Source organism: Jatrophihabitans sp., assembly GCA_036399055.1.
GTDB lineage: Bacteria > Actinomycetota > Actinomycetes > Mycobacteriales > Jatrophihabitantaceae > Jatrophihabitans_A.
In genome coordinates, this window is record DASWNX010000036.1 from 57,532 (window position 1) to 115,202 (window position 57,671).

The following is a 57,671-nucleotide window of genomic DNA, read 5'->3' on the forward strand; positions in this document are numbered from 1 at the left end:
GAGGCCGGGCTCAGCGCCGGCCTGCCGGGCAGCGGCCTCGGCGACCGCCGCGCCGACGAGCTGGACCGTTCGGCCGCCGCGCTCGGCTGCGCCAAGGTGATCCGGCTGGACTACCCGGATTCGGGGATGCGCAACGAGCACCACGGCTTCGCCTCACTGCCGGTGGACGAGCCGGCCGAGCGGCTGGCCGCGATCCTGCGGGCCGAGCAGGCCGACGCCCTGACGGTGTATGACCGCAACGGCGGCTACGGCCACCCCGACCACGTGCAGGTGCACCGGGTCGGGCATCGAGCCGCCGACCTGGCCGGCACCCGGCTGGTGCTGGAGGCCACCGTGGACCGGACCGCGCTGATCCGGGCGCTGTCGCTGGTGCGCTGGACCAGGCTGCTGCCGGCAGACTTCGCCCCGCACCGGCTGCGGCACAGCTACAGCGACCGGGCCTCGATCACGCACCGCATCGATGTCCGCGCCTACGCCGATCACAAGCGCCGGTCGATGGCCGCCCACGCCAGCCAGGCCGGCGGTGGCGCCGGCACCCGGACGTTGGCGTTCTTCCTGAGGCTGCCGCGCCCGCTCTACCGCCGGGTTTTCGGGGCTGAGTGGTTCATCGAGGCCGGACGGGCGCCGTCTCGCCCGCCGCTGACGGACCTGTTCGCCAGCCTGCGCTAGCACTTCTCACGCGGGTTCGGCGCCGGGTCTTGACAGCGAGCCAATGTTACGTAGAGTGACCATACGAAAGCCGCTAAACCTTCGTGTCTCCCCCGTGGCATGAATGGCGTAGCGGCTTTCGCCTTGCCTGAACGGCGTGCGCCTTTGCCTGAACGGCGTGCGCCTTCGCCTGAACGGCGTGCGCGCCGGCTAGAGGGCCTCCCGGCGCAGCAGCCAGCGCATGGCCAGCCAGCCGGCCGGCACCGGCAGCCAGAAGGTGGCCAGCCGGTACAGCAGGACGGCGCTGATGGCCGCGGCGCTGGGCATGCCGGCCGCCGCCAGCCCGGTTGACAGCGCGATCTCGACCGCGCCCAGGCCGCCGGGCGTGGGAGCGACCGACCCGATGGCGGCGCCGGCCAGGTACACCACCGCCACCTGCGCCAGCGGAACCTCGCCGTCGAATGCCAGCACCGAGAACCACAGCGCCGCGATGTAGCTGCCGTTGAGCAGCAGCGCCCCCAGCACTCCCTGGGTCAGCTTGGCCGGGCTGGTCAGCAGGTGCAGCAGCCTGGGCAACGCCTCGTGCAACGGCGGCAGCAGCCGGGCCAGCAGCCAGCGCCGCGCGGCCGGCACCGCCAACGTGACCGAGACCAGCACGCCCAGGGCGCCCAGGATGCCGAAGGCCCAGCCCGGGATGGGCACCTCGTGCTGGCTCGAGACCCCGGTGGCAGCGGCGAAGGCGATCAGCAGCACCACGTGCGAGGCGCCGTTGACCACCTGGGCCATCCCGACGCTGGTCGCCGCCCCGGCCGTCCGGAGCCCGGCTTTGCGCAGGTAGCGTAGGTTGACGGCCAGGCCGCCCACCGCGGGCGGGGTCACGAAGCCGGCGAACGAGGCAGCCAGCTGCGCCAGCACGGTCCGGGCGAAGGAGAGCTTCTCCCCCACGTAGCCGGTCAGGGACAGGGCCGCGGCCAGGTAGCTGGCCGCGGAGGCGGCCAGCACCAACGGCAGCCACTCCCAGCGGGCGCTGGCCAGCACCGTGACCAGGTCCACCGAGCCGAGCTGGCCGACGATCAGGTAACCGGCGACGATGACGGCCACCACCGAGATGATGGTGCGCGGGCGGACCCGTTCCACCCGGACCGGCTCCGGCGGAAGCTGGTGGGTCTGGCCCTCGATCTCCTCCCGGAGCGCCTCCATGAGATCGGGGTCCTCCCGGATCGCCTCGCGGGTCTGCCGGCTCAGCGCGATCGGCTGCAGCACCGCGACGGTGGCCGCCAGCTCGTCGTCGGTGAGCACCCCGCGGGCGCTGCGCACCGCACGCTGCACGCCCACCAGCGCGACGGTGCTGATCAGCAGCTCCGCGCGATCGAGGTTGATCCGCAGGTCGGTGGCGAAGGCGGTGCCGTCCTGCGGGATGGGCAGCAACACCGACCCGCCCGGCTCCACCAGCAGGTTGGCCGCGCGCAGCCCCGGATGGGTGATCCGGCTCCGGTGCAGCTTCAGCACGCTGGCCCACAGCTCGTCGAGCTGTTGGTCGGTCGGTTCCCGCAGGGGGCTGCCGGCCACGCGCTCGTAGACCAGGACGATCGCGTCCGCGCCGCAGCGCACCCCGGCCAGCAGCCTGGGCGTCGCGACGCCGGTAGCCGCCGTCGCCATCGCCATCAGCGACCGGTGCTCAGCCAGCCGCTCCAACGACAGCGCCGGGGACGAGGCGATCTCAGCGCGGATCCGGAGCAGCCGGTAGGCGTTGTAGACCGCTCCCGAGGCGACCAGGTCCCGGTCCAGCACGTGCACCTTCAACTGCCGGCCCCCGGAGTCGACGCCGAGATAGCTGCGGTGCTCCTGGCCGGCCGGCCGGATCCGCTCCAGGCGGCGCAGCAGAATGCCCCGGCCCGCCAGCGCGGCGGCGACCTGGCGGGCGTCTGGCCGCTTGTTCACGCTGCCGGCGAGGTAGCGCACCGCTATGCCGACGGTCGCTCCGACCACCATGCTGAGCAGCAGCGACAGCAGTGACGCTCTGGTGGAGGTGAGGACCGACACCACGTACAGGGCGGTGACGCTGATCAGCAGGGACCGCCAGCGCGGGTCGTGGGCCACCCCGACGACCGCGACGAAGGCCAGCAGCGCGGCCAGGTAGGTGTCCAACGGCCGGACCGGGTCACCGAGGCCCGGCCGGATCAGCGCCGACTGCAGCGCCTGGGAGGCGAAGGCCTCGATCAGCCGGTCCAACACCCGGACCACCGCGATCGCGATCATCCCGGTGAGCAGCGCCTCGATCAGCCGACGGGTCTGCGAGCGCACGATCTCACGCACCATGAAGGCCAGCGTCAGAGCCAACGCGGCGAAGGCTGCCAGCGTCCGCAGGGCCGGCGTCAGCACCGGAGGCAGGTTGGCCAGCAGCCTGACCAGATCGTCGTTGACGCCACGGCCGGTGTCACTGGCGATCAGCCCCAGGCCGGTCAGCAGCAGCCCGGCCAGCAGCAGGACGGTGAGCCGGACCAGGTCAAGGGGCCGGCGCACCCGGACCGGGTTGACATCGATGACTTCCAGGCCCGGCGGCGGTTGGCCGGTCCCGGTGAAGACGGCAGCCGATCCGGTCCGAGCCGCCGTCCACGCCTGAGACAGCTTGGGGCGCTGAGGCTTCACTGGCGAACACCGTGGCGGTCCGGTCGGTGGCTGCTGCTAGGACAAGCGCGAGGGTATTACAGGCCCCTCGCGCCCCGTCGAGCCCGAGCTCACCCCGCGGCGCCTCAGCTGCCGACGCTGAGCAGTCGCAGCCGCGGAGCGCTCTCGGTCGTGCGGCCCAGCCAGTTCCGCAGGTCCGCACCGGCCATCGGCCGGCTGATGTAGTAGCCCTGCGCGACCTGGCAGCCCAATCCGCGCAGCTCGTCCAGGGTCGCCAGGTCCTCCACGCCCTCGGCCACGATACGCAGGTTCAGGTCCGCGCCCAGGCCGATGATCGTCTTGATCAGCGCGCGGGTGCTGGCCCGGTTGTCCCCGGACAGGCCCTGGACGAAGGACCGGTCGATCTTGACCTCGCCCACCGGCAGCCGTTGCAGGTAGGACAGGCTGGAGTAGCCGGTGCCGAAGTCGTCCAGGCTCAGCGTCACGCCCAGATCGCGCAGCTGGTGCAGAACCGGCAAGGTCTGCGCCGGGTCGCCCATCACGCTGCTCTCGGTGATCTCCAGGATCACCCGGTCGGCGGGCAGTCCGATCCGGGCGATGGCCTTGGCCACCCGGTCGGGCAGCTGCGGGTCGCTGATGTTGCGTGCGGAGAGGTTGACCGCGACGCTGATCGGGTAGCCGTCGGCCGTCCAGGTGCGGCAGGCGGTCAGTCCGGCTTCCAACACCAGCGGGGTGAGCCCCTCGATCAGGCCGGTGGACTCGGCCAGCGGGATGAAACGGTCCGGACCGAGCACGCCCAGGGTGGGGTGCGCCCATCGCACGAGGGCCTCCACGCCGGTCACCATGCCGGTCTGCAGGTCGATCTTGGGCTGGTAGTGCAGCAGCATCTGCTCGGGGTGGTCGCTGAGCGCCATCCGCAGGTCGGCGACCAGGGCCAGCCGCTCGATCCGGCCACGGTCCATCTCGGGCCCGTACACCGCGACCCGGCGGTCGTTTGCCTTCGCCTCGTACATCGCGGTGTCGGCCTGGCGCAGCAGGTCCGGCTGGGCCGACAGGCCGTTGGTGACGGCGACTCCGATGCTGCTCTCCGGAGTCAGCATCGCCTCCTCGAACCGCACCGGCTGGGCCAGCGTGTCGGCCACCAGCTCGGCCAGCCCGGCGGCGTCCTCGCCTCCCGGCAGCAGCACCGCGAACTCGTCGCCACCCAGCCGTGCCACCGTGGCACTGGTCGGCAGGCAGCCGCGCAGCCGGTCGGCGACCACCTTCAGCAGCCGGTCCCCCACGTCGTGGCCCAGGATGTCGTTGACCTCCTTGAACCGGTCGAGGTCCAGCAGCAGCACAGCCGCGTCGCCGGCGCCGCCGGCCAGCACCTGGTTGATCTGCTCGCTGAGGTGGGCTCGGTTGGACAGCCCGGTGAGTGAGTCATGGGTGGCGTCATAGCCCAGCTTCTCGACCAGCCGGGTGCTGCGGATGGCCACCGCGAGATGGCCGGTGAGGGTCTGCAGCAGGGTCAGGTCGTCCTCGACGAAGGTGGCGGTCTCGCCGAGGCGGTCCGTCACGGTCAGGGTCCCGGCGGATCCGCTGGACAGCGGCAGCGCCACCACGACGGCGTCTCGCACCCCGCGGTCGAGCAGCCAGCGTCGCAGGCCGCGGTCCTTGGTGGTCCGGGCAGCCAGGGTCGGCTCCTCCTGGACGAGGGCGCGCACCGAGATCCAGTCGGAGTAGTCGATGGTGCGCCGGCTGACCACCAGGACCTCGTCCTCGCCGATGGTCAGGGTCAGCGCCGCTGTCGGCTCAGCGTCGGGATGGGGGGCGCTGAGGTTCGTCAGCTGGCCGTCGACGATCATCACCTCGACGGTGGCGGCTCGCAGCAGCTGCCGGATTCGCGACAGCAGCTGGCCGGCGAGGACCTCGAGAGACTCCGCGCCTACGCCGTCAGAGACGAACTCGTGGATCAGGGTCAGCGCCTGGTGCCGCCTGCGGGTCGAGGCGTGGCCACGGTAGGCCGCGGCCCCGACGGCGATCACCAGCACCACCAGCCCTCCGCCGAGCGCGCCGTTGTCCAACAGCAACAGCACGATCACCGCGAAGGCGCTGGCCACCGCGCTGAGGGCAGCGGCCGATACCAGCACGTCGGCGATCTCCCGACCGCTGAGCGGGCCGTTGTGCAGTCTGATCAGGCTCAACACCAGCAGGCTCATCAGCTGGTCGACACCGGCGACGACGACCATCACGACGAAGACGGTCCACAGATCCACCTCGTGCCGGTGCTGCAGCCACAGATGGATGATGGTGGCGTCCAGGGCCGCCTCGCACGCGTAGGCGGCGCCGTTGTACAGGATCTTGTCAAAGTTGATCCGTTGCAGCACGAACGCGATCAGAGCCGCGGACAGCCGCGCGATCACGAAGGTCTGCGGGGACACCAGAAGCACGCCGAGCACCAGTGGGACGCCGGCCAGGGTCAGCGAATGGGCCTGCCGACGGAACTCGACGTTCATCAGGAACTGCTCGGAGAGCAGGAACAACGCGGCCAACGCGGGAGCCAGCACCGGAGCGGGCAGGTTCAGCACCAGGATCGGCTCGGAATCTGCGTTCCAGGTCAGTCCCACAGCCACCAGGGCCAGGATGCCGCTGAGGATCAGCGTGCACCGGGCGGCGGCGCCTCTGGGCGAGCGGCTCATGCTCAGCCCCAAGTCGCAGCTGACCAGCGCGCCGAGGACCAGCGCGCGGAGGACCAGCGCGCCGAGGACCAGCGCGCCGAGGACCAGCGCGCGGAGGACCAGTCGGCGTCACTCCAGCGCGCGGAGGACCAGTCGGCGTCACTCCAGCGTGCCGAGGACCAGCGCGCCGAGGACCAGCGGGCCGAGGACCAGCGCGCCGAAGACCAGCGCGCCGAGGACCAGCGCGCGGACTCCAGGCTGTCGGTCGCAGATGCCCAACCCGAGCCGGTCCAGGTCCCGCCCATCCAGTCGCCACCCACCCAGGAGGACAGCTCGGAGGAGGCGGCCCACCAGGCGGGCGCGTTCCAGGGGTTGCCCTGCACGTCGATCTCGCCGGTCAGCGGGACCCCGTCGGCGTCGACCAGGCTGTCACCGCCCCGGGCCTCGTCCAGCGAGCCCTGACCGGTGGAGATCGGGAAGTCCTGTGCCGCCGCGTTCTCCAGCCCCGTGCGGGACGTGGACCGGTCGGCGCTGCGCACCGCCGACAGTGCCGCGGCGACGTCGAGCTGGCCGGCGCCGGCGTAGACCGAGCTGGCCGGCACCCGGCTGGCGGTGGTCACCAGAGCGGCCTTGACCTCGTCCGGGGTCAGGTCGGGGTAGGCCTGCAGCAGCAACGCCGCTGCGCCTGAGACGACTGCCGCGGCCTGGCTGGTGCCGCTACCGCGGAACAGCCGCCCGGTGGTGTCACCGGCGACCTGGCCCTCGGGGTGCGTGGTGTCGATGAACGAGCCGGGCGCCCGCAGCGAGACGATCGAGGAGCCGGGCGCGAGCAGGTCCACATGCCGCTGGACCGAACCACCGCTGCTGAACGCGGCCACCGAAGGCACGTTCCAGCCGGCGACGGTGTTCTTGCTGTCGGAGGCGCCGACGGCGATGACGTAGGGGTCGATGGCGGGGTTGGTCAGCCGGCCGGCGGCCGGGCCCTCGTTTCCACCGGAGACGACCACCACCAGGCCGTGATGCCAGGCGTTCTCAGCCGCGGCTGCCAGCGGGTCGAGCTGGTAAGGCTGCACCGAGTGAGTTCCGAACGACAGATTGACCACCCGCACCCGGCTGCCGTCGTAGTTGGTCTGGTGCTCGGTGATCCAGTTCAGGGCGGCGATCACCTGGCTGACGTCGGTGCTGCCGTCGGTGGTGGCCAGCTTCATCGAGAGCAGCCCGGCGTCCGGAGCGATCCCGAGCTGCACGGAGGGGTCCAGGCCGGGGATCGTCTTGTCGGTGAGCACCGCGGCATCGCGACCGGCGATGATGCCGGCCAGGTGGGTGCCGTGCCCGTAGGTGTCCTGATCGATGAGGACGCCGTTGGACTCGATCGAGAGGTCCGGGCCCAGGCTCAGCTTGCCCTCGCCGTCCAGGCCGCTGACGGCGGCCGCGCCGGAGTCCAGCAGCGCGACCGTGACACCCTGGCCGGTGATCTGCCGGTTGGCCGAGTCTCGTTGCTTCCAGACGGCCCGGGCGCCGATGGCGTTGCCCACCGTGTAGAGCGAGCCGGCGTCGGCGTCGGCCTTGTTCCTGCCGCGCTGATCCAGGGCTGCCTTGTCGGCGGCGCTGCTGCCCCATCGGGCGTCGTTGAAGGAGGGGGCGCTCAGGGGGCTCAGGGGACTCAGGGAGCCGGTTGCCGCCTGAGCCGAGGACTGGCTGATGAATGTGGACGCCGCGAGCGACAATCCGATGCTGGCAAGGCCCACCACGCCGGCCCGAGCCGCCCGTAAAGTCGCCGATTCACTGCACGTGGCCATCCGTGGCCTCCTTAACCGTGGGCGATCCCCGCCCGTACGCGAGTGACTACGTTTAGCCACTTAACGCGTACCGTACAGCTACATAACACAGATCTCAACTCGAAAGCCGGATTGGTCGGTTTAGCGAAACCGCGTGTCGAACTCAGCCCGTGTCGAGGGGTCAGCGCGCGCCCTCTGCGGGGGGCATCCGGCCGGAATCCTCGGCCCGCGCCCGGGTCGGGTCGGTCGCCGCGCTGTCAGTCCGGACGCCTGCGTTCGGAGCGCTCGCGCCAGCTGCGGTCGAGCCGGGGTGGGCCCGGCCCGAGGCCTGGGCCGCTGCAGGGTCGTCGAGGGTTGCCGCGCGCTCGCTGAGCCGACGGTTCTCCTTGACCAGCTCGCGGCGCTCGCGGCGCCGGCGCATGCGGTGCGCCGCGCCGATCCGAAGCGCCAACAGCCCGAGCGCCAGCACCGCCATGATCGCCAGGCCGGCGATGGCCAGCCAGTAGGCCGCGACGTCGTAGTCGTACTCGAAGACGTGGACCGTGATCGGCTCCTCGTTCTGGACGACGAGGATGATCGCCGCCGCCACCGCCGCGGCGATCAGGAGCAGGCCTATGAGGACCATCAGGGTTCCCCCCACATCAGGTCGGACGGGGCGTGCGCTGTTTGCAGCCCGGGCCAGTGGCTGCCGATTGTACGTGGGCACCTGCCGCGGCAGCGGTTGAGCGCGCCGACGCGCCTCAGCTATGCCGGGTGCGTCGCAGCGGGGCGCCCAGCTGGTGCAGGTAACCCAACGCGGCCTTGTAGGAGCCCACCAGGCTGGTCTGGGTATAGGAGATCTGGTGATCCTGGCAGTACTGGAAGACCAGTCCCTGCGCCCTGCGCAGGTTGGGGCGGGGCATGTTGGGAAACAGGTGATGCTCGATCTGGTAGTTCAGCCCGCCCAGCAACAGGTCGGTGAACCAGCCGCCACGCACGTTGCGCGAGGTCAGCACCTGGCGGCGCAGAAAGTCCAGCTCCTGCCCCGGGGCGATCACCGCCATGCCCTTGTGGTTGGGCGCGAACGAGCTGCCCATGTAAATGCCGAAGACCGCCTGGTGCACCGCCAGGAACGCCAGCGCCTTGCCGGGCGAGAGCACCAGGAAGACCCCAGCCAGGTAGCCCAGCAGGTGCGTCGACAGCAGCACCCACTCGGTGCGCCGGTGCCGGCGCTGCTTGCCCAGGATCAGCGAGCGCACGCTGGCCACGTGCAGCTGCAGGCCCTCGAAGCACAGCAGCGGAAAGAACAACCAGGCCTGGTAGCGGGCGATCAGCCGGTACGGCCCGCCGGTGCGGGCGGCGATGTGCGCGGTCGTGAAGGCCAGCACGCTCTCGCCGATGTCCGGGTCGTGCTCCTCGTGGTTGGGGTTGGCGTGGTGGCGGTTGTGCTTGTCCAGCCACCAGCCGAAGCTCAGGCCGACGAGCAGGTCGCCGATCAGCAGGCCGATCAGGTCATTGGCCCGCCTGGACTTGCAGACCTGCTGGTGGCCGCCGTCATGGCCGAGAAAGGCCAGCTGGGTGGACATCAGGCCCAGCACGGCCGCGATGCCCAGCTGGTACCAGGTGTCGCCGACCAGCACGAACCCTGCCGACACTCCGACGAAGGCGAGCACCGTGAGCGAGATCCGAACCGCGTAATGGCTACGGCGGCGCTGCAGCAGGTTCGCTGCCCGCACCTGCCGGCTGAGAACGGCGAAATCGCTGCCCCGGGCGGTCTGGGCAGTGGCCGTCAACGGGGTTCCCGCAGTGTGGTGCGCTCACAGGAGGCAGGCAAGGAGGAGGGCATGAGGCGACCTGACTGCGCCGCTGCCAGCGCGAGACTCCGACGGCGACGCTGGCCGCCGTCGGAATGGGAACGGATGCTTAAGACCCTACCCGTTTAACGGCTGCTGGCCAGCGTCGTCCGGGCGCGGATATCCTGGTGCGGCGCCGAGACGGCTGCGCCCGCAATGGCTGCGGCCCGTGCGAGGAGACGCCGCGCCGGCGCTGCGACGGGGGGAACCGCGACATGGACGCCAACAGCGAGCGTCGCCGGCCCACGGCCTGGCAGTGGGCGCGCTACAGCGTGGGCGCCAAGCTGCCCGCGGAGTTGTCCGAGTGGGTGCTGCATGACACCACCTGCCGAACCTGGGCGCTTCGCCAAGTGGTGCGTTCGCTGCTGGTGATCTCGCCGCTGATCGTGGTGCTGCTGGTCTTCATCCCCGGCCCGTTCTGGATCCGGGCGCTCAGCGCGCTGGGCGGCATGCTGATGAGCCTGATCTACTCCCTGGGATACCTCGTGGAGACCGCGGAGCACCGGCTGGTCAAAGCCGGCTATCCCGCCGGCACCGGGGCGGCCGTGCGGCAGGGCCGAGCTGCCGGTGACCGCTCGGCGGCCACCGACCGGCGTAGGGAGAAGATGTTCCAGCGGCTGGAGGGCCGGCGTCGCTGAAGCCTCTTCGCAGCAGGCGGTCCAGACCGGACTCGCCCTCCCCCGAAGAAGGCGTCCGGTCCGGCTGAGCCACTCCTCCGCCAGGGCCTCGGTGGCAGGCACACTGGATTCATGCGTATCGCTATCACGGGAGCCAGTGGAAATATCGGCACGGCGTTGCTTCGCCGGCTTGCCGGTGGTGAGCATGAGGTCATCGGCCTCGCTCGCCGGACGCCGGAGACAGTCGCGCCGTACAGCGGGGCGTCCTGGCACAGCGTCGACCTCACCGAGCCCGACGCCGTCGCCAGGCTGCGCACCGCCTTCGAGGGAGTGGACACCGTCGTCCACCTGGCATGGGGTTTTCAGCCCTCACATGACCTCGATTACCTGCGCCGGCTGGGTGTCGGCGGAACGGCGGCTGTCCTTCAGGCGGCTCAGCAGTCCGGCGTGGGGCATCTGATCCACATGTCCTCAGTCGGCGCCTACTCGCCGGCGCCGGGCATACGAGTCGATGAGTCGGCCGCTCGAGACGGCATCTCCAGCCTCGGCTACAGCCAGCACAAGGCAGAGGCCGAGCGATTGCTGGACACCTACGAGCGCACGGCCGGCGGCGAGCATCAGATGACAGTGAGCCGGCTGCGCCCCGGCTTCGTGGTGCAGCCCGACGCCGCCAGCGCCCTGCTGCGGTACGGGCTGCCGGGTTTCGTGCCGGCCAGGATCGTGACGCTGCTGCCGATCCTGCCGCTGGACCGCAAGCTGAGCATTCCGCTGGTGCACTCCGACGACCTGGCCGACGGCATCGTCCGGGTGATCCAGCGGCGCGCTCCGGGCGCCTTCAACTTCGCGGGCGAGCCGCCGGTGACCCGGGATGACATCGCCGCCGCGCTCGGCGCCCGGCCGGTGCAGCTGCCGGCCAAGGTGCTGAGCACGTTGGCCGGCCTCGGCTGGCACGCTCGGGTGCAGGCCCTGGACCCGGGCTGGATCGACCTGGCCTTCTCGGTTCCGCTGCTCAACACCGACCGGGCCAGGACCGAGTTGGAGTGGCGTCCTGCGGTCGACTCCCGCAAGGCCTTGAGCATGACCGTCCAAGCGATGGCAGAGCGTCGGGGAGCTCCCAGCCCGGTGTTGCGAACGCGCTCTGGCCTCGACCAGTTGCGCAAGCTCCTCACGTCCGGGCCGCTGGGCAACCGTCGGTTGCCCTGAGCCCAGATCCTCGGTGGCCTATGATCAAGGCACATCGGCAGGCTGCCCTCGTCGTCGTATCCCCCCGTCTAGAGGCCTGCTGACCTCGACAGATCCAGCCAACCTGCCTCCCGCTGCCGGACAAGACCGGAGGGCCGGCCAGTAGTGGTGCGGATCTAACCGCTACCAAAGGAGATTCCGTTGATACTCGTCACCGGCGCGACCGGAAACGTCGGTCGACCCCTGGTCGCCCAGCTGCTGGAAAAGCAGGCCAAGGTCCGAGCAGTCACCCGCGATCCGCAGGCAGGACGGTTGCCCGAGGAAGTGGACGTGGTCGGCGGAGACCTCGGCTCTCCGCAGAGCCTGGCAGATTCTTTGGACGGCGTCAGCGCGGTCTTTCTCAACCCCGCCGCGATCGGAGACTCGAGCAGCGAATTCCTGGCCCTGGCCGCCGCCCGTGGCGTGGAGCGGGTGGTCCTGCTGTCCTCGGCCTCCGTCGGGGACGAGCCCGCCGCTGAGGATGACCCCCTGGCGTTGTGGCACCAGCACATCGAGGCCGCGGTGCGCGCGAGCGGGCTGAAGTGGACCATTCTGCGCCCGGTCGAATTCGCCTCCAACGTCCTCCAGCAGTGGACCCCCCAGATCCGGCAGGCCGGAATGGTCTTCGAGGTCTACAGCCAGGCGACCACTGCGCTCATCCATGAGCGTGACATCGCCGCTGTGGCGGCTCAGACGTTGCTCTCGGACGAGCACGCGGGCCAGACCTACCTGCTGACCGGTCCCCAGTCATTGACCCGCGCCCAGATGCTGGCGACCGTGGCTGAGACCCTCGGACGTCCGGTGGCCATCCAGGACGTCTCCCGCGAACAGGCGCTGGAGGCCATGGTCACCTCCGGTTTTCCGCAGCCGATCGCCGAGTCCATCCTGAAGTTGCAGCAGCAGTCAGTCGGACACGACGCCTATGTCTCAGACGCCGTCGAGCGAATCACCGGCCGGCCGGCACTCACCTTCTCCGAATGGACACAAGATCATGCGGCCGACTTGGGATGAAGGCGCTAGCGCGATGATCTGAGCCGAACACAGCGCCCCACCTGGCGATAGCCAGGTGGGGCGCTTGTCTCGCTCCTCGGTCAGGCACGTTCGACTTGTTCAGGCACGTTCGACTTGGTCAGGCACGTTCGACCTGAGGCCTCGGCCAGAGGTCAGGTCCGCCCGCTGTCGACACCGTCTGCAGAGGAGCCGGCAGCTCCTGGTGCTGGGAGGCCGACAGCTCCGCCTTCTCACTGACGGGGCCATTGCGCCCTGGCCGCTGAAGCAGATCGAGCAGCGGCCCGGTCATCGCCGTCGTCACCAACGCCATCACCACCATCATCGAGTACGTGCGGTGGTCGAGGATGCCCAGCTGCACGCCGGTGGCCAGCACCACCAGCTCGGTCAGGCCGCGGGTGTTCATCAAGACAGCCAGGTTCGCCGACTGGCGAGTGCTGACGCCGGCCAGCCGGGCGGCGCCCATGGTGCCACCGAGCTTGCCGCCGATAGCGACCAGCAGGATCAGCCCGAGCGCGCCTACCCCGGACAACCCCAGCGTGGACAGGTTCACCTGGAGCCCGGCCATCACGAAGAACACCGGCATCAGCAACTGCCTGCTGATCTGTTCCAGCCGATCACAGATCTGGATCCGGATCCAGTCGTTGGCGCCTCGAGGCAAGATGGCGCCGACCAGGAAAGTGCCGAAGATGTAATGCAATCCCGCCCACTCCATGAACGCGCCGGCGCCGAGCAGCGAGGCGACGACTATGGTGAGGATCCGGCCGGAGCCTGCTTGGTCGTCGGGGGGGTTCATCGACGAAGCGCCGAGCACCCGGTTCAGGACCGGCCTGCCGATGAAGAACACGGCGAGCACGAAGGGCACTACCAGGGAGATCCGCCAGAGCGGGTTACCTCCCGTGCCGGCGATGGCGACCACGGCGGCCAGCATCGTCCACGCGATCAGGTCACCCACCGCCGCGCTACTGAGCGCCAGAGAACCCAATGGAGTGCGAGTGATTCCCCGATCGTCGAGGATCCGCGCCAGCACTGGAAAGGCGGTGATCGACAACGCCGTCCCCATGAACAGCACGTAGCCCAGTCGGTCTCCCGGCAGGTGGTCTCGGGCCAGCCACAGCGCCGCGCCCACTCCCAGCGTGAACGGCACCGTCGTGGAGCCCAGGACGATCACCCCGGTCTTGGCCCGCAGCCCCCGCAGAAGCTGGTGGTCCACCTCGAGGCCCACGATGAACATGAAGAACGCCACGCCCACCATGGCCAGCGCCGACAGCAGCGGTTGGATCTCGACGGGGAACATCACCCGGGTGATCCCGCCGTGGAACAAGGTGGGTCCGGCCAGGATGCCCAGCACGATCTCTCCGACGACAGCCGGCTGGTGCATCCATCGGGCCAGCGCGCCGAATACTTGAGACAGGACGAGGATGACACCGAGTGCGACCAGCAACTGCGCGGTCTGATGAGTGTTCATCCCGTCGCTCCCGCGACTTCGGGATCGATCTGGACGGTCATTGCGTTGCCCTTTCGGGGAAAGGAAGGTAGGCCGCTAGACAGCGAAGTGCTGTGGTGTCACCTGGCCGCCAAGCTCGATCGCAGCGGCCTGCCAGGTGCGCGGTGGGTCAAAGTGCGGCGCCTGATCGGGTGTGCGCCAGGGTGCGGGCGGGGGACTGCAGCCGGCGGGCTCGGCAGCCGCCGCGGTGGCCCGGCCGGTGCTCAAGACCGCCACCAGCGCAGCCAATTCATCCGCCTCTGGCTGGCCTTTCTCGATCCGCAACAGCACTGCGGCGGCCTGCGAGCCGGTCATTGGGGTGGGTTGCCGTGCTTACGTCGTGGCAGCGCGGCATCCTTTCTCCGCAGCATCTCCACTGAGCGGATCAAGGTCGCCCTGGTGTCCCGTGGGTCGATGACGTCATCGATGAGACCCCGCTCGGCCGCGTAGTAAGGGTGGGCCAGCGCGGTGCGGTACTCGTCGATCCTGCGCAGCCGGAGCTGATCGGGATCGGGGGCCACGTCGAGCTCGCGCCGGTGGATGACGTTGACCGCGGCCTCAGGACCCATCACCGCGATCTCGTTGGTCGGCCAGGCCAGGGCGATGTCGGCGCCGATCGACCGCGAGTCCATCACGATGTAAGCGCCCCCGTAGGCCTTGCGCAGGACCACCGAGATTCGCGGCACCGTCGCGTTGCAATAGGCGTACAGCAGCTTGGCGCCGCGCCTGATGATCCCGTCGTGCTCCTGGTCGACTCCCGGCAGGAAGCCGGGCACGTCGACGAGGGTGATCAACGGGATGTTGAAGGCATCGCAGAATTGGACGAAGCGCGCGCCCTTCTCACTCGCCTTGATGTCGAGCACTCCGGCCATCACCGACGGCTGGTTGGCCACGATCCCGACCACGTGGCCATCCAGCCGGGCAAAGGCGCAGACGAGGTTGGCCGCCCAGGCAGCGTGCACCTCCAGAAACTCACCGTCGTCGACGAGTTCGGAGATCACCTCGCACACGTCGTAGGCCCGGTTGGCCTCGACAGGCACGGTCTCGGCCAGCGAGTGGCAGTACCGGTCGACCGGATCGGTGTTGGGGGCATCCGGCGGCAACTCGCGGTTGTTCGACGGTAGTAGCGACAACAGGAAGCGCACGTCGGCCAGGCATGATTCTTCGTCGTCATAGACGAAGTGCGCCACGCCGGACACCGCGGCGTGGATGTCGGCGCCACCCAACTCCTCAAGGGTGACATCTTCGCCGGTGACCGCGCGGACCACGTCCGGGCCGGTGATGAACATCTGCGAGATGTCGCGGACCACGAAGACGAAGTCGGTCAGCGCGGGTGAGTAGGCGGCGCCTCCCGCGCACGGCCCGAGCATCACGCTGATCTGCGGGATCACCCCGGAGGCCTTGGTGTTGCGCTGGAAGATCCCGCCATAGCCGGCCAGCGCGCCGACGCCCTCCTGGATTCGCGCGCCGGCGCCGTCGTTGAGCGAGACCAGCGGCGCCCCGGCTGCGAGCGCGAGGTCGATGATCTTGTGGATCTTCTCCGCATGCGCCTCTCCCAGGGCTCCCCCGAAGATCCGGAAGTCGTGGGCGTAGACGAAGATGGTGCGCCCTCCCACAGTCCCCCATCCGCCTACGACGCCGTCGGTGTGCGGTCGTTTGGCCTCCATGCCGAAGCCCGTCGCCCGGTGCCGCCGCAGGGGCTCGACTTCGGTGAAGCTGCCCGCGTCGAGCAGGCGCTGGATCCGCTCCCTGGCGGTGAGCTTGCCCTTGGCGTGCTGCCGCTCGGTGGCGGCCGGATCGATGCCGTCCCTGGTGAGCTCCTTCAACCGCTCGAGCTCACCCAGCAGATCGGAACGGCCCGAGACCTCAGCCCGCGCCGCGGCGGTCGAGCGCGTCATGTCCCCACCCTGTCCATCGCCATCTCCATCATCGGCCCGGCCGCCAGCACGGCGCCGGGGGTCGCCTCGGCTCTACTTGTCACGCAGTCCTGCACAAAGGCCAGCGCCCGCAGGTGGTAAGAGCGCGCCGCCCAACCCAGGCTCATGTTGTGCCCGGCCCCGGGCTGGCTGTCGAAGACCAACCTCGGTGACCTCAGGTGCCCGGTCAGCTCAAGGACCGCGCGCTTGTCATGCCTCCACCAGGACTCATGCTCAGCGAAGGTCAGGCGCAGCGGCACGCCGACGCGGGCCGCCACGGCGGGAAAGACCGCCGGCCAGCTCACGACGTCGCGACGCTCGCGCTGGGGCATGGGAGCGACCACGGTGGCGCAGGCTTGCAAGGCGCCCGGCGGGTACAGCGACGAGGGACCCCAGTGCCGCGAGGACCTGCTGTCGCTCAGACCGGCGTCTATCTCGGACCTGCTGAGGGCATAGCGGCGAGCGCATCCGGAGATGTCCAGACCCAGGAACTCCGACGGAGCCGCGGACGCCGCCAGGGTCAGCGCCACCTTGGCGCCGTAGGAGTGAGCCAGCAAGAAGACGCCCGCTCCGGTCCGGCGTCGAGCGGTGAAGTCCGCCAGCGCGGCGCGCACCGTTGTCGCCTGCTCACCGCGGCTCTGCCCTTCCGGCAGCGCGGCGCTGGAATCGCCGTAGCCCGGCCGGTCGATGGCCAGGACCGTGTACCCGAGCCGCGCTCCCAAGCTCAGCAGCGAGAGGTCAGGATGGGCCTGCCCGTCGAAGTAGCCGGCTGTCATGCCGCCGCCGTGCAGGGCGACCACCACCGCCCGGGTTTCGCCGGGCGGCTCTTTCAACAATGCCGACAGGGTGATTCCGCCTGCGTTGAGAGTGACACGGCGGACGCCTGCAGACATTGCGCGCCATGGTGCGGGTGAAGGCATGGGTGCTCCGCTCTGGAGAATGCGATGTGCGAGGAGTCAGAGACGCCCGCCACTGCCACCCGCGGCCGGCGACAAGGACTTCCGGCGCGGCGCTAAGCCGCGGTCTCGGGCGAGATCGGGGCCGGGTGGGGCGGGGGTCGAGTTCGGGGGTCGAGTTCGACGGCCACAGGACTTGGCCGTCGGGGCGGCCGAGCACGCCGGCCAGTTCCCTTGAGCGTGTCTCAGCCTTCTCCCATCCGAAACCCGACCCCGCGCACCGTGATGATCCAGCCGCTGGAGCCGAGCTTGGCCCGCAAGCTGCTGACGTGGGTGTCGATCGTGCGACGCGACCAGGACTCCCCCCAGACAGCCTCGGTCAGGCGGCTCCTGGTGATGACGGTGCCGGGATGGCTGGCGAGCAGGTAGAGCAGGTCGAACTCCTTGCGGGTCACGTCGATGATCCGGCCGGCGACCCGGACTTCCCGCAGGCGCGGATCTATCTCGAGGGACCCATGGGTGATCTTCTGAGCCTCGACCTCGACCACCGCGTGCTGCACGTGAGCGCGGCGCATGAGACCGTCGATGCGCGCTGTCAGCTGGCGAAAGTCATACGGCTCCCGCAAGTAGTCATCCGCGCCTGCCTGAAGTCCCAGCACGCAGTCCAGCTCAGTGCCCCGCTTGGCCAGCGCGATCAGCGGGGTGTCGCAGGCAGCCCTGATGTCGCGACAGACTTCCAGGCCGTCCCGGTCGGACAGTTCCAGGTGCAGCAGCACCAGCTCTGCCGACCAGTGCGCCGCCAACGCCGCTTGGCCGGTGTGCACGCACTCGACCTTGTGGCCGAGCTGACGCAGTCGCACGGCAAGCGCTTCGGCGTCGGCGTCGTCGCGGTCGACGAGGAGCACGTGCCAGCCCTGCGGCCGCGCGGCCGAGCTCTTGTCGACGGTGAAGGAGGCTGGCCGCTCGGCCAACAGCGAGCCCATGACCTGCCCGCTCACTGCTTGCCCTCCGTGGCATCGAACGCGGAGTGCCGCCCTTGATCCGGCACGGCGGTGATGTTGTCGGCGGTCAGCATGCCGCGGTAGGCCTTGGGAGCCACCGTGAACGTCCAGGCCAGTAGCTTCAGGCGGGTGGGCAGGCTCAGCCGGTACCGCCGCGCCGCCGGGTCACCGAACTTGTAGAGCGGCGGGATCACCCGTCTCTGGGACAGGAGCTTGAACACCCGTCCGGCCGCGACCGTGGGCAGCACCGCCTGCCGCTCCACCGCCTTCATGGCCTCGGCGCACCCGTCCACGGTCTTGGCGATGCCAGGAGCGAGGTCGAACCAGCCGACACCCTGATCGAACTGGGAAGCCGCGGCCCAGTTCCCGGCGCGCACCGCGTCGAGCCGGACCTTCTTCAACGCCAAGGCCGAGCTGATGCTCCACAGCAACCAGGCCCGCAGGAAGGCGTTCCACGACTGGAAGGACCGGGTCGCGATCCGGCCGGCGTGGGAGAAGTCCTCCTGATAGCTCAGCAACGACTGCTGGAACCGCTCGATATCCCGCATCGCCGCAGCGCTGGCCTCTGGCGTGGCCAGCGCTCCAGGCGCCAGCAGGATGGCCGCGCTGGCGTGCACGAGCTCGAGCAGCAACGTGAAGTCCTGCCCGAACAGCACCTCGCCCCGGTCCAGCCCCAGCTGCAGGACGAGTGCGGCGCTGCGATCCTCCCTCACTGAATCGCCATTCGGTCCGGTCCTCGCTCCTGCGTCGCTGCGATCCTCCCTCACTGGATCGCCATTCGGTCCGGTCCTCGCTCCTGCGTCGCCGGTCTGCCGCCAGGGCCCCTTCCTGCGCGCCCCACGCAACTGCAGCCCGATGTCGGGATACCGCTGACACAGCGCGGTCAGCGCCGCGTCAAGGTCGCCGGACCCGCCGACCTCGGAGGCAGGCACGCTCACCGACACCGCGCACCCGGCGTTCCGCGAGCCGGGGTGGTTGCCGAACGCCGCGACCTGCACCCAACCGCCACGGAAGCCGTGCACCGTGGCGCCCTCGCTCCAGGGCTGGGTGTAGCCGTCGTCCTTCGGGGGCTTGATCTGCTCGAACGGCGTCACGTCCTCGAAGTCGGCGGTGCCCGAGAGCATGCCCGGTTGGGATGCCGACGTGCCAGCGCACACCAGCGTCACCGCGTGCGCCCCCGTCCCGGGCAACGGCCCGGTGGTGTAGCGCGCTCCGTAACGCTGGGCCAGCTTCTTGGTGTGCCGCTGCACGTCAGGCAGGTAGGCATGCCACTCCGCATGCTCACCCGGCACGCTGAACTGCACGTTCTCCGAGCGGTCATGCGCCCGGCCGGATCGGTGGTAGACGAACCCCAGGCTCTGCTTCACGCCACTGCTGGCCTGCAACCAGGCCGGCAGTCTGCCGAACATCGCCAGGTCGGCGATCTCAGGCACCGAGAACCGGTCGGCCAGCAGGTGGAGCAGCTCGGCGGTGTAGGGAACCGTGGTCACCGCGACCGGGGCGAGTTCGGCCTCCTGCGACACCGTCACCTGCAGGCCGCCGCGAGCCAGGATCATGGCCAGCAGGTCCACCCCGATGCCCGAGCCGGCCAACCTGACATCACCGTCGACGGGCTCGAGCATTCGATCGTCTGCCCAGGGGACCTTCTCCAATTGCGCGGTCATCAGAAGATCCGCCGGCCGCGCAACTTGAGCTTGATCGCCTGGCGACCGTTGCTCAGCATCATCTTCCCGACCTCCGGGTCGGCCTTGGTCATGGCCCAACGAGCAGTCTTGATCAGCGTCTTGCGCGAGGGGCTGAGGAAGCGCTTGTCGCGGTCGGCGAACCCGAAGTGGTCCGGCACGAAGTCGGCCTCGACGAGGATCTTGTAGAGGGTGTCGGCCGCTGCCCGCGGCGTGGTGGTGCCCGCCTCGACAGCGTCGAGTTGAGCGACCATCTCGTCGAAGAGCTTCTTGAAGCCGGCGTGGTCGGGCCAGTAGAGGCCGAGCGCGTCGGCTTCCTCGATGTCCTTGAAGTGCTGGTCATTGCGGTCTGACAGGAACTTCGTGATCGCGCTCTGCAACCGGAAGGTGCCGGCGTTGGAGCCCCATGCCCAGATCCGGAACACCGCGGTCCACAGGTCGTAGTCGTCGAAGGAGATGAACGCCGCGTTGACCAGGGCGTCGTTGTAGTCGAGCAGTCCCTGCTGCAGGCGGTCGATGTACTCGAACCGCTTAGCCGAGAAGTCATCGTCCCTGACGGCCTCGATCAAGCGCCAGGACAGCGCGTTGATCGACTCGGCGGTGTTGGACAGGCCCCGGGAGAACAACGGGTCGATGAAGCCGGCCGCGTGCGCCAGCAGGCACCAGCGGTCGCCGACGGTCTGCTTGGAGGAGTACTGCAACCGATCGGTGGACACCCATTCGCGCATGGCCTTCGCCCCGGCGTACTGCCGCTCGACGTCAGGGAACTTCGCCGCGTAACGCCTGAACTCGTCCTCGGGCGACTCCCCCGGCACCTTGGGGTACCTGCGCTCATCCATCGTCAGGCCCACGCTGCACAGCGGGTTGCGGGAGTTGACATGGTTGTCGAAGGCGATCACCCAGAACCAGCCGCGCTCGAACATGTGGTGCACGGTGCCCGAGTACCACGGTGTCGGCGGCTTGTCCTCCGGCGCGGGGTCGAACAGGTCATCGGTGCGCGTCACCCCGATCATGTGGTTCCACAACGAGCGGGAGTGGTGCTTGAGCCGGCTGGGCTCCTCGCGCAGGTTGAACTTGTCAGCGATCGGAGACCGGAACCCACTGGCGTCCACGACGTACCGGGCCCGGACCCGGCTGTCGCCGGCGTGCACGGTGACGCCGTCCTCATCGAATTCGACGTCGTCCACCCGCTTGTTCTGCATCGGGGTGCAGCCGTACTTCACCGCGACTGCGAACAGGTAGGCGTCGGTGTCCTGCCGGTACAGGTGGCTGGCCTCGTGCAGCAAGCCGGGTGTGCCGAACATGTTGACTTCCTTCGGGTCCTGCTTCTTGCCTTCGTGGTGCAGCATGAACCCGAAGTTCTTCTTGATCCCGAAGACCGGGCCAATGACCTTGGTGCAGTTGGTGAAGGTGGCCAGCGTCTTGATCTCGGGAACGTCGTAGCGCTCGGCGATGGTGCGCAAGGTGACCAGCGTGTAGGGAATGGTCGACTCGCCGATCGCGAACTTCGGGTGCTGGCCGGCGTCGATCAACGCCACCCGGACTCCGTTGCGGGCCAGCACCGCGCCGAGCATCGACCCGGCCAAACCGGAGCCCAGGATGGCAACGTCATAGACGGTCTCTTCTATGTTGCTCATGTGTTTTCCTCCTCTGTAGTCGGGGTTAGCGGGGGGCCGGGACACGGAGTCTGCGCCCGATGAGGGGCTGCTCGGCAGCCCAGTGCTTGGCTTCGGCTCCGAGGTTGAACTCATCACGGGAGAGCCGCTTCTTGATGAACAGGGTCAAGCCGTCATAGACCAGGTCGCCGATCGGGTCAGGCGCCTCGGTCTTGGCCCACTTGAGGGTCTTGAGGACCTTGGGGAACGTCGCGTTGAACCAGCGGTTCTCCGGGTTGGCCAGGCCGAACGCCGGCGGGATGAAGTCGGCTGCCTTGAGTTCGGCCATGATCGCCTGGGACGCCAGGTGGGGCGGGGTGCTGCCGGCGGCCACCGCCCGGCACTGCAGGCTGACGTTTCGCATCAACCGGCGTGCCGGCTCGTAGTTGGGCAGCGAGCCGTTCGGGGCCAGCGTCTCCAGGTGCGCCAGGTCCTTGGTGTCGTGAGAGTCCAGGAACCTCGCGTAGGCCCGGTTGATCTCGAAGGTGGCCAGCACCTGGCCGGCCGACCAGACCCGGAACCACGCGTCCCACAGGTTGTAGTCGCTGAACGAGGTGTAAGCGTTGGCGACCAGGTCGTCGTTGAAGTCCAGTTGGCTCTGCTCCAGGTGCTGGACGTACTCGAAACGGGCCGGGTCGAAGTCGTCGTCACGCAGCGCGTCGAGCAGCCGGAAGCCGAGAGCGTTGATGATCTCGAAGGTGTTGGACAGGCCGCGGGAGAACAGCGCGTCGACGAAGCCGGCGGCGTGCGAGGTCATGCACCAGCGGTAGCCGACGGTCTGCTTGGAGGAGTACTGCAAGCGTCCGGTGGACACCCAGTCGCGCACCGGCTTGGCCTTGGCGAACTGCGCGCGGATGTCGGGGAACCGGTCGATGAAGGACTGGAACTCCTCGGTGGGGCTGCAGTCGGGCTTGGGGTGGATCCGCGGGTCCAGGTTCAGTCCGACGCTGATCAGCGGGTTGGTGGCCCGGGCGTGGTTGTTGAACGGGATCACCCAGGCCCAGCCGCCCTTGAACAGGTGGTGCAGGGTTCCCTCGCTCCAGTTGGTCGGGTTGCCGTGCGCGTTGGGCGGGACGGTGTCCTCGTACGGGGTCACGTTGACCATGTGGGTGAACATGGAGCGGGAATGGTGGCGCAGCCGGGTCGGCTCCTCGCGCAGCCCGAACTTGGCGGCGATCGGCGATCGGAAGCCGGAAGCGTCGATCACGTACCGGGCCCGCCACTGCTTGCCGGTGCTGTCGCTGACCGTGACTCCGGCCTCGTCGATGTCGACGTCCTCGATCCGGACGTGCTGGCGGATGTGCGCGCCGTGCTTGACGGCCACCTGCAGCATCCACGCGTCGATGTCCTGGCGGAAGAAGTGGTTCTCGGTGTGGGTGATCTTCGGGATGGGGAACTCGTGGCACTCCTCGAAGCGCTGCGGTTGGCCCTCGCGGTGGTACAGGAAACCGAAGTTGCGCTTGACGCCCGAGGAGGAGTTGATGCGCTCCTGGACGTTGTCGAAGGTCGTCAGGTACTTGAGCTCGGGGATGTTGTAACGCTCGGCCACCAACCGCATCAGCATCGAGGTGTAGGGAATGGTCGACTCGCCGATGGCAAAGCGCGGATGTGACCCGGCGTCGAGGACGAGGACCTCCGCTCCGCCTTCGGCGAGCACGGCGGCCATGGCTGATCCGGCTAGGCCTGAGCCCAGCACGATGACGTCGATCTCGGGCCGGGGCCCGGCTGCTGCGGTCGTGCTCGGCGCGCTTTCGGTGCTCTCGGCGCGCTCGGTGCTCTCGGTGCTCTCGTGCTCGCTCATGAAGGGCTCCACTCTGATTTCTCGACTCGAATGTCGAGGGGGATGTTCGGATTGGTCGTGGCCATCAGAGGCTCAGATAGCCGGTGGCGAGGAAATAGTCGAAATAGCGGTCCAGCAACGTTCGGTCCAGCGGCGGGCAGCTGACACCGGTGCCGGCCAGCGCGGCTGCTGTTCGGCCGGTGTCGTAGTCGACGGCCCGTTCGCCGCCGACGATCAGCTCTTGCACGGTGGGCATCACCGAGTGCAGGTCATTCGCCTCCACACCCTGGGTGTCGAGCAGCCGTTCCCACCACTCGGCAGCCGGGATGGACTCGACCTTCCATCCCCGGTCACGGATGGTCTCGATCAGTTCCTCGAACGGCATGTGCACCGGGTTGACCAGGTGATAGGCCTGCCCAGCCGGCTCGTTCCCGGACCGCCCCTGCCCGGCGGCGATCGACACCAGCGAGCGGGCCACGTAGTCGACCGGAGTCATCTCGATGCTGATGTCCAGGTCCGGCGCCACCCCCAACTGGATACAGCTCTTGATCACCCGACAGGTGAAGTGCGTGGTCAGCGCCGCACCGGTCGTGGAATCCCCCAGCACCCGGCCAAGCCGGTACACCGACGCCGGGATGCCGCGCTCGGCGGCTTGACGCACGACATGCTCGGCGGCCCACTTGGTCTGCACATATCCGGTGATCAGCCGCCCGGCAGTCAGGATGTCCTCATCCTCGCTGACGTGATCCCTGCCTTCGACCGGCATCCCCCATATTCCGTAGGTCGAGACATGGTGCATCGGAACGCCCGACTCGGCGCAGAGCCGGAGCAGCTCGATGGTGCCGTTGACATTGGCCGGCGCCAGCTGCTCATAGGTGTGGGCGAAGTTCACCCAGGCCCCGTTGTGCACGACAGAATCGACCTCAGCCAGCAACTTCTCGCGAACGCCCGCCGCCAGCCCCAGGCCGGCCGCCGCCAAGTCGCCCGCGACGATCCGGATCCGGTTGACATCGAGTTCCTCGACGCTGAAGTAGTTGCCGGCGTTGGCCAGGATGCGCTCCATCGCCGCTTCGTCGTCCACCGTGCGCACCAGGCAGTCGACGACTCGCTCGCTGTCCTGGGCCAGTAGCTCACGCAAGAGGTAAGCGCCGACGAACCCGGTCGCGCCGGTGAGCAGCACTCGCCGGCCAAGGCCGGCACGGGCCGGCGCGGCCAGCTCGATGTCGGCAGGCAACTGGCTTCGCGCACTGAGGTTCTCGGCCAGCTCGGCAGTGTCGCCAGACTCGGTGGCACTCCCGCCCGACCCGGAGTCATCGACCATGGACAGCAGGAACTCCGCCCACTCACCGAGTGTGCTGCGTTCGAAGAAGGCGGCCGGTGTGACGCTGAGCCCCAACTGGCGGCGGCAGCCCCCGGTCACCTCCATGACCATCACAGAGTCCAGGCCCAGGGCGAAGACGTCGGTGTCGGCGCTGATCGAACTCGGCGCGACGCCGAGCACCCCGGCGGCGATCGCGCCCACCAGCTCGGTCATGGCCGCCAGCTGCGCATCGCGCCCACCCTCCTGGCCGGCCGCCAACACCGCCGCCAGCCCGCTGGAGGCGCCCTCGTCGATGACCTCGTCCACGACGATGTCGGCGAGAATCGGCCGTGGTCCGCGGGCCTCCATCACCGGCCGGTAACGCGACCAGTCAGCGGCGCAGACGATCTGATGCGACCTGCCGGAGGCCACCGCCTCCCCGAGCAGGTTCAGGCATTGATCGGCGGCCAGCTCTCGCAATCCGACGGACTCGAGGAAGTCCAGCACGTCCTGCCCGAACAGGCTGGAGGGCAACTGCCAGGGTCCCCATGCCACGGCGGTGACCGGTAGCCCCTCGGCCGCCCGGGTGTCGGCCAAGGCGTCGAGGAAGGCGTTGCCGGCTGCGTAGCTGGCCAGGTGTTGCGATCCCCAGCTCGAGGCGATCGAAGAGAACAGCACGAACAGGTCCAGGTCCAGGCCACGGGTGGCCTCGTGCAGTGCCCAGGCGCCAAGCACCTTGGGCGCCCAGACCCGCCGGTAGGTCTGCTCGTCGGCATCGACCACGAACTGGGGTTCAGACACCCCGGCCGCGTGGATCACCCCGCGCAACGGCAGCAGCGGATCAGCAGCCAGTCGCCCGACGAGCTTGGCGGTGGCGGCCTCGTCGGTGACGTCCACCGCTTCGATCACCACGTCGACACCCTGCGCCCGCAGCCGGCGCACCGTGACCCAGCGGTCAGCGGCCGCCTCGGCGCTGAACTCCTGCGGCTCAGGGTTCCGGCTGGTCAGCACCAGTCGGGACACCCCCCGATGTGAACACCATTCGGTCAGCGCCAGGCCGATGCCACCGAGGCCTCCGGTGATCAGCACCGTTCCCGCGGCGCTGAGCAGCGGACGGCCCTTCGGGACCGAGACGGCTTCGGCCGCCCTGACCCGAGCGCCGAATCGACGCTGGCCACGCTGGGCCTGCTGATCGTCGGTCGCGCTGCTCAACAGCGCCTGCCCGATCGTCACTGCCGCCTTGGCACAGCTGGCAGCGTCGCTGAGGTCGACCTCGGGGTCGATGTCGACCAGGCCGCCCCAGTTCGCGAAATGCTCCACGGCCAGCACCCGGCCCAGCCCCCACAGCGGGGCGCCGGCGGGGCCGGTGATCCGCTGCTGCTCGTCGGTCCGGACCGCGCCGTGGGTGACGATGCTCAACCGGGACCGCGACTCGTCCTGCCGGGACAGGCAACGCATCACCAGCAACACCAACTGCTCGAAGGCGAATGCCTGCTCTGCCAGCACGGCCGCGGTGGTGTCGGCGGCGCTCGGCAGCGCGGCGGCGTCGAGCAGGACGATCCGCCCGCCCACTGGCAGGTCATCGCTGTCAAGCCGCTCGCGCAGTCGATCGGTGCTGATCGGCTCCACCACTGCGCCCTCGTCAGTGAGGGCGTCGGTGAGAACGCTGGCGAGCACGGCAGGTCCTCCGACCAGCAGCACGTGCCCGGCTGTCACCCCACCTGCCGACGCCGACGGTTGGGCGACCGGTGACAGTTCCTGCCAGGCGTGGACGAGCACCAAATCCTGCTTGCGGTACCACGGCGCCCTGAGTGATCCGGCCGGGGCCTGCGCCTTCAGGCCGGTGAGGTGTCCGACCACCACCCCTTCTGAGTCCAGCAACCAGCAGTCCAGGCTGCTGGAGTCGGCGCGCCGCTGGAGGGCCAGCGACACCACGGTCTCCAGCGCACCGGCCTTGACCTGCTCCAGGCTGGTGAACACGCCCGCCCCGGCAGCCTGCTGGCAGGCGCGCAGAACGCTGACCAGCTGGGAGCCTCCGGCGATCTCGTCCTCAGCCGGTTCCTGCAGAGCGAGCAGTTCGGCATCGGCGTCCCAGCCGCCGGGTGCGCCACTGCTGTCGGGATCCGACACGCTGATGCCCACCGTGGCGACCAGGTGCCACTGGGCGTCGGCCGCCGCCTGTTCGACCGAGGCGCTTCTGATCACGATCCGGCGCCGGCTGCCCTCGGACTCCACCGAGGTCTGGATCAGGGCCGGATAGGCGGCGGCGGCGGCCGGGGCCAGGTGCGACTCGACCTGCTCGAAGTCGATTCGACCACCCACCAGCAATCCTGCGCTGGCGGCCGCCCGGGCCGCGCGGGCCAGCACCCAACCGAGCTTGTCCTCCTCGGCCAGCGGCGCGTCCAGGCTGTCCTGCCAGGTGGGGGTGGCCGAGTTCAGCCGTTGACCGAGGCCGTCCTCACGCGGACCGGCGCCGGCCGGGGTGTCGCTGGGCTTGAACCAGTACCGCTCACGTTCCCAGGGGTAGGTCGGCAGGCTGGCGTGGCGGACGGCGATGTCGGCGTGCACCGGCGCCCAGTCCAGGCTCAGTCCCCGCAGGCACAGCTCCGCCAGCGAGCCCATCGTCTCGGTCCGGTCATCGGCGCCCCGGCGCAGTGGCGCGGTCCACAGCTGGCTGTCGACCTGCTCAGCCGACAGGCAGCGCTGGCCCAGTGCGGTGAGCACCGGATGCGGTCCGACCTCGATGAAGATCCCGCAGCCGTCGGCGTCCAGGGTGCCCATGGCGTCGGCGAAGCGCACCGTGCCGCGGGCCTGTCCGATCCAGTATTCCGTTGTGCCGCAGCGCTCATCCCACCATTGACCGGTCACGCTCGAGACCAGCGGTCGTTGTGGCGCCCGCATCTTGATGCCGGCGATCTCGGTGCGGAACTGATCCAGCATGGGGTCCAGCAACGGTGAGTGGAAAGCATGCGAGACGGTCAGCGGCGCGACCTTGACGCCCGCCGCGGTCAATGCCTGGGCCAGCGTCGAGATCTGCTCCGCTGCGCCTGAGAGAACCAGGTCCGACGGGCTGTTGACCGCGGCGATGGACACGTTCGCAGGCAGCGCGCCGGCGACCTCGGCCACCCTCGCCTCGCTTGCCGACACCGCCAGCATCGCGCCGCCGGAGGGCAGCGCCGACATCAGCCGGCCCCGCGCGGCGACCAGGCGAGTGGCATCGGGCAGCGTCAGGACGCCGGCTACCGTGGCAGCCACGATCTCCCCGATCGAATGGCCGACCAGGGCAGCTGGCCGCAGCCCGACGCTGGTGAGCAGCATCGCCATGGCGTACTCGACGGTGAACAGGGCCGGCTGGGTGTAGGCGGTGTCATTGACGCGTCCGGTCTCGGCCCCCCAGATCACCTCTGCCAACGGCACGTCCAGGTGCTGATCGAACAACTGAGTGCACTCGCGAGCGGCGTCGGCGAAAGCGGGGACCGCCAACAGCCCGGCCGCCATCTGCGGGTACTGCGCGCCCTGGCCTGTGAACATCCATGCGCTGCGAAGCTGATGATGAGCAGCGCGCTCGACGATCCTGACCGCCTTGGTGGCTGTGCCGTCCAGGTAATCGCCGACGGCGGCGTTCAACTCGCCGACGCTGGCGCCGAGGAGCGCCACGCTGTGGCCCAACCGCGCGCGCCCGCTCTGGCTGGTCCAGCAGAGGTCGGCCACCGGGATGTCGGTGTCTGCCAGCAATGCGCGGTAGCGCTCGGCCAGCTTTCGCAAGGCGGCGGGGGTCCGCGCCGACAGCAGCAGGGCCTCAGCTCGCTCGGGGAGCTCGGGCCTAGCCTCACGTTCCGGCGCCTCGATCACGATGGTGTGGGCATTGGTGCCGCTGGCCCCGAAACTGTTGATCGCCGCGATCCGAGGACGCTGCGTCCTGCTCCAGTCCCGCACCGCGGTGGGGATCGTGACCGCGAGCCGGTCCCAATCCACTTTGGAGTTGCCGGATCTCAGGTGCAGGTTCGGCGGGATCTGGCCGTGCCTCAACGACAACAGCACCTTGGTCAGACCCGCGATGCCCGCGGCCGGCTCCAGATGGCCGATGTTGCTCTTGACAGAGCCTACGACGACCGGTGAATGCGCCGGCCGGTCGCCGTAGACGGCATTGATGGAACGCAACTCGATCGGGTCGCCGAGTGCGGTGCCGGTGCCGTGTGCCTCCACGTAGTCGATGTCCGACGGAGCCAGGCCGGCGTCGAGCAGCGCAGAGCGCATCAACTGCTGCTGCGACTCGGGATTGGGCACCGTCATGCCGCTACTGCGGCCGTCGTGATTGACCGAGGTCCCGGCGATCACGCCGTGGATGACCCTGCGTTCGGCTATGGCGTCACTGAGCCGCTGCAGCGCGATGATGGCTCCGCCCTCACCACGGGCATAGCCGTCCGCCGAGTCGTCGAAGGTCTTGCACCGCCCGTCGGCGGCCAGGGCCCGGAACTTGCTCATGAGGATGAACCCGTACGGGTCGAGCATCAGGTTCACCCCGCCGACCAGGGCCAGATTGGTCTCACCCAGGCGCAGCGAGCGGACGGCCTGATGCAGCGCCACCAGTGAGGAGGAGCAGGCGGTGTCCATGACGCAGCTGGGTCCCTGCAGACCCAGGGTGTAGGAGATCCGGCCGGCGATGAAGCTGGGCTCCCCGATCAGCTGGTAGGCGTCGACATCACGTGGGTCACCCAGACGCTGGCGCATCCGCACGTAGTCGGTGGTGCTGACGCCGATGAACACCCCGGTGGGGCTGTCGGTCAGTTGGTCCGGCGCGATCGCGGCGTCCTCGAGCGCTTCCCAGCACAGCTCCAGCGCCATCCGTTGCTGAGGATCCATGCCGATGGCTTCGCGTGGCGAGATGCCGAACACCGCGGGGTCGAATCCGTCGACCTGCTCGAGGAATCCGCCTCGCAGGACGTAGGCGGTGCCAGGGTGCTCGGGATCGGGATGAAGGTAACCGGTGGTGTCGGCGCGGTCGGTCGGGAACTCCGTGGTCGCGTCGACTCCGTCGCGCAGCAGTGGCCACCACGCCTCAGGGCTGCTCGCGCCACCGGGCATGCGCAGCGCTCGGCCGACGATCGCGATCGGCTCGGTGACGCGAGCTGGCTTGGCCTGGCGCGCGGTCACCAGCTGCTCCTGCAGCATGTTGATAGTGCGCAGCGCCTCGATCAGCTGGGCCCTGCCTGCTGAGGTGGGGGGATTGTCCATCATTACCATGGGGAAGTCTCCTGAAGCAGATTGCGAGCCGAGGCTGTGGCCTGTGAAAGCAGCGCCAGCAGCTCATCGTCGGTGGCCTCGTCAGCGGTGGTGTCCTCAGCGGCGCCAGCGTCGACGGCTGGCTGGCCAGGCCAGCCGAACGCAGCCGGCTTGGCGTCGCTGGCCGTCTCAAGGGCGGGCCCGTCTGGATCGGATTCCAGTAGCGCGGTCAGGTGCCTGGCCACCTTGCGAGGGGTCGGCAGCTCGAAGGTGAGGGTGACCGGCAGTTCGGTGTCGGTGTCGTTCTCCAGCCGGGTCTTCAGCGACACCGCCATGATCGAGTCCATCCCGAGGTCGAAGAACCCGTTGTCGGGGTCGACCTCTCGGGCGTTGAGCCCCAACACCGCGGCGGTTGCCGTGAGCACAAGGTCCAGCAACCGATCCGAACGTCGGGCCGGGTCCAGCGCACGCAGCTCCTTGAGCACGGCGCTTTGCCTGTCCTCGCCGGCGACGGCGGTGTCCAGCTCGTTCAGCAGCGCTCGCGGAGCTAGCCGCTGGCAGACGCTGACGTAGCGTTCGACATCGACCACGCCCGCGCTTAGCTCGGTCCCGGCCGGCGCCGACACCGCAAAGTCCAGCACGTCCAGAACCTGCTGCGGACTGAGCTGCCCGATGCCGCTGTCGGCTTGAAGCACCGAGGCGCCAGCAGCAGCGTGCGGGTGCTCGCGTGGCAGCAGGGACAGCACCCGCGCGGCGTGGCGCAGTGCCGGGTGCTGCCACAGCACGGCGCGCTCGCGGGCTCGGCGTGCGCCGGACTCCGCTGCCCCGAGCGCTCCCCAGTCACCGGCGGCGTCGGTGAGCAACAGCACCAGAGCAGGCACGCCGGCGGGTGTGCCGCCTGAGTTCGCTGCCGCTGCGACGGCCGGCGCATCGAGGCCGAGCCGGCCGATCGCGGCGGCCAGCAACTCCCCCGCGGCATGGTCATCGTGCTCGGTGGGCTCGCAGTCGCGCACCATGACCGGCGGGTCCTGGTGCTCGGCGCAGTACACCAGGCCACCCAACGTGCCGGCGGCTGCCGACTCGCCAAGCCGGTCCAGCCAGCTGCCCTCGTCGGCGAACTGCTCGACGGCCAGGGTGCTGTCGGCCAGCTCGCCGGTGGTCGCCGACTCGTCCAGATGCACCAGCGCGCCAGCGGCGCCCTTGTCAGCCAACCAGCGCAGGACCGGTCGCACCGTTGACATGTCCGGGCCGTGCACGGCGAAGCGCAGGTCGGGGTCGAAGTCCTGCCGCTTCGGGTCGGGAGCGTCGAGTTGGCGGCGAATGCGGCGGACGTGGCAGCGAGCGCCGTCCAGGTGCAACTGGTCGCCGGCCTGCTCGCTGAGCAGGGCAGTGGCCACCGTCGCCGCGTCGGCTGTCGCGATGGGCTCGGCCAGGTCGATCAACCGGCCCCAGCGTCGGGAGAGCTCGGTGGCCAGCACCGCTCCGACTGCCCACGCCGCGGCCTGTTCCGGGCGTGGCGCGGTCTCCGGGTCGATCGGGTGCGCTGCCCGAGTAAGCAGGTGCGCCGTGCCGAGCGAGCCGGGAAAGCGCTGCACTGCCTGACCGAAACGGATCGTCAGCAGTTCTGCGTCGGCGCGCTCGGCGACCATCAGCACCGCGTTGACGGCGCCTTCGGCGGCCGCGGCGGCCAGCGCCGAGGTCCAGTGCGCCGGATCAGGATCAGGTATGCCGGCGAGCTGGACTTGCTGGCCGCGAGATTCCAGCTGAGCAGCCAAGCCTTGGGCCAGCGGCGCCTGCGGGTCGGCGAAGATCAGCCAGCGGCCGCCGGCCGCGCGTGTCGATGCCGCGAGCTCGACCGGTCGCCACTCGTGGCTGAACAGCAATCGCCGCACCGGGTCCAGCCGGTCATCCAGCCGGTCATCCAGCCGGTCCGACCCGGCGACGCCTGCCTCCTGACCGTCCTCGCCCGGCGTGCCCGTCGAAACCACCGACGGCGCGACCTGGTCCACGGCGCTGGAGGTGAACCAGAAGTCGCGCCGTTGCCACGGATAGGCTGGCAGCCAGATCCGGCGGCCGGTCTCGGCTATGGCCCCGCGCCAGCTGGTCGGGTATCCGGCTATGAAGCTGTGCGCCTGCAACCACAGCCAGCCAGCTGTCGCGACGCAGGACGGCACGACATCGATGACCACGCTGCCGTCCCGATCCTCGCCCGGCGCCGCCTGCTCGGCTTGGAGATCCTCAGCCTGGCTGGCGTGCAGTGCTCGCTCGACAGCGACGCCGAGGGAGATCTCACCCCGCGCCCAGGCCGCGGCCTGCGCGCCCACTCCCTCTCCGATCGCGAAGGACTGTCGCAGGCCAAGCCGCCGCCAGATCGACAACCAGCCGACCTGAGCGCGCAACGTCGCCACTCGTCGCCGCTGGGTGCTGGACAGGTTCGAGAGCAGCTTGCGGGTGAGGCTGTCGATCTCGGCGGCCGCCTCGTTGCCGGCCAGCCGCAGTTCGTCAGGCAGGTACGCCCAACCCGCTTGCAAGTAGGCCTCGGCGCCGAACTGGTAGCAGATGCCGGACGGTTCGGTGACAGCCCGGCCACCTAGGACGACATCGGGGTTCGGACGGTCAGCGGCGATGTCCAGCAGGGCCTGCCGGGCGCCTGCCGAGTTCTCGGCCAGGACCACGGCCCGGTGGCGGTAAGTGCTGCGACGCCGCGCCAGCGTGTAGGCCAGATCCTCCAGGGAGGCGCCCTCCGCGAGCACCGTGACGAGCTGCGCGGCGTGTTGCCGCAGCGCGGCCGGACTGTCGGCAGACAGCACCAGGACGGCCTCGGAGTCAGCGCTGGTGGGCAGGCCGGTCACCGCTGATGGGACCGGTGACTGGCCGAGGACGACGTGGGCGTTGCTGCCGGTGAAGCCGAACGCGCTGATTCCGGCGAACCGTTCTTGCCGACGGGGCCAGGCGGTGCCCCGGTCGGCGAGCCGGATCCCCAGCTCCTGCCAGGGAACCCTGCTGGTGCGCGCGCCGGTGAGCTGGTGCGGTGGGATCTCCTCGCGGTGGATCGAGAGCGCCGCCTTGATCAGGCCGACCAGGCCGGCCGCCGCCTCCAGATGGCCGATCAGCGACTTCACCGATCCCACGTAGACCGCGCTGGCAGGATCTCCACGCAGCGCCTTGCTCAGCGCCTGCAGTTCGATGGGGTCACCGAGCGGGGTGCCCGTGCCGTGCGCTTCGACGTATCCGACGTCAGAAGGACGCACCCGGGCCGAGGCGAGCGCGGCGGTCACCACCGCGGTCTGGGCCGCCGCGTTGGGCACCGTGAAGCCGCCGCTGGCCCCGTCGGAGTTCAGGGCGCTGCCCAGCACGGTGGCATAGATCTGATCGCCGTCGGCGAGCGCTTGGTCCAGTCGCTTCAGAACGATGACACCAGCGCCTTCGCCCCGGCCGTAGCCGTCGGCGGCTTCGGAGAAGGTCTTGCAGTGCCCGTCGGCGGCAAGCGCCCCGCCGCGCGCCATGGAGATGGAGACCGTCGGGCCGCTGATGACGTTCACGCCTCCGACGACCGCGGCGTCGCAGTCGCCGGAGCGCAACGCCTGACTGGCCAGGTGAACGGCCGTCAGCGACGACGAGCACGCGGTGTCCACGCTCAGGCACGGGCCTCCCAGGTTGAGCGCGTAGGCAAGCCGTCCGGGTGTGCCGGCGAAGCTGTTGCCGGTGCCGAAGTAGACGTCCACGTCGGACTGCGCGCGGGTCAGCCGCTGCTGGTAGTCGGTGGTGTTCATCCCGACGTACACACCGGTCCTGGCGGTGATCTCAGCGCCGACCACGATGCCCGCGTCGGCCAGCGCCTCTGATGCCACCTCGAGGAACAGCCGCTGCTGCGGATCGATCCGCTCCGCCTCCATCGGGGAGATCTTGAAGTAGCCGGCGTCGAATCCCTCGACATTATCGAGGTAACCGCCTCTGCTGGGCACCTCGGCTGCCACCGTGCTCCAGCCATCACGCTCGCGGCGATGGGCTGGGATCTCTCGCACCTGCACAGCGCCGTCACAGACAAGCTGCCAGAACTCCTCGATGGTGCTGGCCCCTGGCACCCGGCACGCCATCCCCACGATCGCCAGCGATCCAGGGTGCTCGACCCGGGGCAGGACGGTCGAAGCCGAATCGGCGACCGGCGCCGGCGCGGCGGGCTGTTCCACACGAGCCGGCGCCGCGGCTGGGAGCGAAGCCGCGACACCGGCGGCACGTGCGGTGTGAGCGCTGTCGGCGCGGGCGCTTGGCGCGCTGCCGGCATGGGCGCTGTCAGCGGGAGTGCTGCTGGCGGCGGCATCCGACGCGCCGGCGGTGCTCAGGCCCGCGAAGTGGTTGATGAGGTCCTCAACCCGCGGGCAGAGGTACACCAGCGTTGGATCCTTGGGCGTGCCGAAGGTGGAGGACAGCAGGGTCGCCAACTCGACTGCCGTGATAGAGGTGAGGCCCTGGTCCAGCAGCGGCCGCTGAGCCGGCACCGGCTTGGAGTCGCTCAGGCCGAGCACCTGTCGAACCGCCGCATGCACCCCCTCTCGAATGCCGGCGAGGTCGGCCGCGGGCGCCGTCGCGACGCTCATCACCGCGGAGTCGCTGGTCGCCGGCTGACCGGCCGCGGGCGCCGTCGCGGCGACCCGAGGCTGGGGTGGCGCAGCGCGCTTGATCTCGGCCACCGGCGCCGGGGTCACCGCCGAAGGGCCGCCGGAGCTGCCCTGCTCGCCGGGCTCGACGCCGGCCAACCAGTGCGCGTCACCGGACCAGCTCCACGGCTGAGGCCTGGCGCCGCCGGTCGCGGCCGGCGTGGTGATCGGAGGCTGGCTGATCACGACGTGCACGTTGGTTCCGCTGAGCCCGAAAGCGCTCACCCCGGCACGGCGGGGCCGGTCATCGGCGGTTGCCAGCCGGGTCGCCTCGGTGGCTATCCGAAGCCCGCCACCTGCCCAGTTGAAGTGCGGAGTGAGCTCGTCCAAAGGCGGCTGCGGCGGCACCAGGCCGTCTTTCACCACCGTGATCGCCTTGAGCAGGCCGAGGATTCCGGCGGCGGAGTCCAGATGACCGAAGACGGCCTTGTGCGAGCCCACCAGCAGTGGGTCGGCCGCCGAGGCCCTGCGACCGAAAACCTCGTCCAGGGCGGCCAGTTCAATGGGGTCCCCGAGCGGTGTGCCGGTGGCGTGCGCCTCGAGGTACCCGATCTCCTCCGGCTCGACCCCGGCGGCACGCAACGCCTGCCGGACCAGCCGAGCCTGAGCGGCCGCGTTCGGAACGGTCAGACCGGCGCTGTGGCCGTCGTGGTTCACAGCGCTGCCGTTGATGACGGCCACGATGTCATCGCCGTCGCGCTCGGCGTCAGCGAGCCGCTTGAGCAGCACCAGCGCGCAACCCTCGCCTCGCACCACTCCATCGGCACTGGCGCTGAACGGGGCGGAGCGGCCGGTGGGTGACACCGCGCCGACCTGAGACATGAACACGGTGAGTTCCGGCGTCACCAGCAGGTTGACACCACCGGCCAGGGCAGCGTCGCACTCGCCGGCGCGCAGGCTCTGGCAGGCCAGGTGCACCGCGAGCAATGAGGACGAGCAAGCCGTCGTGACGGTCATGACCGGGCCGTGCAGGTCGAAGCTGTAGGCGATCCGACCGGCGCCGAAGCTGAACTCCTTGCCGGTGGCGTAAAAAGGGTCGATGCCCGTGACGCCACGGGTCTTGCTGTGCAGGACGAGGTAGTCGCTGGCCAGCACCCCGGCGAACACGCCGGTGGAACTCCCGGCCCAGTGCTCCTGGGAGTGACCCGTCCCGGCCAGGGTCTCCCAGGCGACCTCCAGGAGCACCCGCTGCTGCGGATCCATCTCCCGTGCTTCCCTGGGTGAGATGCCGAAGAAGTCGGTGTCGAACCGCTGGATGTCGGAGAGAAAAGCCCCGACATGGCTACGGGTGGTCCCCTGCCGCCGCATCGTCTCGTCGTAGAACTGCGAGCCCCACCGATCTGCCGGAACCTCTTGCAGAACGGACTCCCCCTGGTGCAGCACCCGGCTCAGCCCGGCCAGGTCCCGGATACCTCCGGGTAGCCGGCAGCCCACACTCACGACAGCCACTGGCTCAGCGATGCTGGCTCCAGGGGTTGTCGATGCATTTGGCTCTGAACGCATGGAAATCCTTCCGGGGGGACTGGGAGGGTGTGAGGCCGCTGACTACGTGGAGCGAAGTCGGGTTCATCACACTATGACTTCCTCACCTGCTGAACTCTACGGTAGTTGAGTTTCCTGTCAACCCAAATACGCTGGATTGGGCAGATGGCAGGAAAGGCGCCAAGCTGACGCGGTTTGGCAAACCCCTTTGAGCGGCGGCACATCCGCCACCGCCATGGCCACGGAAGGTTGTCCAGATGACGGCTACGCCGCTGCGGATGGTGTGCTTTCCCCATGCCGGCGCCGGCATGATGACCTACTACCCGTGGCGCTCGGCGCTAGCCGGACGGATCGAGGTTCGCGTGGTCGAGTCGCCCGGCAGAGTGGGCCGACCCGATGACCCGCCGGCCGGCACGGTCGCCGAGCTGCTGTCCATCGTCGAGCAGCGCGCTCAGCCACTGCTACATCCGCCGTACGTGCTGTACGGGCACAGCCTGGGCGCCCTGCTCGCCTTCGAGACCGCTCGCCGGCTCAGCGCCCAGGGACGGGCGCCGGCCTTGCTGGTGGTGTCCGGGCGCAACGCGCCGACCGTCCCGGCAGCGATTGCCGAGATTCACAAACTGCCTGACGAGCAGTTCCTGCAAGCGGTTGATCAGCTGGACAGCTCCATGCCTGGCTTACGCAGCCAGCCCGAGCTGGCCCAGCTGTTTCTTCCCACACTGCGCTCTGATCTCACACTGGCCGAGACCTATGACTACCACGACGGCCCACCGCTGAGCTGCCCGATTCTCTCGATTCAGGGTGAGGATGACCCGGTGGTCAGCAGGCCAGGCGTCGCGGCCTGGGCCGCTCACACCACCGGCCGCTGCACCTTTCGATGGATGCCCGGCGAGCACCTGTTTCACCTCGCCGGCGGCGCGGGCTTTCTCACCCAGCTGTCCGAGCTTATGCGCGAGGCGCTTTCTTCACCGGCTTGATGACGTTGCTCGGCGCGGCCTGGATGTCAGAGACCGGCCGCTCCACCTTCGTGGGCCGGGTGAGCGGCACCGGCACGGCCAGCGGTTCGGTGAGATAACGCTGGATCGTCGGGCTCAGCAGTTCCACGATGCGCTCGGCGGGCAGGTGGGCGATCGGGCCGTAGGCCAGGACGTAGCGCAGGAAAGCGACGCCCACCAACTGCGCGCCGATGAGGGTGGCGCGCAGTTCGGCGTCTTCGCCTTTCAGCGCCTGCCCGATGCGGCCCAGAAGCTGCTGGGTCAAGAAGGTCCGCAGCAGCTGGGCCGCGTCCTCGTTCGACACCGCCGATCGCAGCACGGCGAGCAACTGCTGGTCGGTGGTCGGCTCTTCCCACTTGCTGAGGAAGGTCCGCACCAACCGCTCCCCCATGCCTTCGACGTCGGCCTGCAACACCGGCGGCAGCATCTCGTCGGGAGAGAAGGTGTCTTCGATGGCGGCGGCGAACACGCCCTCCTTCGACGCGAAGAAGTGGTGGATCAACGCTCCGTCCACGCCTGCTTCAAGAGCGATCGCGCGGATCGTCGCCCCGGCGTAACCCCGTTCGGCGAACAGCTTGCGAGCAGCTTCGAGGATGTCATCGCGGGTGCCGCTGCCACCGGGCCGCCGCCCGGTGCGGTTGGAGCGCTGAGAACCTCCCGCGGCGGAGCCCGATGGCGCGACCATGGCGATGACCCTTCCTCGAAGCAGATGTGCCGTCACGGACTAGCCGGGCGCCGTTCTGTCACTCGCTTCCGCAGGAAGCTCATGCTCCGACCGGATGTCTGCAAGTGATGAATATACAACAGGTGGCCCGCGCCTAGAAGGATGCGGCCGCCGTAGGCGACCTGAGCTCACCGAGGTAGCGGTGCCACAGATGATCGGGGTCGTTCTCCACGGCGCTGACGACCTCGCGCATCGCTATCAGGGCAGCGGGCTCTTGGTCGTCGTAGACGTCACCCTGCAGCATCTTCAGGACATCGAGCCGGTAGCGGGGGTCTTGGACGAAGGCAGTGAACAACACATTCAAGCGGTAGTAGATCGAGATGAACTCATACCACGAGCTGACCGCCCGGCGCAGCGTCGACTCGAACCGGTGGAACCGCTCGTGACTGTAGTCCCCGGCCTTGAAGGCGTCGATGATGTCGCGGCTGGCCAGTCGGGCGCTGTTCAACGCCACGCTGACGCCGCTGGAGAAGATGGGGTCGACGAACCGGGCCGCGTCACCGATCAGGACGAACGAGTCTCCGGCCACCTGGGTCATCGAGTAGCTGTAGTCGCCCTCGGTCTTGAACGGCTTGACCCGCTCCGAGCTTTTCAGGGCGTCGAGCAGGTCCGGCCGGCTCGCGACACAGTCCCAGAAGAAACCTTCCCGGTCGTCCTTCCAGTCCTGAAAGCGGGATTTCTGGGTCACTACCCCGATGCTGGTGATCTCGTCGGTGATGGGTATCTGCCACACCCACGTGTCGGTCAGCGGCAGGAAGTGGATGAAGATGTAATCGGTCTGGCCCTCCTGGGTGGCCAACGCCTTACGGTCCAAGCCCTTGAACCAGGTGTGCACGGCGTACTGGTTGAAGATCGGGTCAGAGACCTTGTACTTCAACTGATTGCCCAGCATCGTCTGGCGGCCGGAGGCGTCGACGACCATCCGGGTGCGCACGTCGCGAGCGCCGTCGCTGTTGCGCGTGTGCAGCACAGTGCTGTTGGGCGCGTCGAAGTCGACGCCGAGCACCCTGGTCTGCTCGAAGACCTCGGCGCCCAGGCTGCGGGCGTGGTCGAGCAGGATCTTGTCGAAGATGCCGCGGTCTACGTGGAAGGTGTAATCCCGATCCACACCCTGCTGGTCCCGCTCGCTGAAGAGCACCTCGGCCGCTCGAAAGTCGTGGGTCAGGTTCTCGAAACCGTTGTGGGAGATGTTGCGGCTCTCGGCAGAGGTCCACGCCGCGCCGTACTTCTTCGGAAAGCCCGCGGCGTCGACCTTGGGCATAACCCCGGTCTCGATCAGCACCGGCGTGGTGGCCGGCACCAGCGACTCTCCGACATGCTCACGCGGGAACTGCGCGCTCTCGAACACCGCGACCGAGAGGCCCGCCTGCCGAAGGTAGGCAGCCGTCGTGGATCCGGCCGGCCCCCCGCCGATGATACCGATGTCATAGTCATATTCGAGTTCTGTCATGAGACACGCTCCGTTCGAAGGTAGGGGGCTCAACTGGCCTGGGTGGCGGGCAGCAGGTTTCGCACCATCGAGCTGATGCTCTCCAGGTCGCGGAAGTTGCTCGCCGTGATGGACATCGGCGGCACCGCGACACCGAAAGCGTCACGGATGAAAGTGAGCAGAATCGCCGTGTTCATCGAGGTGAGAATCCCCCACTGCAGCAGCGGACTGGTGGCGGTGAGGGTCTGATCCTCACTGTCGTCGAGAAAGCGCTGGCGCACGAAGTGCTCGATACGCTCGGACACGTCGTCATTCAGCGGTTCGGTCATGCTGGTCTCCTTGATTTCGATGATCACGGGGGGTGAGAGGGGGTCAGGACTCGTGCTGCAACCAGGTGCCGTATGCCCTGCGCCAGTAGAGCAACGGGTGCATCGAGTCAAGGTCGGTGCCGCACGCCTGGACCGTGCCGACCAGGATGGCGTGGCTGCCCGCGGTGATGTCGGCGGTCAACTCGCAGTCGATGAAGGCATGAGCTGAGCCGTCGAGCACCGGCAATCCCGAGTTGGGCGCCGGGCGCCAGCTGACGTCACCGAACTTCTCCGCCGCCGAGGAGGCGAACTGGTCGGACAGACCGGCCGAGGTCGAGCTCAGGACGTTGATGACGAAGGCGCCGCTGTGCCGGATGGCGGCGAGGCTGCCGTTGCGTTGATTGATGCACACCAGCACCTGCGGCGGGTCGGCGGAGACACTGCACACCGCGCTGCAGGTCAACCCGCGCGGTGCGCCTTCTGGGTCGATAGCCGTGACCACCGACACCGCGGTGGGCAGGCTGGCCATCACGTCCCGGAAGTCGGCGCCGTCGACCCGTCCGTGAACGCTGGGCACCTCGGTGCGAAACACCTGGCGCAGCTTGCTGGCCAGAGCGGCCACGGGGCCTTCGGCCTCGCCGGCGGGCTCGTCGGAGCTCTCGATCTCGATCTTGAGTTTTGCGGTCACGATCGTTCCTTTCCTGTCACCTCGGCCAATGCCGGCTCCGGGTGGCTGAGCAGTCGTTGCCTGGCGGCGGCATCACGCCGGTTCTGATGCCGTTGGAGGTGCATGTCCAGCAGTGCGCGGCGTTCGATCTTGCCGTTGTCAGAACGTGGCAATGCCTGCACTCGGTGCACCACGTCGACATTCATCGACGTCGGCAGCAATGAGGCCAGGTGAGCCTTGATGCTCACCAGGCCGGGGTTGGCGTCGGTGACCGGAACGACGAAGGCCACGAGCGTGGCTGCCAATCCTTCTCCAGCGACGACGACGGCCGACCGTTCGACGCCCGGATGAGCGTCCAGCGCCGATTCGATGTCACCGAGTTCGATCCGGTGGCCACGCACCTTGACCATGTGGTCGCGCCGCCCGACATAATCCAGTGCCCCGTCAGCGCACAGGACGGCCCGGTCGCCGGTACGGTAGTCGCGCGGCGCCGGTGGCTGCCCCCAGTACCCGAGCATGACCGTCGGCCCGCTGACCACGACCTCGCCCTCGCCGCCCGGCTGAGCTGGTTTGCCGTTGTCATCGAGCAGTTCGACCGTGTCGCCGCTACAGCTGCGACCGATCGGAACCGGCCGGTCGCGTAGGAGATCTGCCGGTCGAACCTCGTGGAAGGTGCAGACGTTGGTCTCGGTCGGGCCGTAGAGATTGAGCAGTCTCGCCGAACTCCAGGAGGCGAGCTCCCGCACGAACGTGATCGGAAACGGCTCACCCGCGAAGAGCACCGCCCGAAGCTGGGCGGGCGCCGGCTGCTGGAGCAGGCTGCCCTCGGTCATCATCAGGATGAGCGCTGAGGGAACCGAGTACCACACGCTGATCTGGCTCTCGTTCAGGAACCGGACCAGTTCAGTGGGCGCGTAGGCAAGCGCCTTCGGTATCAGGTGCACGGACGCGCCGGCTGCGAAGGCGCCGTACAGGTCGAGGACGGACAGGTCGAACCCGAACGGCGCGTGATTGGAGAACCGGTCCTCCGGTGTCGCTCCCAGTTCCTGAACTGCCCAGTCCACAAAGCTCATCGCGTTGCGGTGGCTGACGCAGACCCCCTTGGGCGTTCCTGTCGAGCCTGAGGTGTAAAGGATGTAGGCAAGATCGTGAGGATCGGAGAGCGCGTCGACCGGCTCGCACGGCCGCGCGTCGCTGTCTGACACCAGCGGCACCACAGTGGCGCCCACCATGCGGGCGGCCTCAGCCAGCTCGGAGGCGGGTTCGGCGTCACACAGCACCACACGCGGCGCGCAGTCTGCCACGATGGTCGCGGCCCGCAGCACGGGAGTGCTCGAGTCCACCGGCACGTAGGCCGCGCCGGTCCGCAGCACGGCCTGCATCGCCACGACGGTGTCCGGTGACTTGTCGGAGTACAGCACCACCCGGTCGCCCGGCCGCAGACCGGCCGCGATCAACCGGGTGGCCAGCCCGTTGGCCCGGCCATCCAGCTGGCCGTAGCTCAGCTGGCTGCCGCCCGATGCGACGGCCAGGCTGTCGGGTCGGCGCTGGGCGGAGTCGATGACGTACTTGTGCAGCCTCACAGTCCCACCCCTTGGGCGATCAATTCGCGTTGGATCTCGGAGGTGCCGGAGAACAGCGTCGCCGGGATGCTGTCACGCAGCTGCTGCTCGACCCCGCTGTCGCGCAGGTATCCCTGCCCACCGAACAACTGGACCGCGTCGATGCTGTTGGCCACCGCCGCCTCAGAGACGGCCAGCTTGGACTGCGCCACCGCGTATTCGGCCGGACGCCCGGAGTCGATCAGTGAGCAGGCGCGGTACAGCAGCAGGCGAGCGCTGTCCAACCGCTGCACCATGCCCACCACCCGGTGCGAGACGGCCTGAAAGTCTGACAGCCGCTGGCCGAACTGCCGGCGGCCGCTGGTGTGGCTCACCGTCGCATCGAGCTGACGGCGCATCATCCCGAGATAGATGGCGAACAGGCAGCCACGCTCCCACAGCATCGAGTGCTGAAAGATCGCCGCGCCTTGCCCCGGCTCACCCAGCATGTGATGACCGGTGACTTCGACGGCGTCGAAGGACACCGTTCCGGCCAGGCAACTGGTGAGCCCCATCTTGACGAACGGCTCGCCGAGTGTGACGCCGTCCAGAGCAGTCGGAACCGCGAACGCGCTGACCCCGAGGAATCCGGCCGTGGGATCGCTGACGGCGTAGGTGACCACCACATCAGACACAGGCGCATTGCTGGCAAAGCTCTTCTCACCGGTCAACCGGTAGCCGGCATCGCTGCGCTCGGCCCGAGTGGCAAGAGCGCTGGAGTCCGAGCCCGCGCCATCCTCGGTCATCGCGTTGGCGGCGACCGCCTCGCCGCTGCACAACGCAGGAAGCAACTCCGCGCGTAGCCGCTCATCGCCGAAGGTCGCGATCGGCAGTGCGCAGGCGAGCAGGTGCGCGCAGACCGCGAACGCGAAGCCGGTGTCGGGGCAGGCCGCGCCGAAAGCCTCCAGCGCCAGCGCGGTGTCCAGCGCTCCGAGCCCACCGCCGCCGTACTCCTGCGGTAGGCACAATCCCAGCAGGCCCAGCTCGCCGGCGATCCGCCAGTTGGTCCGGTCGCCGGCATCAGTCACGTCACCAAAGCGTGCGCCTATCCGCTCCTGCAACGCGGCCATCTCGCCACGCTGCGTGGAAGTCAGGTCGAAAGCCATACGAAACCTTCTCCTTAGGGAGAACCGGTGGGTTGCTCAACGAGTCAGGTGCGCGCGTGCCGGTCATCACTTGATGACTTCACCACTTGATGAACTTAGGCCATCTGCAATAATTCGTCAAGGTATGAAATAAGTGAAGCTCGCGTGAATGAGATCCCGGGTGTTGACAGCGGGCCCGCGCAGAAGGGCAACCGGCCTCACACCGAAGGCGGGTAATCGCGGGGAGGCTATAGAAGCCCGCGCCGCGGGCGTGACGCTAACCGGCAATGGCGGCCGCGTCTTGCCACAGTCCCGGCCCCAGGAGGCTCATAATCAGCAATAAGGTGGGAGAAGGCTCACGCGCCCACCGCAGATGTCATGAAGGGCGGTGTTGAAGTCAACCTTCGCTGAATTCCCTCCTTAGACCCGCACCTTCATCACTGCCTCTGGCGAAGGGTCAGGAGTTGCCCCACCCCGTTTCGGCGCCAAATCAGCCGGCGGTCCGGCGCGGCCCAGGATCCGCTTCTTTCAGCACTTCAATTCGGCAAGTGATGAGTAAATTTATTTGCACACACTGAATTCATTCTCGCAAGGGATGTCACGTGATCGTTGCCTCCGGCAAGGCATGCGTCTGATCAGGACTTCACAAGGTATTGTGAGGGTCAACTCAACGCTTAGTGAATTAAGGAGTCGATGTGACGGCCTCTCGCCACTCCAGCCGTTCGGCCCCCGCGAGCACGCGCGACCAGATTGTCGAGGTGGCTCGCCAGGAACTGGCTGCTCGAGGTCTGGCCAGTATGACCATTCGCCAAGTCGCTCGTTCGGTAGGCGTGGATCCGGGCACCATCCGGCACTACTTCCCTTCCAAGGACGATCTCGTGCACGCCGCGGCCGGCGCCGATATCGAGTTGAGCGAGGTCTATGACCAGATAGCCGCCGAGCTCTCCGACCAGAGCGGCGAAGGGGTCGGTGATGCGCTGATAGCCGCCGCCCTTCGTTACCTCTGCGAAGAGGAGTCGGCCCTGGCCGCGGTCGCGGTGTGCCTGACCGGCGGCGACTACGAGTCGACGGTGTTCGGATTGTTCGACCGCGACGTCGTCACCCCGTTGGCCCGAGACCTCGCCTCGGGCGACAGCCAGGAGCGCTCGGCGTTGGTGATGTCGGCGTTTCTGGGTTTTCAGCTGCTTGCCACCCTGCTTCCGGCCCTCCAGCACACCTTGCGTGACGAGGATGTCCAAGCGATCTTGGCCGAATCCATCGAAAGACACCTCAGGGCCGGTTGAATGTGACAACGGAGGCGGGCCGAAGTCAGCTCGACTCGTCGCGCAGTATCAAGGTCAGCTGCCAGGCGATGTCGCGACCGGCGTCTTCCCAGGAGAACTCGTCGTGCAAGGCCACCACCGGTGGCGAATAGCCATGCTCCAACTCCCAGCTGTGTAGGTACTCAGCCGCTGCGCACAAGGCGATGCGCAACTCGGTGCCGTAGAACTGGATCGCCTCACAGGCTGCCGAAGCCTGCGGTTGCGCCAGGGCAACTGAGTTGTCTTCCAGACGAAGAACTTCCGACATCGGGCCTCCCGGTGAGTGCTGTCAGGTTCGCGGCTTCGAGTCAGCCGACTGGCGTCAGGGTGTGAGCTGTTCGGCGCCGCATGGCCGGACGGCCAGACGCCGACGTTGCGGTTGCCCAGGTTGAGATTGGTTTCAGACAAGCGCTCAGACAGTGGGCAGGTAGTGTTAACCCGCCCTCGCTGACACGCCACTTAGTCAGCCCTACGGGTGGCGCCGTATTGCTGAGGTGAGCATTTTCCATCAAGGGACCGGTAGCGAGCGTCGTGCCAATTGCCATCACAGCCAACACCGTAAACATCCGAGGGGAAAGCACGCCAGCCGTTCGTCCTACGTCAAGAAGCATAAGTCCGGTCAAGCCCCGCGCACTCATGAGCAGGCTCAAGCCCCAGCCGCCCGGAGACGACACCCCACATACGCGAGTTGTTGCATACATGCTCAGTATTTTCGCTGCACTTGCTGAGATTATGACGATAACAGTGATGAGCACGTCGTGGACGCCGAAATCCTTAAAGCTCATCCACAATCCTGTCAGGACAAAGAAAACTGGCAGCAAGATCTTACTTGCGTCGGCAAATTTTTCCACCCTCTGGGACGCTCGCAAAGCCACCATCTCCCAAGCGCAGGCGAATCCGAAGGCGAATGTCCCAAGAAACGGATGCAGATGCATAGCAGCAGTCGCGCACGAACTCAAGAAAATTCCAACAAGTATGAGACACAAGACCATTGACGAATTGGCTGAGGCGGTCCGGCCTCGCTCCAGCGTCGCGGTGACGAGGGGGCGGGTGACAAGTCGCAGAATCAGCAGCAGCCCGAGGAACTCAACCACCATGAGCGCGGCCGAGGCCTCACCTGCCTGCGCGGCCATCGCCACCACCAGGGCCAGCACGGTCCACGACACGAGGTCGCCGGCGGCAGCGGCGGTCAAGGTGCGCCCGCGAATGGGTCCTCCCCTCCGGGCAGTGTCATCGAGGACACGTCCAAGCGCTGGAAACGCCGCTGCCAGAAAGACCACTCCGCCGAATAGCTCCTGCGCCAGCTGAGTCGAGGCCGGACCTGAGGCGGACGCCGGAACGGGCTGGATCCACCAGGTGAGCGACATGCCCGAGGCGAACGGGACCAGCACCGACGCGGCAGCGAGCGAGGCGGTGCTGGCGCGCCGCTCCCGAGGACCCGGCGGGCCGGTGAAAACCTCAGCCCGCACCGGTGTCGGCTTGCGGTCGTGGAGCAGCCGGCGACCCAGCATGCAGGCAGCGGTCACCAGAGCAGGCGCGTGGAGCACGCGTGCCTGCGACCAGTCCGCGCTCTGAAACTGGGGATGCATACAATTCGCCTCATCAGGTAATGAAATCAGCAGGTGATGAACATAGGCATAAGGCGGACCTTTAAGCAACCCCACCGAGCGATCTGAGACGTGAATCGGGCGGGAGCTCAGCTCCAGCGCTCGGCAAGCTCAGCGGTGGCAGAATTATCGTCGTGTCCGAGAACACACGCGCGCGCAGACACCCGCTGGTCCCGTATCGAACTCGGCAACCACCCGGCCACGGTCAATGCATTCGTCAAGAAGAGCTGGCATGTCTTCCCGGCCCCGCGCCATGCCGACCATTCGCAGAGGCCTGCCACGCGGACCATGTGACTGCCGTGATGGGTGATGTGACCGATGAGGGTCATCCCCGACGACGCGGGGCCAGTCGTCACCGGCCATCTCGGCGACAGAGGCTTGGGCACGCTCATCGACAATGCCGGAATCGGCGTTCCAGCCTGGAATTCGTGCCGCCAGCGAAATTACTCCTTCAGTCGAAGATCACCTTCACGGGGCAGGTCGCCGCGACGCGAGATTACCTTGCGGTGGTGAGGCACGCGACCCGGAGCGCAGCGCGTTCGTCAGCTGATCGCGGACCGGACGGCCATGCCGTTCACAGGCCCGCTGAGCATGCGGGGGTGTGACCGGTGGCTGCCACTGGCATCGCGCAGGTGAGGCTTCGGCTCAACGGCGTGGCAATCACCTTGCTCGCTTTCGGCAGCGCCGGGCTCACGGTGGGATGCACCGGTCACCCGGAGAGTCCGAGCCGCTCCGTCGGCGCCTCGTGCTCAGCGGCGTCCGGACCTGGTTTCCGTTGGCCAGCAGGCATTCCCACGAGCTTGCCGATGCCTGACGGCGCGCGGCTGAGCGCGACCCAGCAACTGGCCAACGGCTTCACCCTGGTCACTTTCACCTCACCGGGAACCGTGCGCGGCAACCTGCTCTTGATCACGGACGCGCTTTCCGAAGCGGGCTACACGGTGGGCCGCGGGAGCGTGGGCGCCAGCGAGAGCCGGCTGCCGTTCACCAGGAGCGGCAGCCCCGGAGTGCTGCGGCTGACGACGGTCGACGCCTGCACCACTCGCTGGCAGGTTCAGGCCTGAGCGTCACCGGGCCACGGCGGTCACTGAGTGGCGGCAGGTCACTGAGCGACGGCGGGCAGTTGGGTCGAGAGCACGTCGTCGGTCACCGCTGCGAACCGCATGTCGGTGAAACGGCCGAAGTACATGTCGCTGGAGCTGACACCTTCCCGATCCTCCGGACCGAAACCGCGCTGATCGCCGTTGGCGCCCGTCACCGAAGCGCCCTCGACCGCGGCCAGCAGGGGCGCGCCGGTGACGCCCGCCGTGATCGACAGCGCGGCCGACAGCAGCAGCACCGCGTCGTAGGAGTACATGGCCCAGTCCGGCGGCTGCAGCACCGGCCGGCCACCGGCCGACATGCCGACCCGGTCGACGCCGAAGTGCTGTTCGTAAGCGGTCCGAAACCGCTCGAATGGCGCCGGGCCCATCTCGCTGGTTATCCGGAAGGACACGAAGGTGGCGCCGTCGAGCCACCGCGGGTGGTCGGCGAGTTGCTGGCGCACCAGCGGATCCTCCCCCGTCGGGCTCATGAAGATCGGCGCCTGCCAGCCGGCGGACCGAGCCGCCCTGATGACCTGCGCGATGTCGGGGGCGCCTGCCCACAGCAGCAGCGCCCTGGCGCCGGCCCGGCGGGCTGAGAGCACCTGCGCGCTCACGTCGTCGGCGGCCACCGGCAGGACGATCCGCTTCACCACCGACAGGCCGTTCTGTGCCAGGTCGACGCCGAGTTGCCGCGCGCCCTCGCGGCCGTAGGAGGAGTCGTCACTGATCACGGCTATCGACCGGGTCTGGCGCGCGGCCAAGTAGTCGGCCAGTCGCCGGCTCATGTGCTTGTTCGCCGGCGCCAGCCGAAAGATGGTCGGGTGCGCCACAGGGTCGACGAACGAAGCACCGCCGTCAAAGACCACGAAGACCGGCAGCGACGCCGGGGCGGTCACCTGCGACACCGCCAGCGCCCCGGTGCCGTCGGTGATCAGCGCCGCGGCCTTCCTGCTGACGGCCGTCCTGGCGTTGGCCACAGCGGTGCTCGGAGAGGCCTTGTTGTCCAGGATCTCCAGCCGCAGCCGTCCTTTTGCCACCCCCGGAACGACAGCCTGCTGCGCAAGGGCCAGTTGAGCGCCCCGCACCACCGACCGCCCGATCCACGGTTGAGCGGCCAACGGCGCCGACACCACGATCAACGGCCCGTCGCCGGTGGGTGAGCCGGACCAGCCTGCCTGACATCCAGCTCCCGCCAGCACCGCGCAAACCAGCAGGACCACGCCCAGCACCCGCATGGCAGCCATGGCCCTCCCACCCCGGCGACGCCGGCCTCCGCCGGTGCGCTGACGATTCTGCCTGGCACGCGGTTCTCCCACCGTGCTCTGGCGCCGGGTACGTTGGCAACCAGCCGAGCAAACCACGCCGGCTGTCGCATGGCGGAGACACCCGATGAAGCTGAGCGTGGTCACTGTGACGACGATCCTGTGCCTGGGGCTTGCCGGCTGCGGCGGTGACGCCGACCCGGCGTCCGAGGCGGCCTCGGGAATCAGCAGCGTCGCCTCGTCAGCGGCGCAGAGCGCCACCGGCAGCGCCGGCTCCCAAGTCCCGGCCGAGGCCTCTGAGGCCGCGGCGGCGGCGGAGTCCGAGTGCGGTCAGAAGACGACGCCACGGCCGGAACTCCTGCGCCAGCTACCCGCCGGCTTTCCGACCGTCACCGGCTGGCAGCCCACCGAGGTCACCGAGCAGGGTCAGACCCGCGCGGTCAGCGGCGTGTTGCGCGGCGAGGTCGCTGACCTGGTGACCGTCCGCGACAACGCCGCCGATGAGATTGTGACTGAGGGCTATAACCAAACCGGCTCCGATGAGGAGGTCGGCTACGAGGCCGAGGCCGAGTTCGAAGGGCCCCAGGAGGTAAGCGTCAAGGTCAGGCCGTTATGTCGTGATCATCTGGTCCTCACCTACACAGTCCGGCAGTAGCCGCGGCCTTGATGTCCGGCAGCAGCCGCGGTGTCGATGACCGTCGAAGCCGCGGCCTCGATGACCGTCGAAGCCGCCGCATCAGGGGCCGACGCCGCGCAGGCGTGGTCCTCGCGGCGGTCACCGTGTTGCTGGCGTTGGCCGGTCCCGGCCACGCCGACATCATCGAGCTGCCGCCGCCGCAGGCCGACCAGCTCGGCGGCGCCGAGCTGTTCCAGGCGCTGGGCGCGTCGCGGGACCAGCTGCCGGGCTACCTGGCGCCCGGCCCGATCAGCAACGACGAGGTCGTGGGAGTCGAGGTGTCCGCCGACGGCCGGGTCACTCGGGTCAGCGACGAGCAGCGGCTGCGGATCAGCGGAACCGGCGACTACTTCGTGCGCATAGCCGGCCCGGCACGTGCCGCGGTAGCCCTGGGTGGCGACGCTCCGGTGCTGAGCTTCGGCGATGTCATCTGGCAGGGCTTCTCCACCGGCAGTCGGCAGCTGGCGGCCCGGATCGAACTTGACCCCGAGATCGAGTCCCGTCACCTGCCGCTGCGGATGCGCCTGAGCTTCACCGCTGGCGGTCGACCGAGCGCAGTGGGCCCGGACGCGCTGGTGCCGGGTTCGGGTGTCCTGACGCTCACCCTGGACAACACCAGCCGCCAGCAGGTCAGCCTGCCGACCGGCGCCGACGCCTCGGCCCGGCAGCTGGCCCCGGCACTGGACCGGCTGCTCGCCCAGGCCCGCGGCGCGAGCGGCAGGCTGCCGACCACCCGCGCCGGCATCCCGTCGCAACTGCGGGTCACCGCTGGCGCCACCAGGCAGGCTGTGCAGCTGATGCCCCTGCGGCTTCGGGGCACGCTGCGGGTGACCGCCACCGGCCGGCAAGCCTCGGCCGCGACGGTGAGCGTCGTCCGGATCGACTCGCTGCTGCGGGGCAGCGCGCGATTCGATCTGGCGGTGCGCCAGCCGGGCAAGGTGGCCCTGGAGTTGACCGCGGCGCCGGCGCTGGACCCCCACAGCCTCACCCCGCCACGCGGGGCGGCCTCGTGGTCGGCATGGGCCGGTTCCGATCCGCCGATCGCCGAGCGCCGGGCGGCGCTCGATGCCCTGGTGCAGGCCGCGGCGACGGGCTCGCGGGCCTCGGCCTACAGCCCCTATCTCGGATCGCAGTTGGAGCCCCGAGGGCGCACCACGTTTCGTTACACGCTGGCCACCGCGCGCCCGCTCGCCGTTGAGCCGGCTCGGCTGACCCCCCGCCCGGCGCCCATCGCGGTGGCCATCCTCGGCGTGCTGGCGTTGTTCTTCTCCGGCGCGGTGCTGTGGCGCAGGTCCTGAATGCTCAGGACGGGCCGAGCAAGGCAGCCCGCGCCGAGGGATCGGCACGCACCGAGGTCGCGTCGCCGCTGGCCAGGACCCGCCCGGCGTCGAGAACGGTGATCTGGTCGGCCACCGCCGCGACCAGGCGCAGGTCGTGCTCGACGATCAGGACGGCCGCTCCGCCGTCGGCCAGGTCTCGCAGCACCCGCTTCAGCACGCCGCGCTCTGCGGCTGTCATCCCTGCGGCCGGCTCGTCGAACAGCAGCACCGACGCCCCAGTGGCCACCGCGCGAGCCACTTGCAGCAACTGCCGCTCGCCCGTGGTGAGCCGCGCCGGATCGAGGTCGGCAAGGTGGCTCAGCCCCAATGCCTGCAGGGCGCCCGCGGCCGCGGCGCGAAGCTGGGTCGTCTGCAGCCGCGACCGGGGGGTGCGCAGCAGCTGGCGCAGCACCGCCTGCGGCCAGACGCCGCCGCCGCGAGCTCCCAGGGCGACCTGCTGCACGGGACTGAGCCCGGCGAGCACAGTGGCCTGCTGGGGTGTGCGCACCACACCGGCGCGCACCCGCGCAGACGCCGAGCGAGCGCGGTGCGGCGCGCCGCCCAGCCGGACCGAGCCAGCGTCGAGGTCACCGGCCAACACCTCGAGCAAGGTGGACTTGCCACTGCCGTTGGGGCCGACCAGCGCGTGCACCTGCCCGCCGCGCAAGGTTAGGCTGACATCGTCCAGCGCGCTCACGCCCTCGTAGGACACGCTCGCGTGGGCGATCTCCAGGCCCACCCCCTGCCTGACCGGCTGGGCCGCCGCCGCCGGCGCCGGCGGCCACGGTCGCAACGCCGGGCCAGCCGCAGGCCGGGGCGCAAGCGCCCACACCGCGACCACGGCAAGCAGCAGCAGCGCCGTCAGCACGGCCCGCCATGGCGCGCCGGCCTCCGCGCCCGGGCCGGGCAGGGCCAGCGGCCAGCCCGGCGACACCGAGAGCACCGCCACCCCCAGCACCGGGCCGCACCACTGCGCCGCTGCGCCCAGCGGTGCGCCACCCAACAGCACGCCGCCCAGCAGCACCGCGGCCAGCAGCTCCAGCGACAGCAGCGGACTGACGTCCGCGGGCGAGATCACTCCGAGCAGCACGGTTGATCCGACACCGGCGACCCCGCCGAGAGCGGCGGTGGCGGTGAGCACCGCGCGGCGCCGGGCCGCGACCGCGATCCCCAGCGACGCGGCCAGTTCTGGCGACTCGCGCAGCCCGGCCAGATCCAGGCCGGCCGGGCCCCGGCTCAGCCGGTACAGGGCTGCCAGGACCAGCAGGCAGGTCCCGGCAGCCAGCCCCAGGTGGACCCGGTCGGTGAGCGTCAGCTGGATCCCTAGAGTCCGCGAGACCAGCTCGGCCGGCGCCGCGCGGGTGATTCCCTCATTCCCACCGAAGAGATCGGGAAAGGCGATCAGGGTTCGCTGCGCCAGCCATGCCAGGGTCCAGGTCGCCAGCGCGAAGTAACCGGCGTCCAGGCCAGCTGTGGCCCGGGCGGTGAGATAACCGGCGGCGGCGGCCAGCGACACCGCCAGCCCGGCCGCGACGCCCAGCGGCAGCCCGGCGCCGCCAGGGCCCAGCAGCATCACCCCGTAGCCGCCCACTGCCACGAACGCGCTCTGCCCGAGCATCGGCGCTCCGGCGTAGCGCACCGACAGGGCCAGGCCCAGTGCCGCGACCAGCAGCCACAGCGACTGGGCCAGCCCGACGGCGCTCACCCGCCGGCTGCCGAGGGCGCTCGGGCGGCCGAGGACGTTCTGGCTGATGACAGCGCGTGGGCTCGCCCGGACGGCGGCCGCACCATCAGCACGGCCAGCAGCAGGACCAGGGGCGCCAGGTCGTAGAAGGCCGTGCCGAAGGCGTAGCCGGCCAGCGCCTGAACGGTTCCCACCGCCAGCCCGCCGGCCAAGGCGCCACGCGAGGACCCGACCCCCCCGAGCACTGCCGCGGCTGCGGCGTGCAACCCCAGCAAGGCCCCGTCCTCGACCGACAGCGCGCGGCCCGGCGCGGCCAGCACACCGGCCAGTCCGGCCAGCAGGCCGGCCACCAGAAAGGCTCCGAACACCACCCGCCGGGCAGACACGCCGCACAGCGCGGCGCCGACCTGGTCATCGGCGACTGCCCGCAACGACATGCCGAACCGCGACCGGACCAGCGTCGCGTCAACCAGCAGGCCCACCGCCAGGCCGAGGGCCAGCACGCAGACGGCGCGGACTGTGACCGTGCTGCCGCCCGGCAACCGCAGCAGTCCGCCGGGCGTCAGCGCGTCGATGCGAAACGGGTCGGGCAGCGCATAGGCCTGTTGCGGAAGGAGGAAGCCGAGCACCGCGCGCAGCAGCAGGCCGGCGGCCAGGCCGCCGGCGATCCAACTCAACGGGCTGAGCCGGCGGCGGCCGCCGTCCGGGCCTGCCAGGTTTCCCAGCACCGCCAGCCCGGCGACCAGGCCCGAGAGCAGCACGCCGGCGACCAGGCTCAGCAGCACCAGCGTGATCGACGGCAAGACGGTCAGCCGCGCGGCGGTGGGGGTGTGCCCGACGACGGCGAGGACGGCGATGAAGATCGCGCCGACCGCGATGTCACCGTGCGCGAACGGCAGGACACGAGCCGTGCCGGCGACCAGTGAGAACCCGAGCGCCACCAGGCCCAGCACGGCGCCCTGCGCCAGGCCGGCCAGCACAACCTGCAGCAGGACGCCGGAGATCATGGCGTCAAAGTACAGCCCAGCGCTGAGCGACCGCGGCTCGTGCCACACGTCTTCGCCTGGATGAGGCGTCGTGGCGGCGCCCGTCGCACTCGCTGTCGAGGTCTGCCGGCCGTTTCCCGGCAGCCTCGCCGACCGCCACCGCCGAGGCCATCGTGCTGGTCGCCCTCGATGTCGGCCCGCGCCCAGCCCGTTCACCGGCCCTGCTGGCGCGGACACCGTCGACGTCCTGCCAGTGAGCGGCACACCACTGTTTACCTTGTTACGATGTATTTGGTGAACAGCTGCTCACCGATCGTGGCGGCTGGCGGAAATTTTCCACTCGCAGGTGAGTTTGGCCATCCCTGACTCGACATCGCCGCTGGTCAAGCAGCGAGGCCCCCGCCTGCCCGTGACGAGCGCAGCAGCTCGTCGCGAGAGAAGCGCAAGTCATTGTCACGGCGACTTCTGCTGCGCGCTTTCTTTTAGCGCGGTCCAGGAGTGCGCTCATCACACGTGGGGGTGGAAGCGATTCCGCCTCAGCGCCTCGACCCTGAGGTAGCCGTGCTGAGCTTGTATAACGATTATCCGGATAGCCCGCAGGGCAATTGACAGGGTCTTTTCGGTCTGTCATCTTGCCAGAACGGGTTTCCCAGCCGACCAGCGCTGGATGTGTCCGGATCAGCCTTGAGGTGAGCGGGGGCCGCCTTGTCTAGATGGTTAGTTGGGCGAAGCATGTCGTTTCGGCTGGTCGTCGTCCTGCTCGCAGCGAGCATCATGTCCTTCGGCTTCGTCCTGTCACGCGATGCGCAGGTGGAAGTGCTGCCCGAGTTCAAGGCGCCCTACGTCGAGGTGCAAACCGAGGCTCTGGGGCTGTCCGCCGTCGAGGTCGAGCAGTTGATCACCTCGCCCATGGAGGCCGACCTCCTCAACGGAGTCGCCTTCCTCGACGAGATCCGATCCATGTCGGTACCTGGCCTGTCCTCGATAGAGCTGTACTTCGAAGAGGGAACCGACGTGTTGCGTGCCCGGCAGATGGTGCAGGAGCGCCTCACCGAGGCCAGAGCGCTTCCCAACGTCTCCAAGGCCCCCGTCATGATCCAGCCGCTGTCCTCCACCGGCCGCGCCATGATGATCGGACTGTCCTCTCAAGACGTGTCGCTGATTGACCTTTCGGTGCTGGCCCGTTGGAAGATCAAGCCGAAATTGATGGGCGTTCCAGGCGTTGCCAATGTCGCCATCTGGGGCCAACGCGAACGGCAGCTGCAGGTCCAGGTCGACCCGCAGCGACTATCGGACCGCGGCGTGACTCTCAGTCAGGTGATCAGGACCACGGCGAACTCGTTGTGGGTGTCGCCGTTGAGCTTCGTCGAGGCCTCGACTCCCGGAACCGGCGGGTTCATCGACACACCCCAGCAGCGGCTGGGGATTCAGCACGTGCTTCCCATCACCACGCCGGCTGACCTGTCGAGGGTGAGCCTGGAGGGGAGGCAGGGCAGCGCCGGCAGGACTCTGGGCGAGGTCGTCGCGGTGACCGAGGACCACCAGCCACTGATCGGTGACGCTCTGTCCGGCGATGACCCGCAGTTGCTGTTGGTCATCGAGAAATTCCCCGGCGCGAGCACCCTGACAGTCACCCGGGACGTCGAGAAAGCCATGCAGAGCCTGGCTCCTGGCCTTCGCGGCATCGTGGTCGACACCCAGGTGTACCGCCCTGCGACGTTCCTGGAGAACGCGCTGGACAACCTCGGCATCGCAGCGCTTCTCGGGCTGCTGCTCATGATCATCGTGATCGGCGCGCTGTCATCGTCCTGGCGGCTCGCGTTGATCAGCGTGGCGACGATCCTGGTGTCGTTGACCGCGGCCTTGACGGTGCTGCAGCTGCGAGGGACGACGTTCAACACGATGATCCTGGCCGGGCTGGTGATCGCCCTCGGCGTGATAATCGATGACGCCGTCACCGAGGCGGACAACACAAGACGTGCCCTACAGCACCGCGGCGCCAGCCCTGACGGGGACGGGCAGTCCCCCGCCGACGCTGTGGCCGCATCAGTCGCGCGGCTGCGAAGCCCGCTGCTGTTCGCCACCCTCGTGCTCATCGTCGCGGCCCTGCCGCTGCTGCTGCTCAAGGGAGTCACCGACTCGATCTTCTCCCCGTTCGTGATGTCCTACGTGCTCGCGGTCCTGGCATCGCTGGTCGTCGCGCTGACGCTCACGCCGGCACTGGCCATCTACCTCCTGCGAGCGGGCCAGACCGACAACCGCGACCGTCCGATCGTGCGCTGGCTCAGGACCGGTCATCGCAGGGCCCTGCCGCGTCTTGTGCACCGGCCGGTGCTGGCCTACGCGGGCCTCGGCGTTCTGCTGCTCATCGGGCTCGCCTTCGTGCCCGGGCTCGGCGGAGACTCGACCATGCCCGCCCGGCAGGACCGTGACCTGCTGGTGCGGTGGGACGCCGCGCCGGGCACCTCGCTACCGGCCATGCGCGAGCAGGCCGCCGCGCTGACCCGCGACCTGCGTGCCATCGACGGCGTCCGCAGCGTGGGCGCGCACGTGGGACGCGCGGTCACCTCAGACCAGGTGGTGGGTGTCAATTCCGGAGAGCTGTGGGTGAGCCTGAAGCCAGAGGCGGCCTATGACCGCGCCGTCCGGGACGTGCAGCGCCTGGTCAAGGACCGAGCCGGACCGCAAGTCTCAGCGATCGGCTACCCCGAGCAGCGAATGCTGGACCTCGGGCCCACCAACGACCCTCCGATCGTGGTGCGCGTGTACGGCACGGATCTGGAGCTGCTGCGCCAGCAGGGCGAGGACGTGCGCCAGAGGCTCACCGCTGTCAGAGGAACCGTCCAACCTCAGCTCAGGATGGCGCCGGTGGAGCAGACCGTTCAGATCGAGGTCGACCTCGCGCGGGCACAGCAGCACGGCCTCAAACCCGGTGACGTGCGCCGCGCGGCCGCGACCCTGATCGCCGGGATCCAGGTCGGAAGCCTGTTCGAGGAGCAGAAGGTGTTCGACGTGATCGTGGTGGGCACGCCGGCCACCCGCGAGAACCTGAGCGACGTCCAGAACCTGCTCATCGACACTCCGGGCGGCAAGCACGTGCGGCTGCGGCAGGTCGCCGACGTGCGGGTCACGCCGTCGCCGAACGTGCTGCGCCACGACTCGGTGTCCCGCTACGTCGACGTGGTGGCCGACGTGCGCGGCCGGGACGTCGACGAGGTCACCGACGAGGTACGCGCGGCCCTGGCGACGTTGGAGCTGCCGGTCAGCTACCACGCCGAACTGCGTGGCGACTACGCCGAACGGCAGGACGCGCAGGTGCGGCTCGGCCTGCTGGGCCTGGCCACGGCGCTGCTGATCTTCCTGCTCCTGCAGGCCGCGTTCGCGAGCTGGCGCCTTGCGACCCTGATGTCGGTGGCTCTGCTCGCGGCGCTGGTGGGCGGGGTCGCCGTCGCCCGGCTGGACCAGGGCGCGCTCTCGCGCACCACGTTGCTGGCGTTGCTCACGGTTGTGGGCATCACTGCCAGGCAGGGCATCGTGCTCATCCGGCAGTGGGAGGAACTCGACCGCGCGGCGAACGGCCGGCCTGACCCGGCGGCTGTCTCTGCCACGGCCCACGAGCGACTGGCGCCCATCGTGACCACCGCGCTGGCAGTGGCCGCAGCCGTGACGCCCTTGCTGTTCCTGGGCGCCGTCGCCGGCCAGGAGCTCATCAGGCCGATCGCCGCGGTGATTCTCGGCGGGCTTGTGACCTCGGTCCTGGTGCTGCTGTTCCTCCTCCCGCCGCTCTACCTGCGCCACGCCCCGGCACGGCGACCGGACGTGCCCGCGCCGCAGAGAACCGGGCCTGTGCCGTTCGACGGTAGTGACTCCAGCAACGGCTCAAGCCCGAGACTGACCCATGTCGCGCCGTAGGGCGTGTGTCGCCGTCGCCGTGATGGCCTGCCTGAGCCTGTCCGGGTGCAGGCAGGCAGCCGAGGACGACGAGGACTCCGCCCCCAAGCCCGTGAAGGTCGAGAAGGCCGCCGGCCAGCCCACGAAACTGACGTTGACCGAGCGAGCCGTCGAGCGGCTGGGATTGACAACCGCCACGGTCACCAAGGCCACGCTGAAATCCAGCCGGCCCGGCGCGGCGACGGGGATCGCGATCCCCTACACGGCCCTGCTCTTCGACAAGAAGGGAAAGGCCGCGGCCTACCTGGTCGTCGGGCCGCGGGTCTTCACCCGGTCTCCGGTGGTCGTCGACCACTACGACGGTGACCTCGCGGTGCTGGCCTCGGGCCCGCCTGTCGGCGCCAGCGTGGTGACGGCCGGATCGGCCGAACTCTCCGGCGCTGAAGCCGGTCTCAGCTGAGTCGAGAGGGATCACACCATGATGCGATGGGTCGTCTCGTCCAGCCTCAGGTTCAGGTTCCTCGCGCTCGCGCTCGGATTGGGCATGCTGCTGCTGGGCAGCGTGCAACTGGCCAGTGCCCCGGTGGACGTCTTCCCCGAGTTCGCCCCGCCACGCGTGGAGGTTCAGACGGCGGCCCTGGGCCTGACCGCCGCCGAGGTCGAGCAACTGGTGACCGTCCCCCTGGAGGAGGCTCTCAACGGCGTCGAGGGACTCGACGTCATGCGGTCGAAGTCGGTCTCCCAACTCTCCTCGATCGAGCTGATCTTCGATCAGGGCACCGAGTTGCTCAACGCCCGGCAGCTGGTGCAGGAACGGGTCGCCACCGTCACCCCGACCCTGCCGGCCTGGGCCCGCCCGCCGGCGATGATCCAGCCGCTGTCGGCGACCAGCCGTGTCATGAAGATCGGCATCTCCTCGGACACCTTGTCCTTGATCGAGCTCTCCACGCTCGCCCGTTACAAGATCAGGACAGAGCTGATGCGCGTGCACGGCGTCGCCAACGTGGCGATCTGGGGCATGCGCCAGGAGCAGTTGCAGGTGCAGGCGGACCCGGAGCTGCTGCAGAGGCACAAGGTCTCGTTGAACGAGCTCATGCGGGTCACGGCTGACTCGATGGACGCCGGCCTGCTCAAGTACGCCAACGGAGCGGTCGTCGGCACCGGCGGGTTCATCGACACCGAGGATCACCGGCTGGGGATCGAGCACGTGTTGCCCATCGTGCGTCCGGATGAGCTCGGGCGGGTCTCGTTGCGCGAGAACGCCCAGGAGTCGCTGACCATCACCGATGTGGCTCGTGTGGTGGTCGACCATCAGCCATTGATCGGCGACGCGGTCATCGACGGCAAACCCGGGCTCATGCTCATCGTGGAGAAGCTGCCGTGGGGCAACACGCTCGAGGTGACGCAGGGCGTCGAGGAGGTGATGGCAGAGCTTCAGCCCGGCCTGCCCGGCGTGCGCGTCGACACGACCATCTTCCGTCCCGCGACGTTCATCGAGTCCGCGCTGGACAACCTGTCCAACGCCTTGCTGCTCGGGTGCCTGCTCGTGGTCCTGGTGCTGGTCGCGTTTCTCTTCGCGT

General features: G+C 68.9%; 38 protein-coding genes (2 of these 38 only partly in view). 12 read left to right on the plus strand and 26 right to left on the minus strand.

The features are described 5' to 3' along the window. A protein-coding gene (locus tag VGB75_16660) for a PIG-L family deacetylase (GenBank protein HEY0168679.1) crosses the window boundary here: on the plus strand, positions 1-669 show its 3' portion. The gene continues 123 nt to the left of window position 1, outside the view; 669 of the gene's 792 nt are visible here — the last part of the coding sequence; the start codon falls outside the window, past its left edge; it ends in the stop codon at positions 667-669. Positions 670-858: 189 nt separating this feature from the next. On the opposite strand, the gene VGB75_16665 is transcribed toward VGB75_16660, so the two are convergent. The 5 genes from VGB75_16665 to VGB75_16685 form a co-directional block, all read right to left on the minus strand. Then, positions 859-3,297: a lysylphosphatidylglycerol synthase transmembrane domain-containing protein gene (locus VGB75_16665; protein HEY0168680.1), complete on the minus strand. Its 2,439-nt coding sequence runs from the start codon at positions 3,295-3,297 to the stop codon at positions 859-861. A gap of 104 nt (positions 3,298-3,401) precedes the next feature. After that, positions 3,402-5,957, minus strand: a complete 2,556-nt coding sequence (locus VGB75_16670) for an EAL domain-containing protein (GenBank protein ID HEY0168681.1) — start codon at positions 5,955-5,957, stop codon at positions 3,402-3,404. A 2-nt stretch (positions 5,958-5,959) separates the two neighbouring features. Continuing rightward, entirely contained in the window at positions 5,960-7,735 is a 1,776-nt protein-coding gene (locus VGB75_16675; protein ID HEY0168682.1) for a S8 family serine peptidase, read from the minus strand. A 160-nt stretch (positions 7,736-7,895) separates the two neighbouring features. After that, the gene (locus VGB75_16680; GenBank protein HEY0168683.1) at positions 7,896-8,339 is read right to left on the minus strand and encodes a hypothetical protein; all 444 of its coding nucleotides are present in this window, start codon (positions 8,337-8,339) and stop codon (positions 7,896-7,898) included. Positions 8,340-8,454: 115 nt separating this feature from the next. Beyond that, entirely contained in the window at positions 8,455-9,486 is a 1,032-nt protein-coding gene (locus VGB75_16685; protein HEY0168684.1) for an acyl-CoA desaturase, read from the minus strand. Between the two features lie 275 nt (positions 9,487-9,761). Here VGB75_16685 and VGB75_16690 point away from each other — a divergent pair, with 275 nt between their 5' ends. From VGB75_16690 to VGB75_16700, 3 genes are all read left to right on the plus strand, one after another. Next, on the plus strand, positions 9,762-10,184 hold the full coding sequence (locus tag VGB75_16690; protein ID HEY0168685.1) for a DUF5313 family protein: 423 nt from the start codon (positions 9,762-9,764) through the stop codon (positions 10,182-10,184). Positions 10,185-10,295: 111 nt separating this feature from the next. Next, the gene (locus VGB75_16695; GenBank protein ID HEY0168686.1) at positions 10,296-11,366 is read left to right on the plus strand and encodes an NAD-dependent epimerase/dehydratase family protein; all 1,071 of its coding nucleotides are present in this window, start codon (positions 10,296-10,298) and stop codon (positions 11,364-11,366) included. Positions 11,367-11,546: 180 nt separating this feature from the next. Further along, positions 11,547-12,395, plus strand: a complete 849-nt coding sequence (locus VGB75_16700; GenBank protein HEY0168687.1) for an NAD(P)H-binding protein — start codon at positions 11,547-11,549, stop codon at positions 12,393-12,395. Positions 12,396-12,513: 118 nt separating this feature from the next. On the opposite strand, the gene VGB75_16705 is transcribed toward VGB75_16700, so the two are convergent. The 10 genes from VGB75_16705 to VGB75_16750 all read right to left on the minus strand — a co-directional run bounded on the left by VGB75_16705 (position 12,514) and on the right by VGB75_16750 (position 35,438). Continuing rightward, the gene (locus VGB75_16705; GenBank protein HEY0168688.1) at positions 12,514-13,860 is read right to left on the minus strand and encodes a cation:proton antiporter; all 1,347 of its coding nucleotides are present in this window, start codon (positions 13,858-13,860) and stop codon (positions 12,514-12,516) included. A 75-nt stretch (positions 13,861-13,935) separates the two neighbouring features. Then, complete coding sequence (locus tag VGB75_16710; protein ID HEY0168689.1) at positions 13,936-14,193, minus strand: acyl-CoA carboxylase subunit epsilon; 258 nt, start codon at positions 14,191-14,193, stop codon at positions 13,936-13,938. Continuing rightward, complete coding sequence (locus VGB75_16715) at positions 14,190-15,776, minus strand: acyl-CoA carboxylase subunit beta (GenBank protein HEY0168690.1); 1,587 nt, start codon at positions 15,774-15,776, stop codon at positions 14,190-14,192. Before VGB75_16715 ends, VGB75_16710 begins: the two co-directional genes overlap by 4 nt. Continuing rightward, positions 15,773-16,687, minus strand: coding sequence for an alpha/beta fold hydrolase (locus tag VGB75_16720; protein ID HEY0168691.1), 915 nt, complete (start codon positions 16,685-16,687; stop codon positions 15,773-15,775). Before VGB75_16720 ends, VGB75_16715 begins: the two co-directional genes overlap by 4 nt. Positions 16,688-16,935: 248 nt before the next feature. After that, complete coding sequence (locus tag VGB75_16725; protein HEY0168692.1) at positions 16,936-17,688, minus strand: response regulator transcription factor; 753 nt, start codon at positions 17,686-17,688, stop codon at positions 16,936-16,938. Then, positions 17,685-19,355 (minus strand): hypothetical protein, encoded by a 1,671-nt coding sequence (locus tag VGB75_16730; GenBank protein ID HEY0168693.1) that lies wholly within the window; start codon positions 19,353-19,355, stop codon positions 17,685-17,687. Before VGB75_16730 ends, VGB75_16725 begins: the two co-directional genes overlap by 4 nt. Continuing rightward, a complete protein-coding gene (locus tag VGB75_16735; GenBank protein HEY0168694.1) occupies positions 19,355-21,010 on the minus strand; it encodes a tryptophan 7-halogenase in 1,656 nt (551 codons plus the stop codon). The genes VGB75_16730 and VGB75_16735 overlap by 1 nt, the downstream gene beginning before the upstream one ends. Positions 21,011-21,035: 25 nt before the next feature. Continuing rightward, the gene (locus tag VGB75_16740; GenBank protein ID HEY0168695.1) at positions 21,036-22,829 is read right to left on the minus strand and encodes a tryptophan 7-halogenase; all 1,794 of its coding nucleotides are present in this window, start codon (positions 22,827-22,829) and stop codon (positions 21,036-21,038) included. A 64-nt stretch (positions 22,830-22,893) separates the two neighbouring features. Continuing rightward, the gene (locus VGB75_16745; protein HEY0168696.1) at positions 22,894-29,346 is read right to left on the minus strand and encodes a thioester reductase domain-containing protein; all 6,453 of its coding nucleotides are present in this window, start codon (positions 29,344-29,346) and stop codon (positions 22,894-22,896) included. Beyond that, entirely contained in the window at positions 29,346-35,438 is a 6,093-nt protein-coding gene (locus VGB75_16750) for a beta-ketoacyl synthase N-terminal-like domain-containing protein (protein HEY0168697.1), read from the minus strand. The genes VGB75_16745 and VGB75_16750 overlap by 1 nt, the downstream gene beginning before the upstream one ends. 290 nt (positions 35,439-35,728) lie before the next feature. Between VGB75_16750 and VGB75_16755 the strand changes: the two genes are divergently transcribed. Next, positions 35,729-36,448, plus strand: a complete 720-nt coding sequence (locus tag VGB75_16755; protein ID HEY0168698.1) for an alpha/beta fold hydrolase — start codon at positions 35,729-35,731, stop codon at positions 36,446-36,448. Here VGB75_16755 and VGB75_16760 read toward each other — a convergent pair. The 6 genes from VGB75_16760 to VGB75_16785 form a co-directional block, all read right to left on the minus strand. After that, positions 36,417-37,151, minus strand: coding sequence for a TetR family transcriptional regulator (locus VGB75_16760; GenBank protein ID HEY0168699.1), 735 nt, complete (start codon positions 37,149-37,151; stop codon positions 36,417-36,419). The two genes, VGB75_16755 and VGB75_16760, sit on opposite strands and share 32 nt — an antisense overlap. A 133-nt stretch (positions 37,152-37,284) precedes the next feature. After that, complete coding sequence (locus VGB75_16765; protein ID HEY0168700.1) at positions 37,285-38,640, minus strand: NAD(P)/FAD-dependent oxidoreductase; 1,356 nt, start codon at positions 38,638-38,640, stop codon at positions 37,285-37,287. Between the two features lie 29 nt (positions 38,641-38,669). Further along, positions 38,670-38,948 (minus strand): hypothetical protein, encoded by a 279-nt coding sequence (locus VGB75_16770; protein ID HEY0168701.1) that lies wholly within the window; start codon positions 38,946-38,948, stop codon positions 38,670-38,672. Between the two features lie 43 nt (positions 38,949-38,991). Continuing rightward, positions 38,992-39,615, minus strand: coding sequence for a flavin reductase family protein (locus tag VGB75_16775; protein ID HEY0168702.1), 624 nt, complete (start codon positions 39,613-39,615; stop codon positions 38,992-38,994). Continuing rightward, positions 39,612-41,177: an amino acid adenylation domain-containing protein gene (locus VGB75_16780; protein HEY0168703.1), complete on the minus strand. Its 1,566-nt coding sequence runs from the start codon at positions 41,175-41,177 to the stop codon at positions 39,612-39,614. Before VGB75_16780 ends, VGB75_16775 begins: the two co-directional genes overlap by 4 nt. Continuing rightward, positions 41,174-42,301, minus strand: coding sequence for an acyl-CoA dehydrogenase family protein (locus VGB75_16785; protein HEY0168704.1), 1,128 nt, complete (start codon positions 42,299-42,301; stop codon positions 41,174-41,176). The genes VGB75_16780 and VGB75_16785 overlap by 4 nt, the downstream gene beginning before the upstream one ends. 737 nt (positions 42,302-43,038) lie before the next feature. Here VGB75_16785 and VGB75_16790 point away from each other — a divergent pair. Continuing rightward, positions 43,039-43,563 carry a helix-turn-helix domain-containing protein gene (locus VGB75_16790; GenBank protein ID HEY0168705.1) on the plus strand — a complete coding sequence of 175 codons (525 nt, stop codon included), beginning with the start codon at positions 43,039-43,041 and terminating at the stop codon, positions 43,561-43,563. 25 nt (positions 43,564-43,588) lie between these two features. On the opposite strand, the gene VGB75_16795 is transcribed toward VGB75_16790, so the two are convergent. Further along, on the minus strand, positions 43,589-43,849 hold the full coding sequence (locus tag VGB75_16795; GenBank protein ID HEY0168706.1) for a hypothetical protein: 261 nt from the start codon (positions 43,847-43,849) through the stop codon (positions 43,589-43,591). A 40-nt stretch (positions 43,850-43,889) separates the two neighbouring features. Further along, complete coding sequence (locus VGB75_16800; protein ID HEY0168707.1) at positions 43,890-45,245, minus strand: cation:proton antiporter; 1,356 nt, start codon at positions 45,243-45,245, stop codon at positions 43,890-43,892. A gap of 749 nt (positions 45,246-45,994) precedes the next feature. On the opposite strand from VGB75_16800, the gene VGB75_16805 reads away from it, so the two are divergent. Next, positions 45,995-46,252: a hypothetical protein gene (locus tag VGB75_16805; GenBank protein ID HEY0168708.1), complete on the plus strand. Its 258-nt coding sequence runs from the start codon at positions 45,995-45,997 to the stop codon at positions 46,250-46,252. A 38-nt stretch (positions 46,253-46,290) separates the two neighbouring features. Here the strand turns inward: VGB75_16805 and VGB75_16810 are convergent, their stop codons facing one another. Further along, positions 46,291-47,517 (minus strand): ABC transporter substrate-binding protein, encoded by a 1,227-nt coding sequence (locus VGB75_16810; GenBank protein HEY0168709.1) that lies wholly within the window; start codon positions 47,515-47,517, stop codon positions 46,291-46,293. A 145-nt stretch (positions 47,518-47,662) separates the two neighbouring features. Here VGB75_16810 and VGB75_16815 point away from each other — a divergent pair, with 145 nt between their 5' ends. After that, positions 47,663-48,190 (plus strand): hypothetical protein, encoded by a 528-nt coding sequence (locus VGB75_16815; GenBank protein ID HEY0168710.1) that lies wholly within the window; start codon positions 47,663-47,665, stop codon positions 48,188-48,190. Between the two features lie 11 nt (positions 48,191-48,201). Further along, positions 48,202-49,509 (plus strand): hypothetical protein, encoded by a 1,308-nt coding sequence (locus VGB75_16820; protein HEY0168711.1) that lies wholly within the window; start codon positions 48,202-48,204, stop codon positions 49,507-49,509. Positions 49,510-49,513: 4 nt separating this feature from the next. Here VGB75_16820 and VGB75_16825 read toward each other — a convergent pair whose 3' ends face one another. Further along, positions 49,514-51,235 (minus strand): ATP-binding cassette domain-containing protein, encoded by a 1,722-nt coding sequence (locus tag VGB75_16825; protein HEY0168712.1) that lies wholly within the window; start codon positions 51,233-51,235, stop codon positions 49,514-49,516. Further along, on the minus strand, positions 51,232-52,221 hold the full coding sequence (locus VGB75_16830) for a hypothetical protein (protein ID HEY0168713.1): 990 nt from the start codon (positions 52,219-52,221) through the stop codon (positions 51,232-51,234). The genes VGB75_16825 and VGB75_16830 overlap by 4 nt, the downstream gene beginning before the upstream one ends. A 711-nt stretch (positions 52,222-52,932) precedes the next feature. On the opposite strand from VGB75_16830, the gene VGB75_16835 reads away from it, so the two are divergent. The 3 genes in view from VGB75_16835 to VGB75_16845 are tightly spaced (at most 18 nt apart) and all read left to right on the plus strand, a layout consistent with a single transcriptional unit that may run on beyond the window. Continuing rightward, a complete protein-coding gene (locus VGB75_16835; protein HEY0168714.1) occupies positions 52,933-56,112 on the plus strand; it encodes an efflux RND transporter permease subunit in 3,180 nt (1,059 codons plus the stop codon). Beyond that, positions 56,099-56,551 carry a hypothetical protein gene (locus tag VGB75_16840; protein ID HEY0168715.1) on the plus strand — a complete coding sequence of 151 codons (453 nt, stop codon included), beginning with the start codon at positions 56,099-56,101 and terminating at the stop codon, positions 56,549-56,551. Before VGB75_16835 ends, VGB75_16840 begins: the two co-directional genes overlap by 14 nt. 18 nt (positions 56,552-56,569) lie before the next feature. Then, positions 56,570-57,671: the beginning of an efflux RND transporter permease subunit gene (locus VGB75_16845; GenBank protein HEY0168716.1), read on the plus strand. The gene runs 2,057 nt beyond the window's last position; 1,102 of the gene's 3,159 nt are visible here — the first part of the coding sequence; its start codon is at positions 56,570-56,572; its stop codon lies off the right edge, out of view.

Excerpts from the sequence above, each read along its gene's own strand:
- VGB75_16840 (HEY0168715.1), top strand. The coding sequence starts at position 56,099 with ATGTCGCGCCGTAGGGCGTGTGTCGCCGTCGCCGTGATGGCCTGCCTG.
- VGB75_16730 (HEY0168693.1), bottom strand. The coding sequence starts at position 19,355 with ATGACCGCGCAATTGGAGAAGGTCCCCTGGGCAGACGATCGAATGCTC.
- VGB75_16835 (HEY0168714.1), top strand. The coding sequence starts at position 52,933 with ATGTCGTTTCGGCTGGTCGTCGTCCTGCTCGCAGCGAGCATCATGTCC.
- VGB75_16805 (HEY0168708.1), top strand. The coding sequence starts at position 45,995 with ATGCCTGACGGCGCGCGGCTGAGCGCGACCCAGCAACTGGCCAACGGC.
- VGB75_16675 (HEY0168682.1), bottom strand. The coding sequence starts at position 7,735 with ATGGCCACGTGCAGTGAATCGGCGACTTTACGGGCGGCTCGGGCCGGC.
- VGB75_16680 (HEY0168683.1), bottom strand. The coding sequence starts at position 8,339 with ATGGTCCTCATAGGCCTGCTCCTGATCGCCGCGGCGGTGGCGGCGGCG.
- VGB75_16765 (HEY0168700.1), bottom strand. The coding sequence starts at position 38,640 with ATGACAGAACTCGAATATGACTATGACATCGGTATCATCGGCGGGGGG.
- VGB75_16695 (HEY0168686.1), top strand. The coding sequence starts at position 10,296 with ATGCGTATCGCTATCACGGGAGCCAGTGGAAATATCGGCACGGCGTTG.
- VGB75_16705 (HEY0168688.1), bottom strand. The coding sequence starts at position 13,860 with ATGAACACTCATCAGACCGCGCAGTTGCTGGTCGCACTCGGTGTCATC.
- VGB75_16670 (HEY0168681.1), bottom strand. The coding sequence starts at position 5,957 with ATGAGCCGCTCGCCCAGAGGCGCCGCCGCCCGGTGCACGCTGATCCTC.
- VGB75_16785 (HEY0168704.1), bottom strand. The coding sequence starts at position 42,301 with ATGGCTTTCGACCTGACTTCCACGCAGCGTGGCGAGATGGCCGCGTTG.
- VGB75_16745 (HEY0168696.1), bottom strand. The coding sequence starts at position 29,346 with ATGATGGACAATCCCCCCACCTCAGCAGGCAGGGCCCAGCTGATCGAG.
- VGB75_16710 (HEY0168689.1), bottom strand. The coding sequence starts at position 14,193 with ATGACCGGCTCGCAGGCCGCCGCAGTGCTGTTGCGGATCGAGAAAGGC.
- VGB75_16820 (HEY0168711.1), top strand. The coding sequence starts at position 48,202 with ATGTCCGGCAGCAGCCGCGGTGTCGATGACCGTCGAAGCCGCGGCCTC.
- VGB75_16740 (HEY0168695.1), bottom strand. The coding sequence starts at position 22,829 with ATGAGCGAGCACGAGAGCACCGAGAGCACCGAGCGCGCCGAGAGCACC.
- VGB75_16755 (HEY0168698.1), top strand. The coding sequence starts at position 35,729 with ATGACGGCTACGCCGCTGCGGATGGTGTGCTTTCCCCATGCCGGCGCC.
- VGB75_16815 (HEY0168710.1), top strand. The coding sequence starts at position 47,663 with ATGAAGCTGAGCGTGGTCACTGTGACGACGATCCTGTGCCTGGGGCTT.
- VGB75_16810 (HEY0168709.1), bottom strand. The coding sequence starts at position 47,517 with ATGGCTGCCATGCGGGTGCTGGGCGTGGTCCTGCTGGTTTGCGCGGTG.
- VGB75_16830 (HEY0168713.1), bottom strand. The coding sequence starts at position 52,221 with ATGATCTCCGGCGTCCTGCTGCAGGTTGTGCTGGCCGGCCTGGCGCAG.
- VGB75_16715 (HEY0168690.1), bottom strand. The coding sequence starts at position 15,776 with ATGACGCGCTCGACCGCCGCGGCGCGGGCTGAGGTCTCGGGCCGTTCC.
- VGB75_16760 (HEY0168699.1), bottom strand. The coding sequence starts at position 37,151 with ATGGTCGCGCCATCGGGCTCCGCCGCGGGAGGTTCTCAGCGCTCCAAC.
- VGB75_16795 (HEY0168706.1), bottom strand. The coding sequence starts at position 43,849 with ATGTCGGAAGTTCTTCGTCTGGAAGACAACTCAGTTGCCCTGGCGCAA.
- VGB75_16720 (HEY0168691.1), bottom strand. The coding sequence starts at position 16,687 with ATGTCTGCAGGCGTCCGCCGTGTCACTCTCAACGCAGGCGGAATCACC.
- VGB75_16770 (HEY0168701.1), bottom strand. The coding sequence starts at position 38,948 with ATGACCGAACCGCTGAATGACGACGTGTCCGAGCGTATCGAGCACTTC.
- VGB75_16735 (HEY0168694.1), bottom strand. The coding sequence starts at position 21,010 with ATGAGCAACATAGAAGAGACCGTCTATGACGTTGCCATCCTGGGCTCC.
- VGB75_16690 (HEY0168685.1), top strand. The coding sequence starts at position 9,762 with ATGGACGCCAACAGCGAGCGTCGCCGGCCCACGGCCTGGCAGTGGGCG.